Annotated in this window: 54 protein-coding genes and 2 pseudogenes (2 of these 56 only partly in view); 36 read left to right on the top strand and 20 right to left on the bottom strand. The window is 71.0% G+C overall.

Annotated features, from left to right (window positions below; all coding sequences use genetic code 11):
• From ACZ41I_RS38570 to ACZ41I_RS38585, 4 genes are all read left to right on the top strand, one after another.
• A protein-coding gene (locus tag ACZ41I_RS38570; protein WP_468516347.1) for a VOC family protein crosses the window boundary here: on the top strand, nucleotides 1-329 show its 3' portion. 46 nt of this gene lie to the left of the window's left edge; only the last 329 of its 375 coding nucleotides appear in the window; its start codon lies beyond the left edge, outside the window; the stop codon is at nucleotides 327-329.
• A 24-nt stretch (nucleotides 330-353) separates the two neighbouring features.
• Nucleotides 354-701 carry an ArsR/SmtB family transcription factor gene (locus tag ACZ41I_RS38575; protein WP_468516348.1) on the top strand — a complete coding sequence of 116 codons (348 nt, stop codon included), beginning with the start codon at nucleotides 354-356 and terminating at the stop codon, nucleotides 699-701.
• A gap of 25 nt (nucleotides 702-726) precedes the next feature.
• Nucleotides 727-1,200 carry an SRPBCC family protein gene (locus tag ACZ41I_RS38580; protein ID WP_468516349.1) on the top strand — a complete coding sequence of 158 codons (474 nt, stop codon included), beginning with the start codon at nucleotides 727-729 and terminating at the stop codon, nucleotides 1,198-1,200.
• Between the two features lie 145 nt (nucleotides 1,201-1,345).
• A complete protein-coding gene (locus tag ACZ41I_RS38585; protein WP_399773211.1) occupies nucleotides 1,346-1,615 on the top strand; it encodes a DUF397 domain-containing protein in 270 nt (89 codons plus the stop codon).
• An 88-nt stretch (nucleotides 1,616-1,703) separates the two neighbouring features.
• Here the strand turns inward: ACZ41I_RS38585 and ACZ41I_RS38590 are convergent, their stop codons facing one another.
• Nucleotides 1,704-2,177 carry an ATP-binding protein gene (locus ACZ41I_RS38590; protein ID WP_363217583.1) on the bottom strand — a complete coding sequence of 158 codons (474 nt, stop codon included), beginning with the start codon at nucleotides 2,175-2,177 and terminating at the stop codon, nucleotides 1,704-1,706.
• Between the two features lie 365 nt (nucleotides 2,178-2,542).
• Here ACZ41I_RS38590 and ACZ41I_RS38595 point away from each other — a divergent pair, with 365 nt between their 5' ends.
• From ACZ41I_RS38595 to ACZ41I_RS38610, 4 genes are all read left to right on the top strand, one after another.
• Nucleotides 2,543-3,367, top strand: a complete 825-nt coding sequence (locus ACZ41I_RS38595; RefSeq protein ID WP_363217592.1) for a helix-turn-helix domain-containing protein — start codon at nucleotides 2,543-2,545, stop codon at nucleotides 3,365-3,367.
• Between the two features lie 69 nt (nucleotides 3,368-3,436).
• The gene (locus ACZ41I_RS38600; protein WP_399773209.1) at nucleotides 3,437-4,897 is read left to right on the top strand and encodes an aldehyde dehydrogenase family protein; all 1,461 of its coding nucleotides are present in this window, start codon (nucleotides 3,437-3,439) and stop codon (nucleotides 4,895-4,897) included.
• Nucleotides 4,898-5,022: 125 nt separating this feature from the next.
• Nucleotides 5,023-5,580 (top strand): DinB family protein, encoded by a 558-nt coding sequence (locus tag ACZ41I_RS38605; RefSeq protein ID WP_468516350.1) that lies wholly within the window; start codon nucleotides 5,023-5,025, stop codon nucleotides 5,578-5,580.
• 39 nt (nucleotides 5,581-5,619) lie between these two features.
• The gene (locus ACZ41I_RS38610; RefSeq protein ID WP_399773204.1) at nucleotides 5,620-6,261 is read left to right on the top strand and encodes a PadR family transcriptional regulator; all 642 of its coding nucleotides are present in this window, start codon (nucleotides 5,620-5,622) and stop codon (nucleotides 6,259-6,261) included.
• Between the two features lie 113 nt (nucleotides 6,262-6,374).
• Here the strand turns inward: ACZ41I_RS38610 and ACZ41I_RS38615 are convergent, their stop codons facing one another.
• On the bottom strand, nucleotides 6,375-7,784 hold the full coding sequence (locus ACZ41I_RS38615) for a glutamate decarboxylase (RefSeq protein WP_363218880.1): 1,410 nt from the start codon (nucleotides 7,782-7,784) through the stop codon (nucleotides 6,375-6,377).
• Nucleotides 7,785-7,825: 41 nt separating this feature from the next.
• Entirely contained in the window at nucleotides 7,826-9,115 is a 1,290-nt protein-coding gene (locus tag ACZ41I_RS38620; RefSeq protein WP_468516351.1) for an ion channel protein, read from the bottom strand.
• 123 nt (nucleotides 9,116-9,238) lie between these two features.
• Between ACZ41I_RS38620 and ACZ41I_RS38625 the strand changes: the two genes are divergently transcribed.
• Entirely contained in the window at nucleotides 9,239-10,006 is a 768-nt protein-coding gene (locus ACZ41I_RS38625) for a MerR family transcriptional regulator (protein ID WP_363218882.1), read from the top strand.
• A 15-nt stretch (nucleotides 10,007-10,021) separates the two neighbouring features.
• On the opposite strand, the gene ACZ41I_RS38630 is transcribed toward ACZ41I_RS38625, so the two are convergent.
• Nucleotides 10,022-10,387: a YbjQ family protein gene (locus ACZ41I_RS38630; protein WP_468516352.1), complete on the bottom strand. Its 366-nt coding sequence runs from the start codon at nucleotides 10,385-10,387 to the stop codon at nucleotides 10,022-10,024.
• Between the two features lie 139 nt (nucleotides 10,388-10,526).
• On the opposite strand from ACZ41I_RS38630, the gene ACZ41I_RS38635 reads away from it, so the two are divergent.
• Nucleotides 10,527-11,495: a DedA family protein gene (locus ACZ41I_RS38635; protein WP_468516353.1), complete on the top strand. Its 969-nt coding sequence runs from the start codon at nucleotides 10,527-10,529 to the stop codon at nucleotides 11,493-11,495.
• Between the two features lie 4 nt (nucleotides 11,496-11,499).
• On the opposite strand, the gene ACZ41I_RS38640 is transcribed toward ACZ41I_RS38635, so the two are convergent.
• Both ACZ41I_RS38640 and ACZ41I_RS38645 read right to left on the bottom strand, forming a co-directional pair.
• Nucleotides 11,500-13,155: a threonine/serine exporter family protein gene (locus ACZ41I_RS38640; RefSeq protein ID WP_468516354.1), complete on the bottom strand. Its 1,656-nt coding sequence runs from the start codon at nucleotides 13,153-13,155 to the stop codon at nucleotides 11,500-11,502.
• 132 nt (nucleotides 13,156-13,287) lie between these two features.
• On the bottom strand, nucleotides 13,288-13,779 hold the full coding sequence (locus ACZ41I_RS38645; RefSeq protein ID WP_031115900.1) for an inorganic diphosphatase: 492 nt from the start codon (nucleotides 13,777-13,779) through the stop codon (nucleotides 13,288-13,290).
• Between the two features lie 79 nt (nucleotides 13,780-13,858).
• Between ACZ41I_RS38645 and dacB the strand changes: the two genes are divergently transcribed.
• The 6 genes from dacB (at nucleotide 13,859) to folE (ending at nucleotide 21,554) form a co-directional block, all read left to right on the top strand.
• Entirely contained in the window at nucleotides 13,859-15,481 is a 1,623-nt protein-coding gene (gene dacB / locus ACZ41I_RS38650) for a D-alanyl-D-alanine carboxypeptidase/D-alanyl-D-alanine endopeptidase (RefSeq protein ID WP_468516355.1), read from the top strand.
• An 87-nt stretch (nucleotides 15,482-15,568) separates the two neighbouring features.
• Nucleotides 15,569-16,702 (top strand): zinc-dependent metalloprotease, encoded by a 1,134-nt coding sequence (locus ACZ41I_RS38655; RefSeq protein ID WP_363218887.1) that lies wholly within the window; start codon nucleotides 15,569-15,571, stop codon nucleotides 16,700-16,702.
• Nucleotides 16,703-16,892: 190 nt separating this feature from the next.
• Nucleotides 16,893-17,951 (top strand): tRNA lysidine(34) synthetase TilS, encoded by a 1,059-nt coding sequence (gene tilS / locus ACZ41I_RS38660; protein WP_399773188.1) that lies wholly within the window; start codon nucleotides 16,893-16,895, stop codon nucleotides 17,949-17,951.
• A 48-nt stretch (nucleotides 17,952-17,999) separates the two neighbouring features.
• Complete coding sequence (hpt, locus tag ACZ41I_RS38665) at nucleotides 18,000-18,560, top strand: hypoxanthine phosphoribosyltransferase (RefSeq protein ID WP_031165039.1); 561 nt, start codon at nucleotides 18,000-18,002, stop codon at nucleotides 18,558-18,560.
• Between the two features lie 213 nt (nucleotides 18,561-18,773).
• Nucleotides 18,774-20,813: an ATP-dependent zinc metalloprotease FtsH gene (gene ftsH, locus ACZ41I_RS38670; protein WP_363218895.1), complete on the top strand. Its 2,040-nt coding sequence runs from the start codon at nucleotides 18,774-18,776 to the stop codon at nucleotides 20,811-20,813.
• A gap of 135 nt (nucleotides 20,814-20,948) precedes the next feature.
• On the top strand, nucleotides 20,949-21,554 hold the full coding sequence (gene folE, locus ACZ41I_RS38675) for a GTP cyclohydrolase I FolE (RefSeq protein ID WP_363218889.1): 606 nt from the start codon (nucleotides 20,949-20,951) through the stop codon (nucleotides 21,552-21,554).
• A 24-nt stretch (nucleotides 21,555-21,578) separates the two neighbouring features.
• Here folE and ACZ41I_RS38680 read toward each other — a convergent pair whose 3' ends face one another.
• The 6 genes and pseudogenes from ACZ41I_RS38680 to ACZ41I_RS38705 form a co-directional block, all read right to left on the bottom strand.
• Nucleotides 21,579-22,067 (bottom strand): DUF3180 domain-containing protein, encoded by a 489-nt coding sequence (locus ACZ41I_RS38680; protein WP_399773185.1) that lies wholly within the window; start codon nucleotides 22,065-22,067, stop codon nucleotides 21,579-21,581.
• A gap of 72 nt (nucleotides 22,068-22,139) precedes the next feature.
• Nucleotides 22,140-22,751, bottom strand: coding sequence for a 2-amino-4-hydroxy-6-hydroxymethyldihydropteridine diphosphokinase (folK, locus tag ACZ41I_RS38685; RefSeq protein ID WP_363218891.1), 612 nt, complete (start codon nucleotides 22,749-22,751; stop codon nucleotides 22,140-22,142).
• The gene (folB, locus tag ACZ41I_RS38690; protein ID WP_363218892.1) at nucleotides 22,748-23,107 is read right to left on the bottom strand and encodes a dihydroneopterin aldolase; all 360 of its coding nucleotides are present in this window, start codon (nucleotides 23,105-23,107) and stop codon (nucleotides 22,748-22,750) included. Before folB ends, folK begins: the two co-directional genes overlap by 4 nt.
• 249 nt (nucleotides 23,108-23,356) lie before the next feature.
• Nucleotides 23,357-23,890, bottom strand: coding sequence for a nuclear transport factor 2 family protein (locus ACZ41I_RS38695; protein WP_363218893.1), 534 nt, complete (start codon nucleotides 23,888-23,890; stop codon nucleotides 23,357-23,359).
• A gap of 188 nt (nucleotides 23,891-24,078) precedes the next feature.
• A pseudogene (gene folP / locus ACZ41I_RS38700) lies at nucleotides 24,079-24,981 on the bottom strand (dihydropteroate synthase); the annotation flags it as partial.
• 144 nt (nucleotides 24,982-25,125) lie between these two features.
• A complete protein-coding gene (locus tag ACZ41I_RS38705) occupies nucleotides 25,126-26,940 on the bottom strand; it encodes a phosphatidylglycerol lysyltransferase domain-containing protein (RefSeq protein ID WP_399773180.1) in 1,815 nt (604 codons plus the stop codon).
• Nucleotides 26,941-27,166: 226 nt separating this feature from the next.
• On the opposite strand from ACZ41I_RS38705, the gene ACZ41I_RS38710 reads away from it, so the two are divergent.
• Both ACZ41I_RS38710 and ACZ41I_RS38715 read left to right on the top strand, forming a co-directional pair.
• Entirely contained in the window at nucleotides 27,167-28,291 is a 1,125-nt protein-coding gene (locus ACZ41I_RS38710) for an alpha/beta hydrolase (protein WP_468327062.1), read from the top strand.
• 97 nt (nucleotides 28,292-28,388) lie between these two features.
• Complete coding sequence (locus ACZ41I_RS38715) at nucleotides 28,389-29,852, top strand: hypothetical protein (RefSeq protein WP_468516356.1); 1,464 nt, start codon at nucleotides 28,389-28,391, stop codon at nucleotides 29,850-29,852.
• Between the two features lie 54 nt (nucleotides 29,853-29,906).
• Here ACZ41I_RS38715 and ACZ41I_RS38720 read toward each other — a convergent pair whose 3' ends face one another.
• Nucleotides 29,907-31,289 carry a PH domain-containing protein gene (locus ACZ41I_RS38720; RefSeq protein ID WP_363216609.1) on the bottom strand — a complete coding sequence of 461 codons (1,383 nt, stop codon included), beginning with the start codon at nucleotides 31,287-31,289 and terminating at the stop codon, nucleotides 29,907-29,909.
• 50 nt (nucleotides 31,290-31,339) lie between these two features.
• Nucleotides 31,340-31,843, bottom strand: a complete 504-nt coding sequence (locus ACZ41I_RS38725) for a PH domain-containing protein (RefSeq protein ID WP_468516357.1) — start codon at nucleotides 31,841-31,843, stop codon at nucleotides 31,340-31,342.
• A gap of 31 nt (nucleotides 31,844-31,874) precedes the next feature.
• Here ACZ41I_RS38725 and ACZ41I_RS38730 point away from each other — a divergent pair, with 31 nt between their 5' ends.
• Nucleotides 31,875-33,026, top strand: coding sequence for an NADH-quinone oxidoreductase subunit D (locus ACZ41I_RS38730; protein ID WP_468516358.1), 1,152 nt, complete (start codon nucleotides 31,875-31,877; stop codon nucleotides 33,024-33,026).
• A 23-nt stretch (nucleotides 33,027-33,049) separates the two neighbouring features.
• Here the strand turns inward: ACZ41I_RS38730 and ACZ41I_RS38735 are convergent, their stop codons facing one another.
• Nucleotides 33,050-34,306 (bottom strand): SAM-dependent methyltransferase, encoded by a 1,257-nt coding sequence (locus tag ACZ41I_RS38735; RefSeq protein ID WP_468516359.1) that lies wholly within the window; start codon nucleotides 34,304-34,306, stop codon nucleotides 33,050-33,052.
• A gap of 118 nt (nucleotides 34,307-34,424) precedes the next feature.
• Between ACZ41I_RS38735 and ACZ41I_RS38740 the strand changes: the two genes are divergently transcribed.
• Nucleotides 34,425-35,630 carry a sensor histidine kinase gene (locus ACZ41I_RS38740; protein WP_399773161.1) on the top strand — a complete coding sequence of 402 codons (1,206 nt, stop codon included), beginning with the start codon at nucleotides 34,425-34,427 and terminating at the stop codon, nucleotides 35,628-35,630.
• Between the two features lie 78 nt (nucleotides 35,631-35,708).
• On the top strand, nucleotides 35,709-36,380 hold the full coding sequence (locus tag ACZ41I_RS38745; RefSeq protein WP_363216614.1) for a response regulator transcription factor: 672 nt from the start codon (nucleotides 35,709-35,711) through the stop codon (nucleotides 36,378-36,380).
• Between the two features lie 270 nt (nucleotides 36,381-36,650).
• On the opposite strand, the gene ACZ41I_RS38750 is transcribed toward ACZ41I_RS38745, so the two are convergent.
• Nucleotides 36,651-37,754, bottom strand: a complete 1,104-nt coding sequence (locus tag ACZ41I_RS38750) for a DUF5937 family protein (protein WP_363216615.1) — start codon at nucleotides 37,752-37,754, stop codon at nucleotides 36,651-36,653.
• Between the two features lie 172 nt (nucleotides 37,755-37,926).
• Between ACZ41I_RS38750 and ACZ41I_RS38755 the strand changes: the two genes are divergently transcribed.
• On the top strand, nucleotides 37,927-38,133 hold the full coding sequence (locus tag ACZ41I_RS38755) for a hypothetical protein (protein ID WP_468516360.1): 207 nt from the start codon (nucleotides 37,927-37,929) through the stop codon (nucleotides 38,131-38,133).
• Here the strand turns inward: ACZ41I_RS38755 and ACZ41I_RS38760 are convergent.
• Nucleotides 38,134-39,314, bottom strand: a pseudogene (locus tag ACZ41I_RS38760) (threonine aldolase family protein). It abuts the gene before it with no gap.
• A gap of 237 nt (nucleotides 39,315-39,551) precedes the next feature.
• Here ACZ41I_RS38760 and ACZ41I_RS38765 point away from each other — a divergent pair.
• The 10 genes from ACZ41I_RS38765 (at nucleotide 39,552) to ACZ41I_RS38810 (ending at nucleotide 47,842) form a co-directional block, all read left to right on the top strand.
• Nucleotides 39,552-40,499: a Rossmann-like and DUF2520 domain-containing protein gene (locus ACZ41I_RS38765; protein ID WP_399773149.1), complete on the top strand. Its 948-nt coding sequence runs from the start codon at nucleotides 39,552-39,554 to the stop codon at nucleotides 40,497-40,499.
• Complete coding sequence (gene panC, locus ACZ41I_RS38770; RefSeq protein ID WP_363216619.1) at nucleotides 40,496-41,488, top strand: pantoate--beta-alanine ligase; 993 nt, start codon at nucleotides 40,496-40,498, stop codon at nucleotides 41,486-41,488. The genes ACZ41I_RS38765 and panC overlap by 4 nt, the downstream gene beginning before the upstream one ends.
• Entirely contained in the window at nucleotides 41,485-43,194 is a 1,710-nt protein-coding gene (locus ACZ41I_RS38775; RefSeq protein WP_363216620.1) for an L-aspartate oxidase, read from the top strand. The genes panC and ACZ41I_RS38775 overlap by 4 nt, the downstream gene beginning before the upstream one ends.
• A gap of 28 nt (nucleotides 43,195-43,222) precedes the next feature.
• Complete coding sequence (gene nadC / locus ACZ41I_RS38780; RefSeq protein ID WP_363216621.1) at nucleotides 43,223-44,200, top strand: carboxylating nicotinate-nucleotide diphosphorylase; 978 nt, start codon at nucleotides 43,223-43,225, stop codon at nucleotides 44,198-44,200.
• 5 nt (nucleotides 44,201-44,205) lie between these two features.
• Nucleotides 44,206-45,003 (top strand): type III pantothenate kinase, encoded by a 798-nt coding sequence (locus ACZ41I_RS38785; protein ID WP_363216622.1) that lies wholly within the window; start codon nucleotides 44,206-44,208, stop codon nucleotides 45,001-45,003.
• A gap of 182 nt (nucleotides 45,004-45,185) precedes the next feature.
• Entirely contained in the window at nucleotides 45,186-45,866 is a 681-nt protein-coding gene (locus ACZ41I_RS38790; RefSeq protein WP_363216654.1) for a hypothetical protein, read from the top strand.
• Nucleotides 45,867-45,939: 73 nt separating this feature from the next.
• Nucleotides 45,940-46,119 carry a hypothetical protein gene (locus ACZ41I_RS38795; protein ID WP_270082353.1) on the top strand — a complete coding sequence of 60 codons (180 nt, stop codon included), beginning with the start codon at nucleotides 45,940-45,942 and terminating at the stop codon, nucleotides 46,117-46,119.
• A gap of 190 nt (nucleotides 46,120-46,309) precedes the next feature.
• Nucleotides 46,310-46,759 carry a BlaI/MecI/CopY family transcriptional regulator gene (locus ACZ41I_RS38800; protein ID WP_468327045.1) on the top strand — a complete coding sequence of 150 codons (450 nt, stop codon included), beginning with the start codon at nucleotides 46,310-46,312 and terminating at the stop codon, nucleotides 46,757-46,759.
• A gap of 9 nt (nucleotides 46,760-46,768) precedes the next feature.
• Nucleotides 46,769-47,302, top strand: coding sequence for an amino-acid N-acetyltransferase (locus tag ACZ41I_RS38805; protein WP_208899534.1), 534 nt, complete (start codon nucleotides 46,769-46,771; stop codon nucleotides 47,300-47,302).
• Between the two features lie 204 nt (nucleotides 47,303-47,506).
• Entirely contained in the window at nucleotides 47,507-47,842 is a 336-nt protein-coding gene (locus ACZ41I_RS38810; protein WP_360089949.1) for a histone-like nucleoid-structuring protein Lsr2, read from the top strand.
• Here the strand turns inward: ACZ41I_RS38810 and ACZ41I_RS38815 are convergent.
• On the bottom strand, nucleotides 47,821-48,456 hold the full coding sequence (locus tag ACZ41I_RS38815; RefSeq protein WP_468516361.1) for an SCO3374 family protein: 636 nt from the start codon (nucleotides 48,454-48,456) through the stop codon (nucleotides 47,821-47,823). The two genes, ACZ41I_RS38810 and ACZ41I_RS38815, sit on opposite strands and share 22 nt — an antisense overlap.
• 430 nt (nucleotides 48,457-48,886) lie before the next feature.
• Between ACZ41I_RS38815 and ACZ41I_RS38820 the strand changes: the two genes are divergently transcribed.
• Entirely contained in the window at nucleotides 48,887-51,412 is a 2,526-nt protein-coding gene (locus ACZ41I_RS38820) for an ATP-dependent Clp protease ATP-binding subunit (protein ID WP_363216625.1), read from the top strand.
• Between the two features lie 79 nt (nucleotides 51,413-51,491).
• On the opposite strand, the gene ACZ41I_RS38825 is transcribed toward ACZ41I_RS38820, so the two are convergent.
• On the bottom strand, nucleotides 51,492-52,106 hold the full coding sequence (locus tag ACZ41I_RS38825) for an HAD family acid phosphatase (RefSeq protein ID WP_363216626.1): 615 nt from the start codon (nucleotides 52,104-52,106) through the stop codon (nucleotides 51,492-51,494).
• Between the two features lie 392 nt (nucleotides 52,107-52,498).
• On the opposite strand from ACZ41I_RS38825, the gene ACZ41I_RS38830 reads away from it, so the two are divergent.
• Nucleotides 52,499-53,050 carry a M23 family metallopeptidase gene (locus ACZ41I_RS38830; protein WP_363216627.1) on the top strand — a complete coding sequence of 184 codons (552 nt, stop codon included), beginning with the start codon at nucleotides 52,499-52,501 and terminating at the stop codon, nucleotides 53,048-53,050.
• Nucleotide 53,051: 1 nt separating this feature from the next.
• On the opposite strand, the gene ACZ41I_RS38835 is transcribed toward ACZ41I_RS38830, so the two are convergent.
• Nucleotides 53,052-53,654 (bottom strand): TetR/AcrR family transcriptional regulator, encoded by a 603-nt coding sequence (locus ACZ41I_RS38835; protein WP_363216628.1) that lies wholly within the window; start codon nucleotides 53,652-53,654, stop codon nucleotides 53,052-53,054.
• Between the two features lie 124 nt (nucleotides 53,655-53,778).
• On the opposite strand from ACZ41I_RS38835, the gene ACZ41I_RS38840 reads away from it, so the two are divergent.
• The gene (locus tag ACZ41I_RS38840; RefSeq protein ID WP_363216629.1) at nucleotides 53,779-55,347 is read left to right on the top strand and encodes an MDR family MFS transporter; all 1,569 of its coding nucleotides are present in this window, start codon (nucleotides 53,779-53,781) and stop codon (nucleotides 55,345-55,347) included.
• 135 nt (nucleotides 55,348-55,482) lie between these two features.
• Nucleotides 55,483-55,727, top strand: partial view of a helix-turn-helix transcriptional regulator gene (locus ACZ41I_RS38845; protein WP_468516362.1) — the 5' portion only. Its footprint extends 244 nt past the window's final position; the window shows 245 of its 489 coding nt (coding positions 1-245); its start codon is at nucleotides 55,483-55,485; its stop codon lies beyond the right edge, outside the window.

Below are 55,727 nucleotides of genomic sequence, written 5' to 3' on the forward strand. Positions count from 1 at the left end.
AGGACCGCGCTCTGCGCTTCTACCGCGACGTCCTCGGCTTCACCGTCACCGCCGACCGGGACATGCCCCAGGGCCGCTGGCTCCAGGTGGCCCCCGAGGGCGCCCAGACCGTCTTCACGCTCTCCGGGCCCGGCATGGGCGGTTTCGAGCCCGGTTCCGCCCGGGGGATCATGTTGGTCACGACCGACGTCGACGCGGACTGTGCCCGGCTCGCCGCGGCCAGGACCCCTGTACAGGGCCCGGACGAACTGCCCTGGGGGCGCATGGCCTCCTTCACGGACCCCGACGGCAACGGTCTGATGCTGCTGACGGAGAAGGAAGGCTTCTGACCGCTCCATGAATCCGACCGCTCCATGAACGGGACGAGTACCACCGCCGAGGACCGCGTTTTCGCCGCGCTCGCCAACGCCACCCGCCGCGAGGTGCTGCGGCTGCTGCGCGAGCGCGGACCGCAGCCCGTCCAGGCCCTGGCCGACCACTTCGACATGCGCCGCCCGAGCCTCTCGGAACACCTCAGAGTGCTCCGGGAGGCCGGCCTCGTCTCCGAACAGCGCTCCGGGCGGCAGCGCATCTACCGTCTGGAGGCGGCCCCGCTCGCCGAGGTGCAGGACTGGCTCCACCCGTACGAGCGGTTCTGGCGCGAGCGGCTGAAGGGCCTCGGCGATCTGCTCGACACCATGCCCGACGATCAGCCTTCATGAACACAGCACCCGGCGGCCGGCCTTCATGAACACAGCACCCGGAGATCACGCGGACGACCTGACCACCCTCCGCGTGGACCAGTTCTTCCCGCATCCGCCCGCCAAGGTCTGGCGCGCCCTGACCGACCCCGACCTGCTCGCCCGCTGGCAGATGCCCGGCGCCGAGGGCTTCCGGCTGGAGGTCGGCCACCGGTACCGGATGACCTCCGTCCCTCGTCCCAACTCCCGCTTCTCCGGGGTCGTGGAGGTGTGCGTCCTGGCCTACGACATCGAGCGGATGCTGTCCGTCCGCTGGGCCGACGCCGATCCGGCCAATCCCGCGGACTGGACCATCACCTGGACCCTGGAACAGGAAGGGCGCGGTACACGTCTCTTTCTAGTGCACGAGGGTTTTGATCCGGACGACCCGGCTCAGCTGATGGCGCGCAAGATCATGGACGGGGGATGGCGTGGGCATGTCCTGCCCGCACTGGGGCAGACGCTGGATCTGCTTCGGTAAAGCGGACGTCAAGCCTGTAACCAGGTAAACACTGCGCGTGCACGTGCATTTGCTCATGCATCTGCACATGAACGGGTTATGATCCGGGTCAGTTGACCACAGCATCTATGGCCACACCAGCCAGTGCACCACCGGGGAGCGACCTGTGGACCGCGACGTTGACGGCGTGTACGGGGGGTACGACGTGTACAACGGCATGGCTGCCGAGCAGTTGACCGGAGTGGCCTGGCAGAAGAGCAGGCACAGCAACTCGCAGGGTTCGTGCGTGGAGTTCGCGCGGCTGCCGGGCGGCGAGGTCGCCGTCCGCAACTCGCGTTTCCCCGACGGCCCGGCGCTCGTCTACACCCGCGCGGAGATCGAGGCCATGCTGCTCGGGATCAAGGACGGCGAGTTCGACCATCTGATCGCCGGCTGATGCCCCGGGGGAGAGCCCGGGGCGTGCCATGGCAACGATGTCGGAGTGACGCGCGTAGAAATCGCGCGTCCGTCGGTGCGCTGCAGTGTCAGCCGGCCGGGCTCAGCCGGAACAGCGCCCACACGACCTTGCCGTGGAGGGCGCCGGCGAGGGGGTGCCAGCCCCAGCTGTCGGCGAAGGAGTCGACCAGGAACAGCCCGCGCCCGGACTCGGCGGAGAAGTCGTCCGAGTCGCGCGGGACCGGCGTCTCGTGGCTCGGGTCGCGCACCGCGCACACCAGCCGCTCGCTCCAGCGCATCAGGTGCAGCCGCACGGACGGAGCGGGTTCGGAGCAGCCCGCGTCGCCCGGAAAACCGTGCCGCAGGGCGTTGGTGACGAGTTCGGAGACGACGAGGCATATGTCGTCGAAGCGGTCGCCGGCGTCCCACTGGTCGAGGGTGGTGCGGGTGAAGCGCCGGGCCTCGCGCACCGCGTCGTACCGGGCGGGCAGGGCGCAGGAGGCGGCGTCGGACACGGCTGCGGGGTCCAGCGGCGGAAGGCCCTGCCGTAACGGCTTGAGCATGGTCGATCCATTCGTTCCCATGCGAGGCACTCCCGGGAGTTCGCGGTCGTTGCGATGCAGCGGTGGCGCGGCACCATGGTTTCGGATGCGCACAGCAGATGCAAGGGCAGATGCACGTGCACGCGACCGAAATGACACTGCCCGTACCGCTTCTTGGCCATTTTTTCCGCCATCTTCTCGGCGTTTGCCGCCAGTGGTCCTGACCTCTTCCCGAAACCGGCAGGCAGAAACGGTCCGGGTCTTTCCGTTTCCGTAACCGGACGAGTACTGCTCGAAGTGTTTTAGTGGCAGACTGCGGGCCCTGAAGACGGTTGGGGAGGCTGACGAACGTGAGCGCGGGAGAGCCCGGATCGGTGGTGCGGCGGATGCTGCTCGGTTCGCAACTCAGGCGACTGCGTGAGGCTCGGGGCATCACGCGCGAGGCGGCGGGGTACTCCATCCGCGCCTCCGAGTCGAAGATCAGCCGGATGGAGCTGGGCCGGGTGAGCTTCAAGACCAGAGACGTGGAAGACCTGCTGACGCTGTACGGCATCACGGACGAGACGGAGCGCGAGTCGCTGCTCTCCCTCGCCCGCGAGGCCAACGTGGCCGGCTGGTGGCACAGCTACACCGACGTCCTGCCCAGCTGGTTCCCCACCTATGTGGGCCTGGAGGGCGCCGCGTCCCTCATCCGCGTCTACGAGGTGCAGTTCGTGCACGGTCTGCTCCAGACCGAGGAGTACGCCCGTGCCGTGGTCCGGCGCGGCATGAAGGGCGCGAGCCCGGCGGACGTCGAGCGCAGGGTCGCCCTGCGCATGGAGCGGCAGAAGCACCTGCTGGCCGACAACGCCCCCGAGTTCCACATCGTCCTCGACGAGGCCTCCCTGCGCCGCCCCTACGGCGACCGCCAGGTCATGCGCGGCCAGCTGCAGCACCTCATCGACCTCTCCGAGCGGCCCAACGTACGGCTGCAGGTCATGCCGTTCAGCTTCGGCGGGCACTCCGGCGAGAGCGGCGCCTTCACCATCCTCAGCTTCCCCGACGCCGACCTGTCGGACGTCGTCTACCTGGAGCAGCTGACCAGCGCCCTCTACCTGGACAAGCGCGAGGACGTCGCCCAGTACGAGCAGGCGCTCAAGGAGCTGCAGCAGGACAGTCCGGGGCCCGACGAGAGCCGGGATCTTCTCCGAGGTCTCCTTCAACTCTCTTGAAACATAAGTACGATGACGTGCGATCAGACCTTGACCAGGATCTGCGTCCGCTAGTGATTGAGGGATCACATGTCGTCCTACTTCACCGACCTGGCCCTGCAGTACATCGACGGCGAGTGGCGTCCGGGTACCGGCTCCTGGGACGTCATCGACTTCAATCCGTACGACGACGAGAAGCTGGCCTCGATCACGGTGGCCACGGTCGACGAGGTGGACCAGGCCTACCGGGCCGCCGCCCGCGCCCAGAAGCAGTGGGCCGGGACCAATCCCTACGCCCGCCGCACGGTCTTCGAGCGGGCGCTTCGGCTCATAGAGGACCGTGAGCAGGAGATAGCCGACCTGATCATCGCGGAACTGGGCGGCACGCGCGTGAAGGCCGGTTTCGAGCTGCACCTCGCCAAGGAGTTCCTGCGCGAGTCGATCCACCTGGCGCTGCGCCCCGAGGGCAGGATCCTGCCCTCCCCGGTCGACGGCAAGGAGAACCGCGTCTACCGGGTGCCGGTCGGGGTGGTGGGCGTGATCAGCCCGTTCAACTTCCCGTTCCTGCTGTCGATCAAGTCGGTCGCCCCGGCGCTCGCGCTGGGCAACGCCGTCGTCCTCAAGCCGCACCAGAACACCCCGATCGCGGGCGGCACCCTGCTCGCGAAGATCTTCGAGGAGGCCGGGCTGCCCGGCGGCCTGCTCAATGTCGTGGTCACCGACATCGCCGAGATCGGCGACGCGTTCATCGAGCACCCGGTCCCGAAGGTCATCTCCTTCACCGGCTCCGACAAGGTCGGCCGGCACGTGGCCACGGTCTGCGCCGCGAACTTCAAGCGCTCGGTGCTCGAACTGGGCGGCAACAGCGCGCTGGTGGTCCTGGACGACGCCGACATCGACTACGCGGTGGACGCGGCGGTCTTCAGCCGGTTCGTCCACCAGGGCCAGGTCTGCATGGCCGCCAACCGGGTCCTCGTGGACGCCTCCGTCGCCGAGGAGTTCACCGAGAAGTTCGTCGCCAAGGTGAAGTCGCTGAAGGTCGGCGATCCGCGCGACCCGCAGACCGTCATCGGCCCGGTGATCAACTCCCAGCAGGCGAACGCCATTGCCGGCTCCGTCGAGCAGGCCGTCGCCGAGGGCGCCACCGCCCTCGTCCGGGGCGGCACGTCGGGCAACCTGGTCGAGCCCAGCGTGCTCACCGACGTCCCCGCCGACTCCGCACTGCTGCAGCAGGAGATCTTCGGCCCGGTCGTCTTCCTCGTTCCGTTCGACGGCGAGGAGGAGGCGCTCCGCATCGTCAACGACACCCCGTACGGCCTCAGCGGCGCCGTCCACACGGGCGACATCGAGCGGGGCGTCGCCTTCGCCAAGCAGATCGACACCGGCATGTTCCACGTGAACGACGGCACGGTCCACGACGAGCCCATCGTGCCGTTCGGCGGCGAGAAGCACTCCGGCATCGGCCGCCTGAACGGCGAGACGACGCTGGAGGCGTTCACGACCGTCAAGTGGATCTCGGTGCAGCACGGGCGCAGCGCGTTCCCCTTCTGACGAGCGCCGGCGGAAGCGAGTTCCGACCGGGGCGGACCCTTGCGGACAGAACCTGACCGCAAGGGTCCGTAACGTCTTCGGTGTCAGGGCAAGAGCCCCCGGTGAACCGATGAAAGGCGGCCGTCATGGTCAAGCACGTGCCCGCGGAGGCGAACGGTGACGAGCGAGGAGCGCTGCTGGCGTTCATCGAGGAACAGCGCGGCGGCATCCGCCGGGCCCTGCTCGGCCTGACCGAGGAACAGGCCCGTACCCGCCCCAGCGTCAGCGAGCTGTCCCTGGGCGGCCTGGTCAAGCATGTCGCCGAGACCGAGCAGGGCTGGGTCGCCCGGGCCAAGCAGGAGCCGCCTGCGGTCCGGCGCGACGAGTCGAACTGGCACGAGTGCTTCCAGCTGGCCGACGACGAGACGGTCGCCGGACAGCTGGCGTACTGGGAGGAGGTCGCCGCCGAGACGGAGAAGTTCATCCGCTCGGCGCCGAGCCTGGACGACACCTTCCCGCTGCCGTCCGATCCCTGGTTCCCGCCGCAGGCCCGGGTCTCGCTGCGCTGGCTGTGTCTGCAGCTGATCCGCGAGACGGCCCGGCACGCCGGCCACGCCGACATCATCCGCGAGTCGCTGGACGGCAGGACCGCCTTCGAGCTGGTGGCCCAGGAGGCCCAGGAGCAGGGCGCCGCCCGGGGGTGATCGCGGGGCGGGCGGCGGTACGGCAATAACCTGGACCCCATGTCAGCGATCCGACTTCTCGTGCTGGGCGCCGTCCGCCAGCACGGGCGGGCCCATGGCTATCAGGTCCGCAACGACCTGGAGTACTGGGGCGCGCACGAGTGGTCCAACGCCAAACCGGGCTCCATCTACCACGCCCTGAAGCAGATGGCCAAGCAAGGGTTGCTGCACGCGCACGAGATCGCGCCGTCCACGGCCGGCGGCCCGCCCCGCACCGAGTACGAGCTGACCGACAAGGGCACCGAGGAGTACTTCGCCCTGCTGCGCGACGCACTGGTCACCTACGACCAGCGCGGCGACGTGAAGACGGCGGCGATCGGCTTCATGGTCGACCTGCCGAGGGCCGAGGCGGTGGCGCTGCTGAAGGAGCGCACCCGCCGGATCGAGGCCTGGCGCTCTTCGGTCACCGAGCACTACGTGCCCGACGAGGGGCCGGGGCAGCTCGGCCACATCGGCGAGATCATGAACATGTGGGTGCACACGGCCGACTCCGAGGCCGAGTGGACCCGGGGTCTCGTGGCGCGCATCGAGGACGGCGCCTACACGTTCGCCGGTGAGGGCGAACGGTTCGTCGGCGTGCTCGCCGAGGACGAGGTGAACCCGTACGCGACGGGGGAGCGGCATCCGGAGGACGACCGCTGACCGGTCCCGAACGGCTGATCGAGTTTGCCCCATGCTCCTGCCGGCGGTTCGAGGCGATGGTCGAACTTGTTCTGCCCGCCGGTACAGAAGTTTTCGCGCCTCGGACGGCAGGCCTAGTGGTGGAACCCGGTCGCCGCCTGCTTGTCCCGGGTGAGTGGATGCGGCTGCCGGCGCAGCTCGGGCAGCAGGCGGGTCAGGTCGTCCAGGAACAGGTCGGCCAGGTCGTGCGAGAAGCCGTTGCGGCACACGATCCGCAGCACGGAGAGGTCCTCGCGGTGCGGCGGGAAGGTGTACGCGGGCACCAGCCAGCCGCCCTCGCGCAGCCGCCGGGAGACGTCGAAGACGTCGTACGCCGTGACGTCGTCGGCCGTGGTCAGCGCGAACACCGGCAGTTGGTCGCCGTGCGTGAGCAGCCGGAAGTCGCCGAGCGCCGCGATCTTCCCGGCGAGCGAGGTCGCCACGTCCCGCGTGGACTGCTGCACCGCGCGGTAGCCCTCGCGGCCGAGGCGCAGGAACGTGTAGTACTGGGCCACCACCTGGGCGCCGGGCCGGGAGAAGTTGAGCGCGAAGGTCGGCATGTCGCCGCCCAGGTAGTTGACCCGGAAGACGAGCTCCTCGGGCAGCGCCTCGTGGTCCCGCCACAGTGCCCAGCCGACGCCCGGGTACACCAGCCCGTACTTGTGCCCCGAGGCGTTGATCGAGGCCACGCGCGGCAGCCGGAAGTCCCACACCAGCTCCGGGTCCAGGAAGGGCGCCACCATGCCGCCGGACGCGCCGTCCACATGCACCGGGACGTCGAGCCCGGTGCGTTCCTGCAGGGCGTCCAGGGCCGCGCACAGTTCGGCGATCGGCTCGTAGGAGCCGTCGAACGTCGAGCCGAGGATGCCGACGACCCCGATGGTGTTCTCGTCGCACAGCTCGACGGCGGCCTGCGGGTCCAGCTGGAACCGGTCGCCCTCCATGGGCACCTGCCGGGCCTCCACCTCCCAGAAGGTGCAGAACTTGTCCCAGCAGACCTGGACGTTGACGCCCATCACGAGGTTGGGCCGTGCGCCGCCCGCATAGCGCCCTTCGTTGCGCCGCATCCAGCGCCGCTTCAGTGCCATCCCGGCGAGCATGCACGCCTCGCTCGACCCGGTCGTGGAACAGCCGACGGCCGCCGACGGGTCCGGCGCGTTCCACAGGTCGGCGAGCATCGCCACACAGCGCCGCTCCAGCTCGGCCGTGCGCGGGTACTCGTCCTTGTCGATCATGTTCTTGTCCCGGCACTCGGCCATCAGCACCCCGGCCTGCGGCTCCATCCAGGTGGTGACGAATGTGGCCAGATTCAGCCGGGAGTTGCCGTCCAGCATCAGCTCGTCGTGCACCAGCTGGTACGCCGTGGACGGGGACAGCGGCGCGTCCGGGAGCCGGTGCGTGGGCGGCGCCTCGGTCATGCCGGCGACCGGATTGGCCTCGCCGAAGAACGGGTTGACCGACACCGTCCGCTCCTCGTGCTTCGCGGGACCTTTGTGCAGGGCCATGAACGTGCCTCCAAGGTGGGTACTTTCAGCGGAAGGGTCTGTCAGCGGACCGGGGTGCCGTCCTCGCGCAACTGCATCTGCGGGCGCCCCGTCACCAGCAGCCACGGCGGCAGCGACGCGATGCACAACAGGGCGAGGGCGCCGGGCGAGGCGACCAGGACGGCGGCGGTGAACAGGCTCACCCAGCCCTGCCGGGTGACGGCCAGGAGCATGCCCAGGACGGCCGTCGCGACGCCCACCGCCGGATGCACGGCCGGAACGAGCGCATGGGCGCACAGGCCGAGGGCGCTGCCGACGAAGACCGCCGGGAAGATCCGGCCGCCCCGGAAGCCGCAGGACGCGGCGACGAGCAGCGCCGCCAGCTTCACCACCGCGAGCACGGCGAACTGCCCCGCCGACCGGCCCTCGGGATGCCGGGCCAGCTCGCCCATCTCCGACAGCCCCTTGAACAGCGTGAGATGACCGCCCAGCGCCCCCAGAGCGCCCAGGACGACCCCGCCGGCCGGAAGCATCAGCATCGGGTGCCGCAGCCGCCGGAAGGCCGCGTGGACGTACGGGAAGGCGTATACGGCGCTCATGCCGAGCAGCGCGGCCACCGAGGCGGTCACGAGGGCCGCCAGGACGTCCTTGCCGTCCGGGTGGCCCAGGGGCGGCAGCCCCAGGTCGAAGGTCGGACGGGCCACCAGGGTGGTCGTGACGGCCCCGCACGCCCCGGCGGTCAGCGGCGCGAACAGGTTGTCCCACAGCCGTCCGCGGATGGGACGCCCGGCCAGCGCCTCCGAGATGACCAGCGCCGCGGCCACCGGTGTGCCGAACAGCGCGCCGATCGTCGCCGACTCGGCCAGCACCGGCCACAGGCTGCCCGGCGTCCGCGGCATCAGCCGCGCACCGAGCCAGGCGGCGAGGCCCACGTTCACGGCGAAGACCGGGTTCTCCGGTCCGAGGCTCGGGCCGCCGGCCAGCATCAGGCCGGTGGCCAGCACCAGTCCGGGCAGCACGGCCGGTGCCATGGCCGGGGCGTTCAGGCCGAGGGTCGCCGGATCGGGACCGGCGTGGCCGGGCACCTTCCAGATCACCAGCCCGACGGCGATCCCGGTCGCCACGAGCATGACGAACATCCACAGCACCGAGTAGCGGCCCACCCCGAGCGCATCCGGCAGCGGCCCCCACAGCACGCGCTGGAGCTGCTCCGCCGCCGCGCTGACGCCGACGAAGACCAGGCTCGCGACCACGCCCACGACCACGGCGGGCAGGATGAAGGGCAGCAGAGCCCGTGCCGGGGCCGTGGGAGCGGTCGCGGGCGCCTGCTGCGCTTCGGGTTCCTGGGCCACCGCCTCACCATAAGCGGACAAAATGCACATAACATCCCGAACATCGTGAACGGCAACCGGCTTGCACCTCACGTGACGTGAGGCCTCAGCGTGGACGGCGTACCGACGACAAGGAGCGGAAAAGTGAGCTACTCCGTGGGACAGGTCGCGGGGTTCGCCGGGGTCACGGTGCGCACCCTGCACCACTACGACGAGATCGGCCTGCTCGTCCCCAGCGAGCGCACGTACGCCGGCCACCGGCGCTACAACGACGCCGACCTCGACCGGCTCCAGCAGATCCTGTTCTACCGGGAGCTCGGCTTCCCGCTCGACGAGGTCGCGGCCCTGCTCGACGACCCGGACGCGGACCCGCGCGCGCACCTGCGCCGCCAGCACGATCTGCTGACCGCCCGGATCGAGAAGCTGCAGAAGATGGCCGCGGCCGTGGAGCACGCCATGGAGGCACGCACGATGGGCATCAACCTGACGCCGGAGGAGCGGTTCGAGGTCTTCGGGGACAAGGACCCGTTCAACGAGGGGTACGCCGAGGAGGCCGAGCAGCGCTGGGGCGACACCGAGGCATGGGCCGAGTCCCAGCGCCGCGCCGCCCGCTACAGCAAGGAGGACTGGAAGCGGATCAAGGCCGAGACCGACGACTGGGAGCAGCGGTACGCCGCCCTGGTGACCGCCGGCGAGGAGCCGTCCGGCGAGGCGGCCATGGACCTGGCCGAGGAGCACCGGCAGCACATGAGCAGGTGGTTCTTCGAGGTGCCGTACGAAATGCACCGGTGCTTCGCCGGCATGTACGTCTCCGACGAGCGCTTCAAGGCGTACTACGACGCCATGGCCCCCGGTCTCGCCGAGCACCTGGGCGCCGCCATCACGGCGAACGCCGCGCGGCAGACGGCCTGACCCCTGGCCCGGGAGTCACTCCCGGGCCAGGACCACCGCCGTGCCGTAGGCGCACACCTCGGTACCGACGTCCGCGGCCTCGGTCACGTCGAACCGGAACGCCAGCACTGCGTTGGCGCCACGCGCGCGTGCCTGCTCCACCAGGCGTTGCATGGCCTGGCTGCGGGTCTGCACGAGCGTCTTGGTGAGCCCCTTCAGCTCGCCGCCGATCATCGACTTCAGACCGGCGCCGATCTGGCTGCCGAGGTGCCGCGACCGCACGGTGAGTCCGAACACCTCGCCGATCACCTGCTGCACCCGGTATCCGGGCACGTCGTTCGAGGTCACGACCAGCACGTCCGACTGGGGTACCTGGCCGCCGCCGTAGTCATCGAGTCCCATGAGCCACAGCCTTCTCCCCGTCATCTCTCAGCGCATCCCGGAGACACCGGTGGAACCTGGAGCGGTCACATCACGTTGATAGCTTTGTGCGGCCGTACCCGGATGCCGTAGCCGCCTTGACCCCCTGGAGCCCGGACCCGTGATGACACTCGCCCTCGGCCCGAGCTGGCTCGATCCCAACTATCTGCTCGACACGTACAGCATCTGGGGCCTGCTGCTCATCGTCTTCGCCGAGTCCGGCCTGCTCATCGGCTTCTTCCTGCCGGGTGACTCGCTGCTGTTCACCTGCGGCATGCTGATCACCGCTCACCGGATGCACTTCCCGCTGTGGGGTGCGATCGGCCTCATCTGCCTCGCCGCGATACTCGGCGACCAGGCGGGCTACATGTTCGGCAAGAAGGTCGGCCCGTCCCTGTTCAACCGCCCCGACTCCCGCCTGTTCAAGCAGGAGAACGTCACCAAGGCGCACGAGTTCTTCGAGAAGTACGGCCCGAAGTCCCTGGTCCTGGCCCGTTTCGTGCCCATCGTGCGCACGTTCACGCCGATCATCGCCGGCGTCAGCGGCATGAAGTACCGCTCGTTCCTGGTCTTCAATGTCATCGGCGGCGTCCTGTGGGGCGCGGGCGTCACCCTGCTCGGCTCCTGGCTCGGCAACATCGGCTTCGTCAAGAACAACATCGAGGCGATCCTGATCCTGATCGTCCTCGTCTCCGTGATCCCGGTCGCCATCGAGGTCCTGCGCGCCCGCGGCAAGCAGAAGAAGGCTCCGCAGCCGGCACCGGAGCCGTCCCGCCCGGCTCCCCCCGCCATGGACACCCAGACCACCCAGCTGCGCCGCATCGAGCCGGACCAGCCGTACGAGCACCAGCAGCACCAGCAGCAGGAGCAGCAGTACGAGCAGCCGTACTGGAACCAGGGCGGCTACGACAATCAGCACCACGACCAGCAGCACCACGACCAGCAGCAGTACGACCAGCAGCAGTACGGCCGGCAGTACGACCAGCACCAGTACCCGCAGCAGCAGTACGGCCGGCAGTACCCGCAGCAGCAGTACGACCGCGACCCGTACCCGTACGACTACGACCAGGGCACCTACCGCGCCCCGTAGCCCGTCAGAAGCCCCGGGTCCGCTTGGCAGCCCTCCGCTTCCCGGCGGAGCCGATCCTCAGGAACAGCCGGAAGACCTCCGACCCCAGATTGACCCCGATGGCGATGGCGATCGCCAGTGACGCCGCGTTGGCCAGCGACACCAAGCCCTTGTCCACCTCGTTCTGGGCCATGTTGAGCAGCCCGAAATACGTGGCGGAGCCCGGCAGCAGCGGCCCGATCGCCGCCGTCGTGTACGGCAGGGCCGAGGCGAACCGGTACCGCGACAGCAGCTGCCCGAAAAGGCCCACCAGCCCCGCCGCAACGGCCGTGGACGCCACCGGCGAGATGTCGGCGACGTAGTGCATCGCGCCGTACACCGACCACGCGACACCCCCGTTGAGCGTCACCCACAGGACGGTGGAACGTTCCTGCTGCAGCAGCACCGCGAACGTCAGCGACAGCAGCATGGACGCCGCGATCTGCACCAGCGGCCGTTCGTTGATGATGAGCGACGCGTCCGGGTTCAGCTTGCCGCCGACCTTCACGCCGAAGTACAGGACGACCAGCACGCCGGTGACGATGCCGACGAAGAAGTACATGACCTCCAGCAGGCGCGCGGAGGCGGTGATGTAGAAGCCCGTCAGGCCGTCCTGCACACCCGCCACCAGCGCCCGCCCGGGCAGCAGCGCGAACAGTCCACCGGTGACGACGGCGGACGCCTTCACGTCGACGTGCGCCAGCGCGAACGCCACCCCGATCGCCGCGGGCGGCATCGCGGCCACCGTGAACTGGTAGAACTCCGGCAGCCCGCGTCCCGCGCACAGCCAGGCCAGCCGGTCGCCGAGCATCGCGCCGATCGCCGCCGCGACGAACACGATCAGGTCACCGCCGACCAGGACGGAGGCGGCTCCGGCGAGCAGCCCGCTGGCCAGGGTCAGCGCCCAGCCGGGGTAGGGGTGCCGGTTGCGGCGGATCTCCGCCAGCCGCCGGTAGGCCTCCTCCAGGGAGACCTGGGTCTCCGGGTCGGTCAGGTCGTCCACCAGCCGGAACACGGCCGCGAGCCGCGTGTAGTCGGTGCCCCGCCGCCGTACCGTCCGCGATGCCGTCACCGGGTCGTCCACCAGCGACGGCTGGTGCGAGATCGACAGCAGCGTGAAGGTGACGTTCGGCTCGCAGCGGTCCAGGCCGTAGGAGCGGCACACCGCGAACATCGCGGCCTCCACGTCCTCCGCGCCCTCGCCGCCGGCCAGCAGCAGCTCGCCGATGCGCAGGGTCAGGTCGAGCACGCGGGGTACGGCCGGGCCGTCCTCCTCCTCGCGCTGCACCGGCTCCGGCGCCGGCCGCTCGGCCACCGGCATGCGCAGCATCGTGCGCATCCGGTCCTGCCAGGGCGCGTCCTTGACCAGGCTGACCAGCGGAACTCCGGCGGCGGGAGTGAACGCCGGCGGGGCCTCCTTGGCGCTGTAGGTGCGCGGCGGGCTGAACGCCGACCCCTCCGGCTCGGCACTCGGCGGCTGCGGCCCCAAAAGCCCCTGCGGCACCGCGAACTCGGACGTGCTCTCCGGCTCACCGGCCCCCTCGGGGACCTCGATGCCCACCGGAATGGCGAACTCGGACGTGATCTCCGGGTCGTACCGCGCCTCGTCCGACCGGGGCTTGCGGTCCTCCGCCTCCGTCACCTCGCACCGCTCCCTGAACGAGACCTTCCGTACGGCTCAGTATGCGCACAGGTACCCGAACGGTCCGCACGCGTGCGTGAAACGCGGAACGGGCCGCACGCACGCGTACGGCCCGTTCCCGCGGCTCGGGGCTCAGTGACCGCCCTGCTCCTTGAAGCGCTTGTACGACCGCTCGATCTCCGCCTCGGCGTCCGTGCGGCCCACCCAGTTGGCACCCTCGACCGACTTGCCGGGCTCCAGGTCCTTGTACACCTCGAAGAAGTGCTGGATCTCCAGGCGGTCGAACTCCGACACGTGGTGGATGTCGCGCAGGTGCTCCACGCGCGGGTCGGTGGCCGGAACGCACAGCAGCTTGTCGTCGCCGCCCGCCTCGTCCGTCATGCGGAACATGCCGATCGCGCGGCACTTGATCAGGCAGCCCGGGAAGGTCGGCTCGTCCAGGATGACCAGCGCGTCCAGCGGGTCGCCGTCCTCGCCGAGGGTGTTCTCGACGAAGCCGTAGTCGGTCGGGTAGGCGGTCGAGGTGAAGAGGCGACGGTCCAGGCGGATCCGACCGGTCTCGTGGTCCACCTCGTACTTGTTGCGCGAACCCTTCGGGATCTCGATCGTGACGTCGAACTCCACCGGTGGCTCCTCCATGATCAGCACATAGTTCTGGTGATTAAGTGTCCCTCACGCAGGTGTGTGATCGCGAAAGGGGCTGGTGGTCGTGCCAGAGCTGAGGCCTTGGCGGGCTGCGAGACCGCAGTGGAAGCGGATCGCGAACGCCGTACGACCGCGTCTGGCGCGGGCCGCGACGGCCGCCGAGCCGCGGGTCGCGCGGCTGACGCGGGCCCTGCGGCCCCGGCCCACGCGCCTGCCCCGTCGGCAGGCGGTCAGGACCTGGCAGTACACCGCGGGCGCCGCCACCGCCGGCCTCGCGCTCGCCGCCGGTGTGGTGACCGCGGCGGGCCCCTGGGACGCCAACGGTCAGCGTACGGCCGAGCGGGACCGCGCCGCGGCCCTGGAGCGGCCAGGTGGCACAGATCACGGCCGCTCCGGTACGGCATCGGCGTCCGCACCCCGGCCGGCGCCGAGCGCCGCGCCCGTCCTGGTGGGCCTGGACGGCCCGACGGACGCCCTCGGCACCAAGAAGGCCGCCCCGGGCGGAAAGCCCCTCCCGGACGTCCTGAGGCCTCTCCTGGACGCCTCCGCGCTGGGCGACGACCAGGCGGTGGCCGTCGTCGACGTGGCCACCGGCAAGCGCCTGTACGGCACCGGCTCCGGCAAGGCGTTCACCCCCGCCTCCACCACCAAGATCGCCACGGCTGTCGCCGCCCTGTCCGCCCTGGGCCCCGACCACCGCCTCACCACCCGCGCCGCCCTCGAACCCGACACCGGCGAACTCGTTCTCGTCGGCGGCGGCGACCCCACCCTCACCGCCCACAGGACGACCGGCCAGGCCGGCAGCGGCGAGGACTGGGCCGGCCTGCGCACGCTGGCGACGGACACCGCCAGGGCGCTCCGCAAACGCGGCATCCACAAGGTCACGCTGTCCTACGACACCACCCTCTACGCCGGTCCCGCCCTGCACCCCGTCGGCGTCAACGACAACCTCGCCCCCGTCAGCGCGCTGACCGTCGACGAGGGCCGCACCGGCGACTCCACCAGCGGCCCGGCGCCCCGCGTGGCCGACCCGGCGAAGGACGCGGCCGGCAAGTTCGCGGCCCTCCTCAAGGGCGCTGGCATCACCACCACACCCCCCGGCCCCTCCAAGGCCACCACGCGCGCGCAGACCCTCGCCACGGTCTCCTCACCCCCGCTGTCCGCCCTGGTCGAGCGCATGCTGACCAACAGCGACAACGACATCGCCGAGCACCTCGCCCGCCAGACGGCCCTCGCCAGCGGCGAACCCGGCAGCTTCGACGGCGCCGCCAAGGCGATCTCCGCGCGGCTGACCAAGCTGGGCCTGCCGATGTCCGGCGCCTCCTTCCACGACGGCAGCGGCCTCAACCGTGACGACCGGCTCACCGCCGACCTGCTCACCGCCCTCCTGGTCACGGCCGGCGACCCCGGCCGTCCCGGCCTGCGCCCCGTCCTCACCGGCCTGCCCGTGGCCGGCTTCACCGGCACCCTCACCCACCGCTACACCGACGGTGCCGCCGGCGTCGTCCGCGCCAAGACCGGCACCCTGACCGGCGTCAACACCCTGGCCGGCACGGTCGTCGACACCGACGGCCGCCTCCTGGCCTTCGCCTTCCTGGCTTCCGGCACCACCGACCCCCTGGAGGCCCAGTCGGCCCTGGACAGAACGGCGACGGCTCTGGCGGGGTGCGGCTGCGGGTAGCCGTACCGCCGTCCCCGTCCAACACCCCAGCCCCTGCAACCCCGCACGGCCTGCCCCAAGCGGGAACGCTCACGTACGGTTGTCAACATGACTGGCTTCGGTGGCACCGCATCTCCCGGGATGGTCGACTGGAACCTCGCGGTGGCAACCGCGACACGGCTCGTACGACCGGGCCCGGACGTCAGTCGCGACGAGGCCCGCGCGGTCGTCGCGGAGCTGCGCCGGCACGCCAAGACCTCGGAGGGACACGTCCGGGGCTTCACGCGCATGGGCACGGAGGACACCCACGACACCCCCGTCCTCGTGGTCGACCGCCCCGGCTGGGTCCGCGCCAACGTCGCCGGCTTCCGCGAGATCCTCAAACCGCTGCTGGAGAAGATGCAGGAACGACGCGCCGGCAGCCCCGGCAGCGCGGTTCTCGGCACCGTCGGCGGCAAGGTCACCGGCGTCGAACTCGGCATGCTGCTGTCGTTCCTGTCCTCCCGCGTCCTCGGCCAGTACGAGACCTTCGCCCCCGCCACGCGCGAGCTCCCCGCCGGCGAGAACGGCGGCGGCCGCCTCCTGCTCGTCGCCCCCAACATCGTCCACGTCGAGCGCGAACTCGACGTCGACCCGCACGACTTCCGCCTGTGGGTGTGCCTGCACGAGGAGACCCACCGCACCCAGTTCACGGCCGTGCCCTGGCTGCGCGACCACCTGGAGGGCGAAATCCAGTCGTTCTTGGCGGAGACCGACGTGGACCCGATGACCTTCCTGGAGCGCATCAGGGATGCCGCGCAGTCCCTCGCCGGAGGCCGCCCGGAGGGCGAGGAGGAGGACGGCGGCCGGTCCTTCGTGGAGCTGGTGCAGACCCCCGCCCAGCGCGAGATCCTCGGCCGTCTCACCGCCGTGATGTCCCTGCTGGAGGGGCATGCCGACTACGTCATGGACGGCGTCGGACCCAGCGTCGTGCCGACCGTCGCGGAGATCCGCGAGAAGTTCCAGCAGCGCCGCGCCAAGGGTGCCTCCCGCCTCGACCTCGCCCTGCGCAAGCTGCTGGGTCTGGATGCCAAACTGAGGCAGTACCGGGACGGCGAGCGATTCGTACGAGCCGTCGTCGAACAGGTCGGCACCGACGGTTTCAACCGGGTGTGGACCTCGCCCAACACCCTCCCCACCAAGGCGGAGATCGCCAAACCGGCGGACTGGGTCGCGCGGGTGCACCGCAAGGCCGAGTCGTGAACGGCATGGACACGTCGTGAACGGAATCCGGCCGACGGCAGGCGAACGCCCCTCCAATCACCCGTCCGAGGGACCGTGAGCCATGCGTAGGCGTGCAATGCTCGGGGAACGGCCCGCTTCTGTCACCATCTACACACTCTGAGTGACCGACTCGGGCTCACCCCCGAAAACTTCATGAAGGGAACCGGACATGGGTCCCCATCCTGCGGTCGCGGCGATACGCCTGGCGGTCCGCCGCGTCCTCCACGACATCCTCAACGACCACCACAGCCTCGCCGGCGCAGGCGCCCGGCAGGCCGTCGGTGCGCGCCCGGACCGGACAGCCGAGCGGCTCCCCTCCCCGCTCGTGCTCGTCGCATGCTCCGGCGGCGCCGACTCCATGGCTCTCGCCTCCGCCCTCGCCTTCGAGGCTCCCAAGCTCGGCGTCCGCGCCGGCGGCGTCACCGTCGACCACGGCCTCCAGCCCGGCTCCGACCTCCGCGCCGACGAGGTCGTCCTGCGTCTGCGTGAACTCGGCCTCGCGCCGGTCGAGTCCGTCGCCGTGACCGTCGGCCGCGAAGGCGGACCGGAAGCCGCCGCCCGCGACGCCCGCTACGCCGCCCTCGACGCCGTCGCCGAACGCCACGGCGCCGCCGCCGTCCTGCTCGGCCACACCCGGGACGACCAGGCCGAAACCGTCCTGCTGGGCCTCGCCCGCGGCTCCGGCATCCGCTCCCTGTCCGGCATGGCGGCGGTCTCGGGGGCCGCCGGCCGCTACCGGCGCCCCTTCCTGGAGCTCGACCGGCAGACCGCCCGCAAGGCCTGCATGGTCCAGTCCCTCCCCGTCTGGGACGATCCTCACAACGCCGACCCCGCCTACACCCGCTCCCGGCTGCGGCACGAAGGCCTGCCCGCCCTGGAGAAGGCCCTCGGCAAAGGGGTCGTGGAGGCGCTCGCCCGCACCGCCCAGCTCTCCCGCGACGACGCCGACGCCCTCGACACCTGGGCCAGCCAGGCCGAGGTCTCCGTGCGGGACGCCGCAGGCCAGCTGGAGTGCGCCAAGCTCTACGCCCTCCCGCCCGCCGTACGCCGCCGCATCCTGCGCCGCGCCGCCATCGAGGCCGGTGCCCCCGCCGGTTCGCTGTTCGCCCGCCACATCGAGGAAGTCGACCGCCTGATCACCGGCTGGCGCGGCCAGGGAGCCATCAATCTCCCGGGCAAAGTCGTCGCCCGGCGGCAGGGTGGCAGACTGGTGATTCGGCAAGGCTGAATCCTTACCCCCGCGCGGGGTGAGCAGCCGGTGGGACGACCGAAAGTGATGCGGGTGGACGCGAAAGACATGGGTGCCGACCTCCAGCAGGTGCTCATCACCAAGGAAGAGATCGACGCGAAGCTGGCCGAGCTGGCCGCGAAGATCGACGCGGAGTACGCGGGCAAGGACCTGCTCATCGTCGGCGTGCTCAAGGGCGCCGTGATGGTCATGGCCGACCTCGCCCGGGCGCTGTCCACCCCCGTCACCATGGACTGGATGGCCGTGTCCTCCTACGGCGCGGGCACCCAGTCCTCCGGTGTCGTGCGGATCCTCAAGGACCTCGACACCGACATCAAGGGCAAGCACGTCCTCATCGTCGAGGACATCATCGACTCCGGCCTGACCCTGTCCTGGCTGATCAACAACCTCGGCTCCCGCGAGCCCGCCTCCCTGAAGGTGTGCACGCTGCTGCGCAAGCCGGACGCCGCGAAGGTCGCCATCGACGTCGAGTGGGTCGGCTTCGACATCCCGAACGAGTTCGTCGTCGGCTACGGCCTCGACTACGCCGAGAAGTACCGCAACCTGCCGTTCGTCGGTACGCTCGCGCCTCACGTCTACGGCGGCTGAGCCGGACGGCGGTGTGAGCCACTCGGCTCAAGCCTTGTAGGACGATCGGGAACCCCGGCGGGTTCCAGGCCGTTGAAGCATGCAGAGACGGTTTCCCAGCCGTTCGAAGCGAACTTCGTGCGGCTTCGGACCACCACGCTGGGGTACCGTCAGAAGAACTGTCTTATCAAACTCACTATGGCAGGAGGGACGGGGCGGCACCGCTCCGTATGGATGGACGTGAAGCGATACTTCCGTGGGCCGGTCATGTGGATCGTGCTGGCCGTCCTTGCCGTGGTCGTGTTGATGCAGGTCGTCGGCTCGTCCGGCGGCTACAAGACGGTGGACACCGGCCAGGTCGTTGCGGCGATCAATGACAACAGGGTCCAGTCGGCCAAGCTGACCACAGGCGACGAGCAGACCATCAAGGTCACCCTCAAGGACGGCCAGAAGGTCGACGGCAGCTCGAAGATCCAGGCGAGCTACATCGGCGACCAGGGCGCCCAGCTCGCCGGCTCGCTGCAGACCAAATACCAGGACAAGCAGATCCCGGACGGCTACACGGTCTCGCCGTCCAAGCAGAACCCGTTCGTCGGCGTCCTGCTCTCCCTGCTGCCCTTCGTCCTGATCGTGGTCGTCTTCCTGTTCCTGATGAACCAGATGCAGGGCGGCGGCTCCCGGGTGATGAACTTCGGCAAGTCGAAGGCCAAGCTCATCACCAAGGACACCCCGAAGACGACCTTCGCCGACGTCGCCGGCTGCGACGAGGCCGTCGAGGAGCTCCACGAGATCAAGGAGTTCCTGCAGGAGCCGGCCAAGTTCCAGGCCGTCGGCGCCAAGATCCCCAAGGGCGTGCTGCTCTACGGCCGTCCCGGTACCGGCAAGACGCTGCTCGCGCGGGCCGTGGCCGGCGAGGCGGGCGTCCCCTTCTACTCGATCTCCGGCTCCGACTTCGTCGAGATGTTCGTCGGTGTCGGTGCCTCCCGGGTCCGCGACCTGTTCGAGCAGGCCAAGGCGAACGCCCCGGCGATCGTCTTCGTCGACGAGATCGACGCGGTCGGCCGCCACCGCGGCGCCGGCCTCGGCGGTGGTCACGACGAGCGCGAGCAGACCCTGAACCAGCTGCTCGTCGAGATGGACGGCTTCGACGTCAAGGGCGGCGTGATCCTCATCGCCGCCACCAACCGCCCCGACATCCTCGACCCGGCGCTGCTCCGCCCCGGCCGTTTCGACCGCCAGATCGCGGTCGACCCGCCGGACCTGCAGGGTCGCCTGGAGATCCTCAAGGTCCACCAGAAGGGCAAGCCGGTCGCACCCGACGTCGACCTGGCCGCCGTCGCCCGGCGCACCCCCGGTATGACGGGTGCCGACCTGGCGAACGTCCTGAACGAGGCGGCCCTGCTGACCGCCCGCGGCGACCAGAAGCTGATCGACAACAGGGCGCTGGACGAGGCGATCGACCGTGTGGTCGCGGGCCCGCAGAAGCGGACCCGGATCATGTCGGACAAGGAAAAGAAGATCACCGCGTACCACGAGGGCGGCCACGCCCTGGTCGCGGCGGCCTCCCCGAACTCCGACCCGGTCCACAAGATCACGATCCTGTCCCGCGGCCGTGCCCTCGGTTACACGATGGTCCTGCCCGACGAGGACAAGTACTCGACCACGCGCAACGAGATGCTCGACCAGCTCGCCTACATGCTGGGCGGTCGCGCCGCCGAGGAACTGGTCTTCCACGACCCGACCACCGGCGCCGCGAACGACATCGAGAAGGCCACCAACCTGGCCCGTGCGATGGTCACCCAGTACGGCATGACCGAGCGGCTCGGCGCCATCAAGTTCGGCGGCGACAACAGCGAGCCGTTCCTCGGCCGTGAGATGGCTCACCAGCGCGACTACTCCGAGGAGGTCGCCGCGCTGGTCGACGAAGAGGTCAAGAAGCTCATCGAGACCGCGCACAACGAGGCCTGGGAGATCCTGGTCGAGAACCGCGACGTGCTCGACCAGCTCGTTCTCCACCTGCTGGAGAAGGAGACCCTGGGCAAGGAGGAGATCGCCGAGATCTTCGCCCCGATCGTCAAGCGCCCGCCGCGGCCCGCCTGGACCGGCTCTTCGCGCCGCACCCCGTCCACCCGCCCGCCGGTGCTCTCCCCCAAGGAGCTGGCCCTGACCAACGGCGCGAACGGCGCGACGGCCGCCATCAGCACGTCCAAGTCCACCGCCACGGAGTCCGCCCCGATCACGGACCGGACCCCGGAGGACCGTCCGGAGAGCTGATCGCTTTTCGGCCAACAGGCCTGGAATGAACGCCGCGCCCCCCAAGTTTTAGCCTGGAGGGCGCGGCGTTCGTATGTCCGCACACAGACGCGTGGCCGCCGCCACGCGCAACGAGGCACAGGAACGAGGAACCAGATGACCGACCCCGTGACGCTGGACGGCGAGGGCCGGATCGGCGAATTCGACGAGAAGCGCGCCGAGAACGCCGTGCGGGAGTTGCTGATCGCGGTCGGCGAGGACCCGGACCGGGAGGGTCTGAGGGAGACGCCGGCGCGCGTGGCGCGGGCGTACAGGGAGATCTTCGCGGGCCTGTGGCAGAAGCCCGAGGACGTGCTGACGACGACGTTCGACCTGGGGCACGACGAGATGGTGCTGGTGAAGGACATCGAGGTGTACAGCACCTGCGAGCACCATCTGGTCCCGTTCAGGGGCGTCGCCCACGTCGGCTACATCCCGTCCGTCACCGGGAAGATCACCGGCCTGTCCAAGCTGGCTCGCCTCGTGGACGTGTACGCCCGGCGGCCGCAGGTGCAGGAACGACTCACCACGCAGATCGCGGACTCCCTGATGGAGATCCTGGAGCCGCGGGGCGTCATCGTGGTCGTCGAGTGCGAGCACATGTGCATGTCGATGCGCGGCATCCGCAAGCCCGGCGCGAAGACCATAACGTCCGCCGTGCGCGGACAGCTGCGGGACGCGGCGACGCGCAACGAGGCCATGAGCCTGATCATGGCGCACTGAACCGGTGCTTCGGGAAACCGGCGGTCACGCCGCCGGTTCCGCTCCCGGGTGGTTCTGGTCCTCGTCCTCAGGGAGTTTGCACACCCGCTCCAGGAACAGTGCCGCCGCTATGACCCCGATGCCCGCCAGGACCGAGAAGCCGGCGTAGAGGGCCTGGTCGCGGCGGGCGGGGATGTCGAGGAGTTCCAGCAGGAAGACGCCCGTGCCGCCGTACATGCCGGCGACCAGGGCGGCGACCAGGGCGCTGGCCTGGCCGAAGACGACCGCGCGGGCCGCCATCAGGGGATCGACGCCCTTCGCGCCGGGGCGGCGCTCGCGCTGGGCCTTGAAGCGGGAACGCAGGGACAGCGCCGTGGAGAGCAGGACCACGGCGATCAGCGCGAGGACGATGGGGGCGGCCAGGGGGACGCTGGGAAGGGTCCCGATCGAGTTCCAGAGGCGGGCGCCCGCCCAGGACAGGACGCCGGCGACGACGAACACGCCTGCCAGCACCCTGATGCGCAGCTCTCTCACGGTGTCCCTTCAGCTCCCCCGGACCGGTCCGGACGGCGGTCGCTCACGACCTTGTCGTCTTGACCTTAACGACTACTCGGGCAGTCGGAGTTCCAGGTCCTCGCGGGGCTCGACGCCGGCACGGGTGAGGGTCGACAGCAGATCGGCCACTGTGCCGCGGCCGGGCAGCTGGGCCTGCGGGTCCACGTCGTGCCAGGGGGCGAGCACGAAGGCACGCTCATGGGCGCGCGGGTGGGGCAGGGTGAGGTGCGGGTCGTCGGAGGTGACGTCGGCGTAGGCGACGATGTCGACATCCAGTGTGCGCGGGCCCCAGTGTTCGTCGCGGACGCGTTTGTACGCCTCCTCGATGGCGTGCGCCCGCTCCAGCAGGGAGGCCGGGGGCAGGGTGGTCTTGAGGACCACGACCGCGTTGAAGTACGACGGCTGGCTGCCGGGCTCGACGCCCCAGGGCTCGGTCTCGTAGACCGGGGAGACGCCCTTCACGCGGACCCCGGGGGTGTCCTCGAGGGCGTCGACGGCACCCTGGAGGGTCTCCAGGCGGTTGCCGAGGTTGGAGCCGATAGAGATGACGGCCCACTGGGGGTTGTGCAGGGTCGTGTCGGCGGCGTCGACCTTCTCGACGACCGAGGCGGGCACCGGCTGGACGGTCGGGTCGCTGTGACCCTGGAGGAAAGGTCGGGTCATGCTCGGCTCCGGGTGATGGTGACGGTCACGTCGTCGAAGGGCACGGTGATCGGCGCGTCCGGCTTGTGGACGCAGACCTCCACCTCCTGTACCCCTTCGTGCTTGAGGCAGGTCTGGGCGATCCGCTCGGCGAGGGTCTCGATGAGGTCCACCGGCTCGCCCTCGACCACGGCCACGACCTCTTCGGCCACGATGCCGTAGTGCACGGTCTTCGCCAGGTCGTCGTCGGCCGCGGCCGGCCGGGTGTCCAGCCCCAGGACGAGGTCGACGACGAAGGTCTGGCCCTCCTCGCGCTCCTCGGGGAACACACCGTGGTGTCCGCGGGCCTTGAGGCCGCGCAGCGCGACACGATCCACGCGAATCACTCCTGCAATCGTCGGGAAGGACCGGTCCGTACCGCGTGCGGGCGGCACACCGGCCTGAGACGAATCTACCTGCGGGCACTGACAAAGCCGGGCTGCTGGGGCGCGGGCCCGGGCCGGGACCACGAGCGTTCATCTCGTGTTTCCCCGGGGAAACCCGGCCTTGTCATGGGTTGGTAGCGGCTCCTACCCCCGGGTAGGTGATTCCAACCACTTCTTGGTCCCCTGGGGGCGTCCACCCGCTCAGGCGAGGGGCCCGTCGTCCGGATTCACGCCATCGACGCCGGTCTCGCCGTCCTCGTCGTCGCTCTCCGCCAGGACGGGGGAGGCGTGGTGCGACCAGAGTTTCCAGCCGGAGGATGTGCGGCGGAACACGTTCGTGGCAACGACGAGCTGGCCGACCAGCGGCCCCAGTTCCGCGCCGTCCTCGGGTGCGGGGCCGCCGCTGAGGATGTTCTCGGTGCAGGTGACGAGGGCGGTGTCACCGGTGACGGAGACATGCACATCGGTGAGGAAGAACTGGATGTAGTCGGTGTGGGCCATGATCAGGGCGTATGAACGGAGGACCTCGCCGCGGCCGGTGAGCACCGGCCAGCCGGGGTGTACGCAGGAGACCACCCCGGTGTCCGCCGGGTCGTGGTACTCCTCGTCCACGCCCAGGTCGGCCGGGCTGAGCCAGAGCGAGGACAGCTCCTCGAAGTCGCCGCGCTCCATCGCCTCGTAGAAGGCGGTGTTGGCGGCCTCCACGTGCTCGACGTCGGTGTGGGGGGCGCTCACCGGGCGCCTTCCGCCCCACGCTCGTCACCAGCGCCGGGCGTACGCCCACTACCGCACCCCGTGCTCTCGCCTCCGTCGCCCGGCGCGCTCTCTGTGCCGAGCGCTGGGTGCCTCCCCTCCGCTCCGGGCGCGCCTTCTGGCCCGTACGCCCCCCGCGCACTCTCCGTGCCCGGTGCGCGCCCTGCTTCACGTGCCCCGCCTTCACCCTGCGCGCTCGGCGCAGACCCGGCCGTCCGGGCCCTCTCCACGGCGCGCGCGACCCGTACCGCGTCCGCGGTGGCGCGTACCTCGTGTACGCGTACCGCCCATGCGCCGGACTGCGCCGCGAGCGCGGAGACGGCGGCCGTGGCGGCGTCGCGCTCCCGGGCCGGCGGGGGTGCGCCCTCCGGGCCGGCGAGGACGCGGCCGAGGAACCGTTTACGGGAGGCGGCCACGAGCAGGGGGTGGCCGAGAGCGCCCAGGCGGTCGAGGTGGGCGAGGAGGGTGAGGTCGTGCTCGGCCTCCTTGGAGAAGCCGAGGCCGGGGTCGACGACGATGCGGTCGGGGGCGATGCCGCCGGCGAGGACGGCCTCCACGCGCGCGTGCAGCTCGTCCACGACTTCGGTGACGACGTCGTCGTAGACGCCCTTGACGTTGCCGCCCTGGAGGAAGCCGCGCCAGTGCATGACGACGAACGGGGCGCCCGCGTCGGCGACCACCGGGATCATCGCGGGGTCGGCGAGGCCGCCGCTGACGTCGTTGACGAGGGCGGCGCCGGCCGCGAGGGCCTGTTCGGCGACACAGGCGCGCATGGTGTCGACGGAGACGACGACGCCTTCGGAGGCGAGGCCGCGGACCACCGGGATGACCCGCCTGAGTTCCTCGGCCTCGTCCACCCGGGTGGCGCCGGGACGGGTGGACTCGCCGCCGACGTCGACCAGGTCCGCGCCTTCGGAGACGAGGTCCAGGCCGTGTTTGACGGCGACGGTCGTGTCGAACCAGCGGCCGCCGTCGGAGAAGGAATCGGGGGTCACGTTGACGACACCCATGACCGCGCACCGGTCCCATGCCGGAAGACCCGCCACCTGGCCGCGCCCGCTGAGGTTGTTCATACGTTCAGCGTAGGCCCAGGAGGGTGCCGCCCACGCGCGGCGGCCCGGGCGGGAGCCCCCGTGCTGGAGGGGGTGGGGCGCCCGCCCGGGCCCGTCTTGGCCGCGCCGTACGGTCATGCGGCGCTCAGTGCGTCCTACGGCGCATCAGGCCGCGCGGACGTCGCGTTCCGCCACGGCGTGCGCGCAGGGGCGCGCGGAAGCCGCCTTGCGCCGGCGCAGGAAGCGCGGGAGCGGCAGTGCGAAGTTCACGAAGCCCTCCGCCTGCATGGCGGCGAAGCCGATGCGGGGCAGATCGGCGGAGTGCCGGTAGACCACGAAGCGGGGCTCCCAGCGCGGCTGGAACTTGGCGTTGAACTTGTACAGCGACTCGATCTGGAACCAGCGCGAGAGGAACACGAGCAGCCCGCGCCAGGCGCGCAGCACCGGACCGGCGCCGATCTTCTCGCCGCGCGCGAGGGCGGAGCGGAACATCGCGAAGTTCAGTGAGACACGGCTGATGCCGAACTTCGGTGCGGCCTGCAGGGCGGCGACGATCAGCAGCTCGTTCATGCCCGGGTCCGCACTGCGGTCGCGGCGCATGAGGTCGAGCGAGGCGCCGTCCTTGCCCCAGGGCACGAAGTGCAGGACCGCCTTCAGATCGCCGAACTCGCCGGGCTCGTCGTCCTGCTTGTGGGCGGTGGCTATCAGGCAGTCGCCGTCGGTGGGGTCGCCGATCCGGCCGAGCGCCATGGAGAAGCCGCGCTCGGTGTCGGTGCCCCGCCAGTCCTCCGCCGCCCGGCGGATCCGCTCCAGTTCGGTGTCGCCGAGGTCACGGATACGCCGTACCCGGGTTTCGTAGCCGGCTCGCTCGATGCGCTTGACCATTTGTCGGACGTTGCGCATCGCGCGTCCGGCGAGCGAGAAATCCGCGACGTCCACCACCGCCTCGTCGCCCAGTTCCAGGGCGTCCAGGCCGGTCTCACGGGTCCACACCTCGCCGCCCGTCTCCGAACAGCCCATGACGGCAGGGGTCCAGGAGTGCGCCTTGGCCTCGTCCATGAAGCGCTCGATGGCGCCGGGCCAGGCCTCGACGTCGCCGATGGGGTCGCCGCTGGCGAGCATCACACCGGAGACGACGCGGTAGGTGACGGCGGCCTTGCCGCTGGGGGAGAAGACGACCGCCTTGTCGCGGCGCAGCGCGAAGTGGCCGAGGGAGTCGCGGCCGCCGTGCTTCGCCAGCAGGTCCCGCAGGCGGGACTCGTCCTCCTCGGTGAGCCGCGCGGCCGGGTGCTCCGGGCGGAACGCCAGGTAGACGGTGGTGACGGCGGTGATCCAGCCGAGGGCGCCGAGGGAGAAGGCGACCGTCCAGGACGTGTTGCCCTGGTAGTCGACCGGGCCCTCGAAGCCGAACAGGCCGTAGATGACGTGCGTGAGCCGGTCGGCGAGGCTCGGGTCGCCGATCGTCCGGTGCGGGTGGGCGCTGACGATGACGAGCCCCAGCATGAGCGAACCGGTGCTCATCAGGACGAAGTTGGCGAGCGCGCGCCACCTGCTGCGCGGGTCGGGCAGCGCCGCGAACTCGTTCCGGTGCAGCAGCAGCGGTACGAGCAGCGCGACCGCGATCAGTACGCCGACGACCGAGTGGCGGTAGGCGAACTGGGCCGCCGCGCCCGCCGGCAGCAGCGCGACCGCGGCGCGCCATGCACGGCGTTTGCGCCGCTTGAGCCCGTGCGCGAGCAGCAGCAACAGCACACCGCTGCTCAGCGAGAGCGCCGCGGCGAAGGGGCCGAACGACCCCGGCAGCACCTCGGCGATGGCGTGCATACGGCTGTGCCGGAAGCGTGGGAACACGCCCGCGGCGATGTCCAGGACGCCCACGAGAGCAGCCGCCCTGCCGACCAGGGCAGGGACGGCCTCGGGGCGCGGGCCGCGCAGTATGCGCCGCGCCCGGCTTGATCGGCTCGGAACCCCGCCCGACATTTCCCCATCTATCCTGACAGACATCGCATCCCGTAGTTCTGCGAGAGACCTTGGACCCGGGCCCGATCGGGCATCCGGCGACATTGCGCCCTCTAGGACGGTGTCTTGGGGAGAGAGGTTCACTCCCCGCCGGAAAGTCGGGTCAAAGGCCAGGTAAGCCCCGGGCAAGCCCTCGCGATGAAGCATGGGCGGGTGCCGGGCGGAGAGCGCAGGCAGGAAACACCCCATGGGTCTCACGAGCAACAAAGTGCTGGGACTGGCGATCGTCCTCGCCGTCGTACTGTTCGTCGGCACGCTGTGGCTGTGGCCGCGGCTGGCCCGGCAGAGCTGGCGGGCCGTCAGCGGACGGGTCGGACTGCTGCTCGGCACACAGCTGGCGCTCTTCGCCTCCGTGGGCCTCTACGCCAACCAGGCCTTCGGTTTCTACGCCAGCTGGGCCGACCTGTTCGGCCAGGAGACGGATCAGGGTGTCGTCGTCGACCACGCGGCGGGCGGCAACGGCGGCCCGGTCCAGGTGCTCTCGTCGTACGGCGTCCCGGGCGTGCGCGGCAACGGTCCGCAGACGACCGGGCAGGTCCAGAAGGTCGACATCACCGGACGGCGGAGCCACATCGCCACGCCGGCGTTCGTCTATCTGCCGCCGGAGTACTTCCAGCCGCAGTACCGCACGCGTACGTTCCCGGCGGCGGTCGTCCTGACCGGCTACCCGGGTACGGCACAGGCACTGGTGGACAAGCTGCGCTACCCGCGTACGGCGCTGCAGCTGGCGAAGGACGGCAAGATGCAGCCGATGATCCTGATCATGCTGCGGCCGACCGTGGCGCCGCCGCGGGACACCGAGTGCGTGGACGTGCCGGGCGGACCGCAGACAGAAACGTTTTTCGCGAAGGATCTGCCGGAGGCCGTCCTTACGCACTACCGGGTCGGCAAGCGGCCCGGCAGCTGGGGTGTCATCGGCGATTCCACGGGCGGCTACTGCGCGCTCAAGTTCGCCATGCACCACCCCGACGCGTACGCGGCCGCTGCAGGCCTGTCGCCCTACTACAAGGCGCCGGTCGACCCCACCACCGGCGACCTCTTCCACAACGACAAGAACCTGCAGAACCGCGCGGACCTGTCGTGGCTGATCAAGCACGAGCGGGCGCCGGACACCTCGCTGCTCGTCACCAGCAGCAAGGTCGGCGAGCACAACTACAAGGCCACGATGAAGTTCATAGCGGCCGTGCAGGCCACGAACGTGACCCGGATATCGTCGATCATCCTCGACAGCGGCGGGCACAACTTCAACACCTGGCGGCGCGAGATCCCACCGACGCTGCAGTGGATGAGCGGGCGGCTCACCGACCGCTGAGCCGGAGCCCGTCTGACGCCCCGTGAAGCCGGTGTCGTGTCCGTGTTTTTACGGGGCGGGGGTCCGCGATTCGCCTACGCGCGGTAAGTTTCTGGCCATGCCACGTGGACGCCACCGCCATTCACCACCCCTGCACCGGCTGTTGCCTCCGTCGGCGATCGCCGGTGTCTCCGTCGTCTGCGCGCTGGGTCCCTGGGTGTTCTCCGAGGCCATGGTGTTGCGCGCACTCGCCGCGGCCGCCGCCGTGACGGCGGTCGTCGGGGCGGTCGTGATGCGCCGCTGGGACGCGCAGGCGGGCAAGCGGGTCGCCGAGCTGACACGCGCGCGTGCCGGCGACGAATGGCGGTACGAGGAGCGGGTCGCCGAACTGGAGACCGACCTGGAGGAGTCGCGCGAGCTGCGCACGAAGCTGGAGCAGCGGCTGCGCGCCAAGCGCGCCGAGCTGGCCGGCCTGCGCAACGAACACGCGGCCCTGCTGCGCCGGTACGCCACCGCCGAGACCGAACGCGCGAGCGCCCTGGAAGGACGCCGCCTGCTGGAGATCGAGGCCGCGGTGCCGTCGTCCGTGCCCGCGCTGCCGCCCGCGCGCCGCGCCGAGCCGGAGCCGGCCGCGCTGGAGGAGCCGGACGAGGCCGCCGAGACGGCTGCGCTCGCCTCCGACGCCGAGGAGGACTCCGGGGACGAACCGGCGGCCCCCGCGGTGTTCTCACCCGAGGGCGCCGCGTTGTACCGGCAGGCCCTGACGGCCCTGGCCCGGTTCGACGGCGACGCCTCGGCCGACGCCGCGACGGAAGCCGCGGAAGCGCCGACGCCCGCCGTCTCCGAGGCTGCGGCTGCCGGAGACACGGCTGAGCAGCCGGCCGCTCCCGAGGCCCGCGAAGCCGACGCCGACGAGGCCGACGCCGTTGCGGATGCCGTGGCCGACGCCGCCCCGGCGGGCCAGGCCGACGGACGCAGGCTCGCCCCGGGCGCGGCCGGTTCCGTCGCCCCGGCAGAAGCCGCCGCCGCGGACGCCCGGGAAGGCGCCGTCGAAGGTACGGCGGAAGACGCGGCGGCAGCTGTGATGAAAGGTGCGGCGGAAGGCGGAGTGACCGACCGGGCCGGTGCCTCCCGGAGCGAGGCCGGTGCGCCGGCCGCCCAGGAGGACGAGGCGCAGGGGCAGCCCGTGGCGGCCGACGGGCACGCGCGCGCGGCCGCCGCACCCACGGCACCGGCCGAGCCCGCGGGGCCCGGGGCGCAGGCGCCCGCCGGGCACTTCACGGTGCCGACCGCGGTGGCCGTCGTACCGGCCACGCCCGCGCGGCGCCCGGCGGTCGAGGGCGGATTCGACTTCTTCGGCACCCAGAAGGGCGCGCCGAAGGCCGGGCTGGACTCCGTGCACAACGAGGATCTCGCCGACGTCGTCGGCGAGGAGGCCCTCGCCGTGCACAAGGCCGAGTCCGAGGCCGTGTTCAAGCAGGCCGACGCACAGTCGCAGGGCGTCGGCCAGGTCATCGACCTGACCGCGCACGACGAGACCGAGCAGATCGACGTGCAGAGGCTGCGCAGCGCGGCTTCCTGAGCCCTCACCGGCGACGAACGGCAAGGCCCGGCTTCCCGCGCAGGGAGCCGGGCCTCATGTCATCCAGCGGTCCGGGCGGGCGTCCCGGCGGCCCGTACGGGACCTCTCCGCCTGGGCGTGCAGGAGCCGCGCGGCCTCCTGGGCATCCCGCAGACGGGTTGTCACGCTCTTGTCGGCACCGGTGTCCACGTGGACGTCGGCGAGCCGCCAGAGCCGCCCCCAGGGCCCCTGACTCAGCCGCACGCTCTGCACCTTGGCGTGCGGGACCAGCGAGAGCCGGCGGCCCAGCAGGCCGTGCCGGGCGGCGAACACGGTGTCGGTGACCGCGAGTCGGTGGCCGCGCCACCACACCGGCACGCACCAGCGGGCCCGGCGCGGGGGACCGGTGAGCGACTGAGGCACCGTCGCGCCGTGCAGCACGCGCGCGATGACCGCCTCGGCGGCCGGGCGAGGGGCCACCGGCACCAGCACCGAGTTGTCGGACCCGGCCACGTCCAGCTCCACCCGCACCCAGCCGAGCCGCCGCCACAGCAGCGGTTCCACGATCCGCACGGTCTGCACCCGGCCGGGCGGGACCGTCTCATGCGTACGGTCGAGCAACCCGTGGTCGATGCGCAGCCCGTCCGGTGACTCGCTCACCTTCCAGTCGAACTCACCGGCGAACCGCCCCGCGCTGCTCGCGCCGGCCGCGCCGAGCAGCGGCAGGGCGGTCGCAAGGACCGTCCACAGGTTGTCGGTGGTGAGCCACAGCACGGTCGGTACGACGACCGCGGCGCACAACGAGCCCCAGGTCGCGCCCGTCAGTGCCAGGGAGAGCGCCAGCGCGCCCGGGGGCACGCGCAGCAACTCGTGCGCCGGTGCCTCGCCGACTCCGCGCGCCGTCTCGGGCGCGAAGCCCGCCGCGCGCGCGAGCAGCTCCGCGCGCAGGGCGCGTGCCTCCTGCTCCCCCAGGAAGGCCAGTTCGTCCTTGTCGTCGGCGCCCACGACGTCGATCCGCAGCTTGGCGACACCCGCCACGCGCGCGAGGAGGGGACGGGAGACGTCCACGGCCTGGATGCGCTCCAGCCGGATGTGCGCGGTGCGCCGGAACAACAGGCCGGTGCGGATGCGCAGTTCGGTGTCGGTGACCGCGAAGTGCGTGAACCACCAGGACAGGAAGCCGTAGAGGCCGGCCACCGGCACCAGCACGGCGAGCCCCAGCAGCAGCACGGTGGTGGTCAGCCGTTCCAGCTGCTGCTGCGTCGTGTCCGGGTCGTGCACCGCCCATCCGGCGAGTACGGCGATCGGCGCCCACGCCCGCCGGAAGGGCGTGACGGGGTGCAGCCGGCGTTCGATCACGGCCGCGCGCCCCTCAGCGCCCTGGGCGCCCCCGGTGCTCCCCCCGCTCCCGGCGCCGGCTGGGCCGTCTGCGCCGCCTTCGTGGTCTGTGGCGGCCATGCCGTGGTCTGTGGCGGCTATACCGTCCGCGGTGTCGCCGCCCGGGCTCGTCACAGGCCCGCCGATCGTGCTTCGCCCAGCTCGGTGAGCCGGTCGCGCAGCCGTTCCGCCTCGGCCGGGGACAGGCCGGGGATGGTGGCGTCCGTCGCGGCGGCCGCCGTGTGCAGCTGCACGGTGGCCAGCCCGAAGCGCCGCTCGACGGGCCCGGAGGTGACCTCCACCAGCTGCATCCGCCCGTACGGCACCACCGTTTCCTCGCGCCACAGGACACCGCGGCTGATCAGCAGGTCGTCCCCGCGCTCGGCGTAACGCCACGAGCGCCAGTTGCGCTCCACCAGCCGCCAGCCCCACGCGGCGAGGGCCGGCGGCAGCGCCGCGAAGGCGGCCCACGCGGGCCCCACGAGCAGGCCCAGCAGCAACCCGACGGCGATGGTGAGCACCGCCGTCCACACGACGATGAGCAGCCGCCGTACCCGCACCAGAGCGGGATGCAGTCCCCGCCACGCCGGCTCGGCCCCCGGTATCCCGGTCTCCTCCGGGCTCCCCGTTTCCATGGGCTCAGCGTACGTAGGGGAAACTGGGGCCATGACTCCTACGACGGAGACCACGGTCGGGATCGGCGGCGCCGCGGAAAGCACCGACATGGTGCTCAACATCGGGCCTCAGCATCCGTCCACGCACGGCGTGCTGCGGCTCAGGCTCGTGCTGGACGGGGAGCGCATCGTGCGCGCGGAACCGGTGATCGGCTATATGCACCGGGGCGCCGAGAAACTCTTCGAGGCCCGCGACTACCGCCAGATCATCATGCTCGCCAACCGTCACGACTGGCTGTCGGCGTTCTCGAACGAGCTGGGCGTGGTCCTCGCCGTGGAGCGGATGCTCGGCATGGAGGTGCCCGAGCGGGCGGTGTGGACGCGCACGCTGCTCGCCGAGCTGAACCGGGTGCTGAACCATCTGATGTTCCTCGGGTCCTACCCGCTGGAGCTGGGCGGCATCACCCCGGTGTTCTATGCGTTCCGGGAACGCGAGGTGCTGCAGAACGTCATGGAGGAGGTCTCCGGCGGGCGCATGCACTACATGTTCAACCGCGTCGGCGGCCTCAAGGAGGATCTGCCGGCCGGCTGGACGGCACGCGCGCGTGCCGCCGTGGCCGACGTGCGCTCGCGCATGGACGTCTTCGACGACCTGGTGCTCGGCAACGAGATCTTCCGGGGGCGCACGCGCGGAGTCGGCGCGATGACACCGGAGACCGTGCACGCCTACGGCGTGAGCGGGCCCATCGCGCGCGCCTCGGGCGTCGACTTCGACCTGCGCCGCGACGAGCCGTACCTGGCGTACGGCGACCTTCAGGACACGCTGAAGGTCGTCACCCGCGGCGAGGGCGACTGCCTGGCCCGTTTCGAGGTCCTGCTGGAGCAGACACACAACGCGCTGGACCTGGCCGACGCCTGCCTGGACCGGCTCGCCGCGCTGCCGCCCGGGCCGATCAACCAGCGGCTGCCGAAGGTGCTGAAGGCGCCCGAGGGGCACACGTACGCGTGGACCGAGAACCCCCTCGGCATCAACGGCTACTACCTGGTCAGCAAGGGCGAGAAGACGCCGTACCGGCTGAAGCTGCGCTCGGCCTCGTACAACAACATCCAGGCGCTGACCGAGCTGCTGCCGGGGACGCTGGTGGCCGACATGGTGGCGATTCTGGGCTCGATGTTCTTCGTGGTCGGCGACATCGACAAGTAGGCCGGCTGCGGCAGCGGGCCGGCTCAGACGAGCGGGTCCGGAATTCCAACCGGCTGGACCAGCCAGCCGAAGTCGCCGAGGCCGCCCGGCGCGGTGAGTTCGGCGGCCTCCCCGGCGCCCGCGAGGGCACGTACGTAGGCGGTGGGGTCCGTGGAGGCCAGCGCGAGCGGGGGGCGTGCGCCGGAGATGCCCAGGGCGTGCAGGGCGGCGCGCTGCGTGAGCAGGCGCGCGGACGGCAGCGCGCGCGCCGTGGTCTTGGGCGTGCGAGCCGTGCCCAGTGGCGCGTCGGGCGCGTCTGGCGCGTCCGAGGGGGCGTGGGTCGTGTCTTCCGTCGTGCGCGCCGCCCCCACGGTCGTGCGCTCCGCCCCCGCGGTCGTGCGCGCTGTGTCGCACGCCGTGCGCGCTGTCTGCCCGGGTGTCTCCGAGGGCGCGTGCGCCGTGGGAGCCGCCGCGCACGCGTCCAGGGCGACGTGCGCTGTGATGTCGCACGATCCGTCCGGCACGGGCGCCGTCTCGCGCCCTTCCCGGAAGCCGGTGAGCGTCCCGAACGGGGGACGCGTGTCGACGGTGTGCGCGTAGTCCACGGCCACCGCGAGCCCGCGCACCACCCGGTCCACCACCGACTGCCACGCCAGGTCCCGGGGCAGCCCGATCTCCGCGCGCAGCCCCTCCTCCGCGGGCAGGGCCCACCAGCGCGCGAGCCAGCCCGCGTCCGCGCCGGACACGGGCTCCCCGAGCCGCTCGCTGCCGTCGTCGGTGACGAGCACCAGCCGGGGGACTCCCGCGGGGTCGACCTCGGCGACGTCCACGGGCACGTTGTCCAGCCACTCGTTGGCGAACAGCAGCCCCGTGACGGCGGCCGGGGGTGTGTCCAGCCAGGTGATCCGTTCGTCCAGTCCGGCCGGGCGGCCGGCGCGCTCGACGGCGTACGCACGCACGCGTGCGGCCACGCCGGCCGGGAGAGCGGCGAGCACGCCGGTGACCAGTTCGCCGCGCCCCGCCCCCATGTCGACGAAGTCCAGCGCCGGGGGCCGTCCCAGCGCCTCGTCGACCCGGCACAGCAGCCGGGCCACGGCCTGCGCGAACAGCGGGGACGCGTGCACGGACGTACGGAAGTGGCCGGCCGGGCCCTCCGGGCGGCGATAGAAACCGCCGGGGCCGTACAGCGCCGCCTCGGTCGCCGTACGCCACCCGCGCGGGCCGCTGTCGTCCCGCCGGCCGCGGGCGCCGGGCCCGTCGCCGGGGGACCGTTCCGCTTCCCGCGCCGTCTCATCCGTCACCGCACCAGACTAGGCGCACAGATGATCACTTCCTCCACCTTGCGGAGTACACGTGCCGGGCACGGATCGGCCCTCCGGTTGACCCATGCACGCATCCGGTTTCCCTACTCTGGGTTACGTGCAGCGCCTCTACGACTTCCTCCGCCGCCACCCGACGTGGGTCGACACTTTCTGGGCCGTCGTCCTGTTCGGGCTGTCCGGTGTGAGCGTGGTCAATCTCCACGGGACGCCCGGGTACCACGGGACCCTCGCCGCCGGGATGGCCGTGTCCGCCGTCCTGTGCGTCGTCGTCGCGCTGCGCCGCCGTTTCCCGGAGCCGATGCTGCTGGTCGCGCTGGCGACGGGGCTGGCCCAGCTGGTGCTGGACGTCGAGACGACCGTCGCCGATTTCGCGATGCTGGTGATCACCTACACGGTCGCGGCGGTCGGTGCGCGCTGGGCCTCCCGGCTCGCCCTCGCGGTCAGCTTCTGCGCGGCGGCTCTCGCGCAGATCCGGTGGCCGGCCGAGCACTCGAGTTTCGCCGGGCAGATCGCCATCGCGGTCTTCCAGACGGTGCCCTTCGCGCTTGCCTGGGTGCTCGGTGACTCCATGCGCACCCGGCGCGCCTACTTCGCCCAGCTGGAGGAGCGCGCGGCCCGTCTGGAGAAGGAGCGCGAGGCGCAGTCGAAGGTCGCGGTGGCCGCCGAGCGCGCCCGTATCGCCCGCGAGCTGCACGATGTCGTCGCGCACAACGTGTCGGTGATGGTGGTGCAGGCGGACGGCGCCGCCTATGTCCTCGACGCCGCGCCCGACCAGGCCAAGAAGGCCTTGGAGACGATCTCCTCCACCGGCCGTCAGGCCCTCGCCGAGATGCGCCGCCTGCTGGGCGTACTGCGCACCGGGGAGCACCAGGAGAGCGGGGAGTACGTCCCCCAGCCGGACGTCGAGCAGATCGACGACCTCATCGAGCAGTGCCGCAGCTCGGGCCTCCCGGTCGACTTCAAGGTCGAGGGCACCCCGCGCCCCCTGCCCAGCGGTGTGGAGCTGACCGCGTACCGGATCGTGCAGGAGGCGCTCACCAACACGCGCAAGCACGGCGGGCCCAACGCGGGCGCGAGCGTGCGGCTGGTCTACTTCGACGACGGGCTCGGCCTCCTCGTCGAGGACGACGGCAAGGGCGCCCCGCACGAGCTGTACGAGGAGGGCGGCGCCGACGGCCGGGGGCACGGCCTGATCGGCATGCGCGAGCGGGTCGGCATGGTCGGCGGCACCCTGGACGCAGGCCCGCGTCCGGGCGGAGGATTCCGCATCAGCGCCCTGCTGCCGCTCAAACCGGCGCACTGACGCAGCCGCACGCCCCCGTTGACACCTGTGACACTCTCGCCTGAAGCGGCATCCACCGCCCCGAACGAAAGAGGCCCGATGACGATCCGCGTGATGCTCGTGGACGACCAGGTGCTGCTGCGCACCGGATTCCGGATGGTGCTCGCCGCCCAGCCGGACATGGAGGTCGTCGCGGAGGCGGGCGACGGCGTCGAGGCCCTCCAGGTGATCCGCTCCACCGCCGTCGATGTCGTCCTGATGGACGTGCGCATGCCGAAGCTGGACGGCGTGGAGGCCACCCGGCGGATCTGCGCCGAACCCAATCCGCCCAAGGTGCTGATCCTGACCACGTTCGACCTCGACGAGTACGCCTTCTCCGGGCTGAAGGCGGGCGCCTCCGGCTTCATGCTCAAGGACGTGCCGCCCGGTGATCTGCTGGCCGCGATCCGTGCCGTGCACAGCGGCGACGCGGTCGTGGCGCCCTCCACCACCCGGCGCCTGCTGGACCGCTTCGCGCCCATGCTGCCCTCCGCCGGCAAGGAGCCGCAGCACAAGGAGCTGGAGCGGCTCACCGACCGGGAGCGCGAGGTGATGGTGCTGGTCGCGCAGGGCCTGTCCAACGGTGAGATCGCGGCCCGGCTGGTGCTGAGCGAGGCGACCGTGAAGACCCACGTGGGCCGCATCCTGACCAAGCTCGGCCTGCGCGACCGCGTGCAGGTCGTGGTGCTGGCCTACGAGACGGGCCTGGTGCGCGCGGGCGGGCACGGCTGAGACCTTCCCTGCCCGTGCCTGGACGGTCCACGGCTGGGGCGGCGGGTGTCGGTGTCCGGTGGTCCGAGACGCGGGACGGCCCGGTGCCTGCTCGTTTGCCGCCGGGGCGGCGTGTGCCGCTGCGTTTCCAGTGATCAGAGACACGGGACCGTCCGGTGCCTGAGAGGTCGCGGCTGGGCGCCGGGTGCCGGAGCGTCCCCGGCGGTCGGGACCGGGCCCTGTCGGCTGTATCCAGGGCCACGCCGAGGCGGGAGCCGTACAGGCGCGGCCTCAGCGCAGGACGCCCTCGAGGAAGTCGCTGCCCAGCCGGGCCACCGCCGACAGGTCCAGCTGGTGCTGGACGTACCGGCCCCGGCGGCAGTCGGTGATCAGGCCCGCCTTCTTCAGCACCGATAGGTGCCGGGATATCTCGGGGGCCGACATGCCGTGGGCGTCGGCCAGTTCGCCGGTGGTGTGCGGGGACCGCGCGAGATGCCGGCACAGCCGCAGCCGCACCGGGTGGGCCAGCGCCTCCAGCCGGCGGGTGAGCTGCTCGACGGACGGGGCCTGCGGTCGCGTGCCGCTCGCGGGATAGGTGATCGCGGGCTGCCAGCCGTACCGGTGCAGGACCATCACATGCGGCCAGCCCAGGCTCGTCGGGACGAGGACCAGGCCGCCGTCACCGGTGGCGGTGTGGCCCACCAGGAGCTTGTCGACGGTGATGAGCGCGGCCTCCTGGTCCAGCGAGACGGCTCCCGAGAGGGACGCCAGGGCCTCGCCGAGGCCCTTGCGGCGCAGCAGTTCGCTCTTGTGCCGGGCGTCCGCGGCGAGCTGGGGCTGGACGCGGGCCCAGACGTCGGCGAAGAAGGCCTCGTCGCAGTCGAGCATCAGCTCCCGGAACCAGGCGCGGACGGCCGGCGGATCCTCCAGCAGCCGACGCGTGAACCGCTCCTGTACGGCACCGCGCGCGGCGGCCAGTTCCAGGGAGCGCCGGCGCAGCTCCGGGTCTTCGAGGGGGCCGGAAACCTGGGAGTCGTAGCGCAGCTGGCAGGTGAACTCGAGTGCCGCGGTGACGAACTGGTGGTCCGTCAGCTTGTCCAGCTGGTCCAGCTCCTCGGCGAGCGTGGCACCGGGGAGCGCGTGGCCGCCGGGGATGCCCGCGAACGGGGCGAAGACGTCCGAGAACGTCGTACGCCACAGGAACTCCGCCTCGCACAGCCGGTCGGCCAGGCAGGGGTCCAGCCGGGACGAGACGGCCGTCGCCCAGCCCTGGAGGCCGGGGTGGTGGCCGGGCTCGCTGAGGGCGTGCAGGGCCATTCCCAGTTCCGCCAGCGGAGAGGGCACGACGGAGACCCGCTCCGGTGGCAGTCCGGTGATGTCGATGGTCACGCTCATGCCCTCCATCGTGCACCCGGCCACTGACAGCGCCGCCGTGGATTGACGGCAGGCGTCAATCCACGGGACAGCCGCCCCGGCCGGGAGCAGGCTGGAGGCACCGGGGCAGCCGCGGAGCCCGATCGGACACCCGTCCGTCACCGATCAGTCCACGTCCCGAGAAGGCCATCCCATGAGCATCACCCAGCAGTACCTCCTGGACAGTTACCGTGCCCGCGTGCTCGGCGAACCGGAGCCGCCCGCGCCGGGCCGGCACGACGCCGCCCTGGTGCGCGAACTGCGCGACTACCGGCGCTTCCACGCGGTCGTCGCCGGGCGTCCGGCGCGGGGGCGGGTGCGGTGCGCCCTGCGCCGGTGGCTGCGCCTGCGCGCCTTGTGATCACCCCGTGGGCAGGCGCTCCACGAAGTCGGCGACGGCCGCCCGCACGTCGTCCGCCGTCCACTGGAGGCCCTGCGAGCGCACGGCGACCTCGGTGAAGGACAGCCCCGGCCCGCCGCGGTCCCAGGGGTTGGCGAAGAGGAACGTTCCCGTCTCCTCGGCCTGGCGCACCGCCGCCTCCACGAGGACGTCCGGTTCGTACGGCAGCCAGACCTGGAAGTCGTGCGTGTGCGGTTCCCCGGGTGCACGCGCACCGACGGGACGCCTGCCGCGGCGAAGCCCTCCCGCAGCGCGGCGGCGACCACGCGCGCGTGCCGCACGTAGTCCGGCAGCCGGGGCAGCTCGCGCTCCAGGCCGGCGAGCGCCGACAGAGCGGTGGGGAACTGCTGGAAGACCATGCCGCCGTACCGGTGCCGCCAGGTCTTCGCCTCCTCGACCAGCGTCTGCGGGCCGGCCAGCGCGGCGCCGCCGAAGCCGTCGAGGGACTTGTAGAACGACACGTAGACGCTGTCCGCGAGGCCCGCGACCTCTTCGAGGGGCCGGCCGAAGTGGACGGTGCACTCCCACAGGCGCGCGCCGTCGAAGTGCACCACCGCGTCGCGCTCCCGCGCGGCCTCGACGACCTCGGTCAGCTCCTCCCAGGTGGGCAGCACGAAACCGGCGTCCCGGAGCGGCAGTTCCAGCATCAGCGCGCCGAAGGGCTCGTCGAAGTCGCGTATCTCGGCGGCGGTGGGCAGCCGGGGCTCACTGGTCACGCGCACCGGACGCAACCCGCTGACCTGGCTGAACGCGTGCCGTTCGTGCACCTCCGGGTGGGCCAGGGCGTGCAGGGCGACCGCGCGGTTGCCGGTGCGGCCCGCCCAGCAGCGCAGCGCCACCTGCTGGGCCATCGTGCCGGTCGGGAAGAACGCGGCGGCCTCGGTGCCGAGCAGGGCCGCGACCCGTTCCTCCAGGTCCGCCACGATCCCGTCGCCGTAGATGTCCGCGTGCCGGTCCAGGTCGTACACCTCGGGTGCCGCTTCCTGGAGAGCTGCCAGCCGTTCCCGGATCGTGCGCTGGAAGCCCGGGCGGGACAGCACACGTTCCGCCTTCGCGAAGGCGGCCCGGCGCCGTTCCCTCATCCGTTCCCGCGGGGACTGCTCCGCCTGCTGCCCGTCGTTCGTGTCCGCCGTGTCGGTCATGTGCGGATCATGCCGCGCCGGGGCCGGGCCGGGCAGCCGGATTCCGGTGCACGCACGCGTGGTGGCGCCCGGGTGTCGGGTGGGGGCGGCGCGCCGGTGGACAGGTGGCTGCGTGGCGTACACGTGGCGTAACCCACAGCCTGTGGACGGCCGATCGGCACGGGACCGAGATAGCGTTAACATGACGAGAAATCGTCCGGTACCCAGAGCGGACTGGAACGGGAAGGCCGCCGTCGCGTGAGTACAGTCCACCAGCCAGACCTCAAGGACCGCCCCGCGCGGCTCACCGTCGGTGTCGTCGGCGCCGGCCGCGTGGGCCCCGCGCTCGCCGCGTCCCTCCAGCTCGCCGGGCACCGCCCGGTGGCCGTCTCCGGCGTCTCCGACGCCTCCCGGCGGCGTGCCGAGACCATGCTGCCGGACGTGCCGCTGGTGCCGCCCGCCGAGGTTCTGCAGCGGGCCGACCTGGTGCTGCTCACCGTCCCCGACGACGTCCTGCCCGGCCTGGTCACCGGCCTCGCCGAGACCGGTGCGGTACGGCCCGGGCAGCTGCTCGTGCACACCTCGGGCCGGTACGGCGCGGGAGTCCTCGACCCGGCCCTGCGCGCGGGTGCGCTGCCGCTGGCGCTGCACCCGGCGATGACCTTCACCGGGACCCCCGTGGACGTCCAGCGCCTCGCCGGCTGCTCCTTCGGCGTCACCGCGCCCGAGGAGCTGCGGCTCGCCGCCGAGGCCCTCGTCATCGAGATGGGCGGCGAGCCCGAGTGGATCAGCGAGCAGAACCGCCCGCTCTACCACGCGGCCCTCGCGCTCGGCGCCAACCACCTGGTGACCCTGGTCGCCCAGTCGATGGAGCTGCTGCGTACCGCGGGCGTCGGGGCGCCCGACCGGATGCTCGGCCCGCTGCTCGGCGCCGCCCTGGACAACGCGCTGCGCTCCGGCGATCTGGCGCTCACCGGACCCGTCGCGCGCGGGGACGCCGGCACGGTCGCCGCGCACATCACCGAGCTGCGCAAGCACGCCCCGCAGACCGTCGCGGGCTACGTCGCGATGGCCCGCGCGACCGCCGACCGGGCGCTCGCACACGGCCTGCTGAAGCCCGAACTCGCCGAGGACCTGCTCGGCGTACTGGCCGACGGCGCCGGCGGCACGAACGGCACTCACGGCACCGAGGGGAACGACCGATGACCACCGCCCTGCTGAGCACCGCCGGCGAGCTGCACGCGCGTGTGCGCCGTGGCCGCCGCGCCGTCGTGATGACCATGGGCGCCCTGCACGAGGGCCACGCCACGCTGATCCGCACGGCACGTGGGATCGCCGGCCCGGACGGCGAGGTCGTCGTCACCGTCTTCGTCAACCCGTTGCAGTTCGGCGCCGGTGAGGACCTGGACCGCTACCCGCGCACCCTGGACGCCGACCTGAAGCTCGCCGAGCAGGCCGGTGCGGACGTGGTGTTCGCGCCGTCCGTGGACGAGGTCTACCCCGGAGGCGCTCCGCAGGTCCGGATCACCGCGGGCCCCATGGGCGAACGCCTGGAGGGCGCCTCGCGGCCCGGCCACTTCGACGGCATGCTCACCGTCGTCGCCAAGCTGCTGCACCTCACCCGCCCCGACGTGGCCCTGTACGGCCAGAAGGACGCCCAGCAGCTGGCCCTGATCCGGCGCATGGTGCGGGACCTGAACTTCGGCGTGGAGATCGTCGGCGTGCCGACCGTGCGCGAGGAGGACGGGCTGGCCCTGTCCAGCCGCAACCGCTACCTCTCGCCGGAGGAGCGCCGTACCGCGCTCGCGCTGTCCCGGGCACTGTTCGCGGGCAGCGACCGGCACGCCGCGCAGGAGGCACTGCGCGCGCGTGCCCGCGAAGTGCCCTCCACGCACGCGCGTGCCGAGGCGCTGAGCGCCCTCGGGGAGTCCCGTGCGGCCGCCGACGCGCATGCGGTCGCCACGGCGTCCCCCGGCGGCCCGGCGGCCGTCCGCGCGGCCGCACGGCAGGTGCTGGAGGAGGCCGCGCGCCTTTCTCCGCCGCTCGAACTGGACTACCTGGCCCTCGTCGACCCGTCCGACTTCACCGAGATCGGTGACGACTTCACCGGCGAGGCCGTCCTCGCCGTCGCCGCCCGGGTCGGCACGACCCGGCTGATCGACAACCTCCCTCTCACCTTCGGAGCCGCCTCGTGACCAGCACAGGCACCAGCACAGGCATACGACTGCACGCGCCCGCCCCCGGGTGGTCCATCCCGGCGGACGTGGTCGTCGTCGGCTCCGGAGTGGCCGGTCTGACCGCCGCCCTGCGCTGCGAGGCCGCGGGCCTGACGACCGTCGTCGTGACCAAGGCCCGCCTGGACGACGGCTCCACCCGCTGGGCGCAGGGCGGCATCGCCGCGGCGCTCGGTGAGGGCGACACGCCCGAACAGCACCTGGGGGACACCCTGGTGGCCGGCGCGGGCCTGTGCGACGAGGAGGCCGTACGGATCCTCGTCACCGAGGGCCCCGACGCGGTGCGGCGGCTGATCTCCACCGGCGCCCACTTCGACACCGACGACGAGGGCGACATCCACCTCACCCGCGAGGGCGGCCACCACCGGCGCCGGATCGCCCACGCGGGCGGCGACGCGACCGGCGCGGAGGTCTCCCGGGCGCTCGTGGAGGCGGTACGCGCGCGTGGGCTGCGCACCATCGAGAACGCGCTCGTGCTGGACCTGCTCACCGACGCCGAGGGCCGTACGGCCGGTGTCACGCTGCACGTGATGGGCGAGGGCCAGCACGACGGCGTGGGCGCCGTGCACGCCCCCGCGGTGGTCCTCGCGACCGGCGGCATGGGCCAGGTGTTCTCCGCGACCACCAACCCGTCCGTGTCGACCGGTGACGGCGTGGCGCTGGCGCTGCGCGCGGGCGCCGAGGTCAGCGACCTGGAGTTCGTGCAGTTCCACCCGACCGTGCTGTTCCTCGGCCCGGACGCCGAGGGCCAGCAGCCGCTGGTGTCCGAGGCGGTGCGCGGCGAGGGCGCCCACCTGGTCGACGCCGACGGTGTGCGCTTCATGGTCGGGCAGCACGAGCTGGCCGAGCTGGCGCCCCGGGACATCGTCGCCAAGGGCATCCTGCGCCGGATGCTGGAGCAGGGCGCCGAGCACATGTACCTCGACGCCCGGCACTTCGGCGCCGAGATGTGGGAGCACCGCTTCCCGACCATCACGGCCGCCTGCCGTGCCAACGGCATCGACCCGGTCACCGACTTCATCCCGATCGCCCCGGCCGCCCACTACGCCTCCGGAGGCGTCCGCACCGACGCGCAGGGACGCACGACCGTGCCCGGCCTGTACGCGTGCGGCGAGGTCGCCTGCACCGGTGTGCACGGCGCGAACCGGCTCGCCTCCAACTCCCTCCTCGAAGGCCTCGTCTACGCGGAGCGGATCGCCGCCGACATCGCCGCGGTGCGGGCGGAGAACGGCCTCCACGCGCGCGTGCCCCAGCCCGTCCCGGACCCCGAGAGGCCGGAGCACCCGCTGCTCGCCCCCGAGGCCCGGTTCGCCATCCAGCGGATCATGACCGAGGGCGCGGGCGTGCTGCGCTCGGAGGAGTCCCTCGCGAAGGCCGCCGGGCAGCTCCAGCAGCTGCACAGCGAGGCCCGTGACGCCCTCGACGAGAACGGAAAGACCGCCGAGCCCGGCGTCGACACCTGGGAGGCCACCAACCTCCTGTGCGTCGCCCGCGTCCTGGTCGCCGCCGCGCGGATGCGTGAGGAGACCCGCGGCTGCCACTGGCGCGAGGACAGCCCCGAGCGCGACGACACCCACTGGCGGCGGCACATCGTCGTACGGCTGAACCCCGACCGGTCGCTGGCCGTGCACACCACCGACACCGCAGACTTCCCCCCTACCCGGTAACACCAGCGCCTCAGGAGCAGTGACAGACGTGAGCACCGACGACCTTCCCCTCGCCCCCACCGGCGGCTGCGGCGACGGCTGCGCCTGCGGCGCCGAGGGCGACGAGGAGTACCTGGAGAGCGGGCTCGACCCCGCGCTCGCCGAGCTGCTGGCCGCCGCCGGGCTCGACCCCGTAGAGGTCGAGGACATCGCCAACGTGGCCATCCAGGAGGACCTGGACGGCGGCGTGGACGTGACGACCGTCGCGACCATCCCCGAGGAGGCCGTCGCCACCGGCGACTTCACCGCGCGTGAGGCGGGTGTCGTGGCGGGCCTCAGGGTCGCCGAGGCGGTGCTCTCCGTGGTCTGCACGGACGAGTTCGAGGTCGAGCGGCACGCCGAGGACGGCGACCGGATCGAGGCCGGGCAGAAGCTGCTGTCGGTCACGACACGCACGCGTGACCTGCTGACCGCCGAGCGCAGCGCGCTGAACATCCTGTGCCGCCTGTCCGGCATCGCGACGGCCACGCGCGCGTGGGCGGACGCGCTGGAGGGCACCGGCACGCGGGTGCGGGACACCCGCAAGACGACCCCCGGGCTGCGCTCGCTGGAGAAGTTCGCCGTCCGCTGCGGCGGCGGCGTCAACCACCGCATGTCGCTGTCCGACGCGGCCCTGGTCAAGGACAACCACGTGGTGGCCGCCGGTGGCGTCGCGCAGGCCTTCAAGGCCGTACGGGAGCAGTTCCCGGACGTTCCGATCGAGGTCGAGGTCGACACCCTGCACCAGCTGCGCGAGGTCGTCGAGGCGGGCGCGGACCTGATCCTGCTGGACAACTTCACGCCCGACGAGTGCGCGGAGGCCGTCGGGATCGTCCGCGGGCGGGCGCTGCTGGAGGCCTCCGGCCGGCTGACGCTCGACATCGCGCGCATGTACGCCGACACGGGCGTGGACTTCCTGGCCGTCGGCGCGCTCACCCACTCCTCGCCGATCCTGGACATCGGCCTGGACCTGCGCGAGGCGGAGTAACGGCCATGCTGCTCACGATCGACGTCGGCAACACGCACACCGTCCTCGGGCTGTTCGACGGCGAGGACATCGTCGAGCACTGGCGCATCTCCACGGACGCGCGCCGCACGGCGGACGAGCTGGCGGTGCTGCTGCAGGGCCTGATGGGCATGCACCCGCTGCTCGGCGAGGAGCTGGGCGACGGCATCGACGGCATCGCGATCTGCGCGACGGTCCCGTCGGTGCTGCACGAGCTGCGCGAGGTCACCCGGCGCTACTACGGCGACGTCCCCGCGGTCCTGGTCGAGCCGGGCGTGAAGACCGGCGTGCCGATCCTCACGGACAACCCCAAGGAGGTCGGCGCCGACCGGATCATCAACGCGGTCGCGGCCGTCGAGCTGTACGGCGGCCCGGCGATCGTCGTCGACTTCGGTACGGCGACCACCTTCGACGCGGTCTCCGCGCGCGGGGAGTACGTCGGCGGCGTCATCGCGCCCGGCATCGAGATCTCCGTGGAGGCGCTCGGCGTCAAGGGCGCGCAGCTGCGGAAGATCGAGGTGGCCCGGCCGCGCAGCGTGATCGGCAAGAACACCGTCGAGGCCATGCAGTCCGGCATCGTGTACGGCTTCGCCGGGCAGGTCGACGGGGTCGTCAGCCGGATGGCGCGGGAGCTGGCCGACGACCCGGACGACGTCACGGTGATCGCCACGGGCGGGCTCGCGCCGATGGTGCTGGGGGAGTCCTCGGTGATCGACGAGCACCAGCCGTGGCTGACGCTGATCGGGCTGCGCCTGGTGTACGAGCGGAACGTGTCGCGGCTGTGAGCCGACCGGCGCCCTCCTGGAGCGCCGGTGTGCTTCGCTGCACGCGCGCGTGGGGCGTGTCCGTGGCCCCGGTCGGGGGAAACCGGGAGCGACACGCCTCGAAAAGACATCCCGATCCGTCACTTTTGTCCGATTAGCGGTAGCGTCGCCGCATGCCCACGCCATACGGATCCCGCGGCGGCATGGCGTTCGGCGTGGAGGAGCTGCGTGTGCTCCGCCGCGCCCTCGCCCTCGCCCTTCACCCCGGCCAAGCGTCCGCCGAGGACGTCAAGGACTGTTTCCGGCTCGCAGAGTCGCTCGACGAGGCGATGCGCGAGGGGGCGAGACTGCGCGCTTTCCTGGTGGCCGACCTCGGCCGGTACCGGGCCGCGCTCCCGGGTACCGCCGCCGGCTACCTCACCCTTCTGGAGGAGGCGCTGGGGGCCGGGCACCGGCCGGCGCCGGAGGATCTCGCCGCGCTGCGGGCGCTGCGCGGCAATCCGGGGGCGGCCGCACTGCTGGACCGCTGCCGGGCGCTGGCCGAGCAGGACGTACGGGCCCGGTTCGCGCAGGGCGCGCGCAAGGTGCCCGCGCCCGCCGTGCCGCCTTCACGCGCCCGTCTGACGGCCCTTCCGGGCGGCGGCGCGGACTCCGGGGTCCGGCAGGCGGAGGAGTCGCAGAAACCGGCGCAGAAGCCCGCGCAGAGTCCCGCGACGAAGCCGGCGCCCAAGCCCGGCCCGGCGCCCGCGGAGCGGCCCGCCACGGAGCCGGCCGCGCCGAAGCGGCCCATCCCGACCCCGGGGGAGGTCTTCCCGCGCCGCAAGCCGACGCCTCCGGCGGATCCGGCGGATCCCGCCGAGAGCCGCCAGCTGGCCGCCGGCTGAGCGCCGCGCCGACTCGGGGGCGGTTCGCGCACCCCGTACCTTTCGCCCGTTGCCCCGTGGCTACTCTGGAGGCATGGACTACGTCTCCGCGCTCGTGCCTCCGGTCGTGATGGCCGTGTTCTTCATCGGTGTGGTCAGGGTGATCGTGAAGACCCAGGGCGGGGCCGCCAAGGCCAAGGAGGACGCCGCCGTCGACGCCGCCCTCGCGCGCGCGGAGGGTGCGCGTCAGGCCTCCGCCGGCGGCGACGCCTGAGCCGGCCTGGTCGGCCTGGCGACGCCTGAGGCGGCCGGCCGGGCGGGCGCCGCCCTGATGCGACTTCGAGCCGTACGCCCTTTTTGTTCCTATTCGCGGGCTTAGTGCACGTCCGGCACGCCATTGCAGGGATCTCCCACTATTGTTCTGAGTTGTGCCTCGCCCATTGGGAGAACTCGAAGACGCGGTCATGACGCGGGTGTGGAAGTGGAACCGCCCGGTGACCGTTCGAGAAGTCCTGGAAGACCTCCAGCAGGAACGCTCCATCGCGTACACCACCGTGATGACCGTTTTGGACAATCTCCATCAGAAGGGCTGGGTCCGCCGCGAGGCGGAAGGGCGCGCCTATCGATATGAGGCCGTCTCGACGCGGGCCGCGTACGCCGCCGCCCTCATGAACGACGCCTGGTCGCAGAGCGACAACCCGGCCGCCGCTCTCGTCGCGTTCTTCGGGATGATGAGCGAGGAACAGCGCCAGGCCCTCAGGGACGCCGTACGCATCGTCCAGGGCCCGGAAACCGTTCAAGCTCCCGCACCGCGGCAACAGGAAGCCGCGCAAGAGGAAGCCGCGCAACAGGAAGCGCCCGGAGCCCGGCAAGAGGAGAACCCCGGCTCGGCCGGGGCCGCGGACGGGCGATAGCGTCCGCTCATGTCAGCAGAGCGTCCTGAAGTCTCCGCAAAAGCCATCACCGTCCGGCGCGCCCGGACCAGCGATGTCCCGGCCGTGCGCCGCCTCCTCGACGCCTACGCCCGTGACCGGATCCTGCTCGACAAAGCCACGGTCACGCTTTACGAGGACATCCAGGAGTTCTGGGTCGCGGAACGCGACGACAACGCCGAGGTGGTCGGCTGCGGCGCGCTGCACGTCATGTGGGAGGACCTCGCGGAAGTCCGCACTCTGGCGGTGAAGCCCGGTCTCAAGGGCGCCGGCGTCGGCCACCAGTTGCTGGAGAAGTTGCTGCAGACCGCGCGCTGGCTCGGCGTTCGCCGGGTTTTCTGCCTGACCTTCGAAGTGGACTTCTTCGGGAAGCACGGCTTCGTGGAGATCGGGGAGACACCGGTCGACACCGATGTGTACGCGGAGCTCTTGCGTTCCTATGACGAGGGCGTCGCGGAGTTCCTGGGTCTCGAACGAGTGAAACCGAACACCTTGGGCAACAGCCGGATGCTTCTGCATCTGTGATCGTCATTGCCCGGGTGCCCTATGTCCGAAACGCGCATGTTTCCGGACGGAGGCCGCCCGTCGGTCCTCTCCCAGGGGTTTGTGTTTTTCCGGCAAAAGCGGTTTGCTTTCCGACGTACTGCAGTACTGCATATAACAGGGGCGGCGAAACGGCGGACGCCGCAGACCCCTGACCCCTCAACGTTATCGATGAAAGGAAATCCGGTGGCACAGAAGGTTCAGGTCCTTCTTGTCGACGACCTCGACGGCGGCGAGGCGGACGAGACCGTGACGTTCGCGCTGGACGGCAAGACGTACGAGATCGATCTCACGACCGCCAATGCGGACAAGCTGCGCGGCCTTCTCGACCCCTATGTGAAGGGTGGCCGGCGTACCGGTGGCCGTGCGTCGGGCGGACGTGGAAAGGCGCGTGCTGCTTCCGGTGGCAACCAGGACACCGCGGCGATCCGCGCCTGGGCGAAGGAGAACGGTTACGAGGTCAACGACCGCGGCCGTGTTCCCGCGACCATTCGCGAGGCCTACGAGAAGGCCAACGGCTGATCCCGCCGGCAGGCGGTCGGCAGTCCGGCGCGCAGTCGCCGCAGCCGCACCCGGTGACAGTGCGCTGCCACCGTGTCCACCAGCCGTACGAGATCGGGGGCGCTCGCCTCGCGCCCCAGAGCCGGCATCGCCGGCAGCGAGGCCTCGACCTCGCCCCCAGGCCCAGGGGGCCGCAGCCATACGGCGGCCCCCTGCATGGATCCGACCCCCGTCGGAGCCGGTGCCTCCATCGCGTCCCCGGCGCCCAGGACCCGTAGGTCCAGGGTGACGGCGCCCCATTCCAGCCATTCCAGCAGCCCCGGCAGCTCCTCGGCGCTGCCCGCGGCCAGCAGCAACTCCATCCGGTCGCCCCGAAGGGCCACCGGAGAGCCCGGCGCGAGATGCCGGAGCGCGCCCGCGCCCGCCTCGGCCGGTACGTCCAGGACGTCGAACCGCATCCCAGTGAGCAGCCGCAGCGGCCGTCCGGGCACTGTCGCCCACCCCAAATCGTTCTCGTACCAGTGACGGGCCCGGGCATCCGGGCAGGCCGGAAGATCGCCGGGGTCCGGGACGCCCGGATCCGAGGGGCGACGGGGAAGGGGGACCGTTGAGAGCACGGAGACCGAGCCGACCATGCCCCCCGCAACCGCCGAAGCGACCGGCAAGTTACGCTAGGTGCCCTGTCGATCGCGCAAAGTGCCGAAAAGGGGGGCGCGCGGAGGTGCGGGGAGGCGCAAGGTTGTTCGCCCATAGCGGAGTGAACCGGTGCGCGCGGCATGGAGTCTCAGTCCCAGCGGGTAAGACATGCCTAGTGGGAGGGGGCGACACGCAGGACGGGCCGTCTCACGTTCGCCATCGGCGTACTGGCGACTGGGATATCTGCCTGGCCTGCGGGAACATCGTCTCGCACCATCGGGTTGGAGCAGATGTCGGCGTTCGGGGTCAGGAGGCCATCGACGGTGTCGGCAGTTGGAATGAGCGGTCCCCGCTTGCGGGACTAAGCTGCGGAAGGACAGGGAGGGGAAGTTCCCCCCACTGCCTGACCGCTCTGAGGAGCGATTAACGATGTTCGAGAGGTTCACCGACCGCGCGCGGCGGGTTGTCGTCCTGGCTCAGGAAGAAGCCCGGATGCTCAACCACAACTACATCGGCACCGAGCACATCCTCCTGGGTCTCATCCACGAGGGCGAAGGTGTCGCCGCTAAGGCCCTGGAGAGCCTCGGCATTTCGCTTGAGGCGGTCCGCCAGCAGGTGGAGGAGATCATCGGCCAGGGCCAGCAGGCCCCGTCCGGTCACATCCCCTTCACCCCCCGTGCCAAGAAGGTCCTGGAGCTGTCGCTCCGCGAGGCCCTTCAGCTGGGCCACAACTACATCGGCACGGAGCACATCCTGCTCGGCCTGATCCGCGAGGGCGAGGGCGTCGCCGCCCAGGTCCTGGTCAAGCTGGGCGCAGACCTCAACCGGGTGCGGCAGCAGGTCATCCAGCTGCTCTCCGGCTACCAGGGCAAGGAGACCGCCGCCGCCGGTGGCCCCGCCGAGGGCACGCCCTCGACCTCCCTCGTCCTGGACCAGTTCGGCCGGAACCTCACCCAGGCCGCTCGTGAGTCCAAGCTCGACCCGGTCATCGGGCGCGAGAAGGAGATCGAGCGGGTCATGCAGGTGCTGTCCCGCCGTACGAAGAACAACCCGGTGCTGATCGGTGAGCCCGGCGTCGGCAAGACCGCCGTCGTCGAGGGCCTCGCCCAGGCGATCGTCAAGGGCGAGGTGCCCGAGACGCTCAAGGACAAGCACCTGTACACGCTGGACCTCGGCGCCCTGGTCGCCGGCTCCCGCTACCGCGGTGACTTCGAGGAGCGCCTGAAGAAGGTGCTCAAGGAGATCCGCACCCGCGGCGACATCATCCTGTTCATCGACGAGCTGCACACGCTGGTCGGTGCGGGTGCCGCCGAGGGCGCCATCGACGCGGCGAGCATCCTCAAGCCGATGCTGGCCCGCGGTGAGCTGCAGACCATCGGTGCGACCACCCTGGACGAGTACCGCAAGCACCTGGAGAAGGACGCGGCCCTGGAGCGCCGCTTCCAGCCCATCCAGGTCGCCGAGCCGTCCCTGCCGCACACGATCGAGATCCTAAAGGGCCTGCGCGACCGGTACGAGGCGCACCACCGTGTCTCCATCACGGACGAGGCCCTGGTGCAGGCGGCCACCCTGGCCGACCGCTACATCTCGGACCGCTTCCTCCCCGACAAGGCGATCGACCTGATCGACGAGGCGGGCTCCCGGATGCGCATCCGCCGGATGACCGCTCCGCCGGACCTGCGCGAGTTCGACGAGAAGATCGCCGCCGTCCGCCGGGACAAGGAGTCCGCGATCGACTCGCAGGACTTCGAGAAGGCCGCCTCCCTCCGCGACAAGGAGAAGCAGCTCCTGGCCGCCAAGGCCAAGCGGGAGAAGGAGTGGAAGGCCGGCGACATGGACGTCGTCGCCGAGGTCGACGGCGAGCTGATTGCCGAGGTCCTCGCCACGGCCACCGGTATCCCGGTCTTCAAGCTGACCGAGGAGGAGTCCAGCCGCCTGCTCCGCATGGAGGAGGAGCTGCACAAGCGGGTCATCGGCCAGAACGACGCCGTCAAGGCGCTGTCGAAGGCGATCCGTCGTACGCGTGCGGGCCTCAAGGACCCGAAGCGTCCGGGTGGTTCGTTCATCTTCGCCGGCCCGTCCGGTGTCGGTAAGACCGAACTCTCCAAGGCGCTCGCCGAGTTCCTCTTCGGTGACGAGGACGCGCTGATCTCCCTCGACATGTCGGAGTTCAGCGAGAAGCACACGGTGTCGCGCCTCTTCGGTTCCCCGCCCGGATACGTGGGTTACGAAGAGGGCGGCCAGCTGACCGAGAAGGTCCGCCGCAAGCCGTTCTCCGTCGTCCTCTTCGACGAGGTCGAGAAGGCCCACCCGGACATCTTCAACTCGCTGCTGCAGATCCTGGAGGACGGTCGCCTGACCGACTCCCAGGGCCGGGTCGTGGACTTCAAGAACACGGTCATCATCATGACGACCAACCTCGGCACCCGGGACATCTCCAAGGGCTTCAACCTCGGCTTCGCCGCCGCGGGTGACACGAAGACCAACTACGAGCGCATGAAGAACAAGGTGTCGGACGAGCTGAAGCAGCACTTCCGTCCCGAGTTCCTCAACCGCGTCGACGACGTGGTCGTCTTCCCGCAGCTGACGCAGGAGGACATCCTGCGGATCGTCGACCTGATGATCAGCAAGGTGGACGAGCGCCTGAAGGACCGGGACATGGGCATCGAGCTCTCCCAGTCCGCCAAGGAGCTGCTCTCCAAGAAGGGTTACGACCCGGTGCTGGGCGCGCGTCCGCTGCGCCGCACGATCCAGCGCGAGGTCGAGGACACGCTTTCGGAGAAGATCCTCTTCGGCGAGCTGCGCCCCGGTCACATCGTGGTCGTGGACACCGAGGGCGAGGGCGACACCCAGGCCTTCACCTTCCGGGGTGAGGAGAAGTCGGCACTGCCCGACGTCCCGCCGATCGAGCAGGCGGCCGGCGGTGCCGGGCCGAACCTGAGCAAGGACGCGTAAGCCTCCGGCGGATCGGCCGAGCCAAAAGGGGCCGGTGCTTTCGGGCACCGGCCCCTTGTCCATGCCCGGCAAATGCCGGTTACGACAACTGGCCGTTGTAGTCGGGCAGTTTGAAGGTTTTCTCGGCGTGGCCGCCGGAGAGGTCGGTGGCGCTGTTGCCGATGTTCGCGATGATCGAGTAGCCCTTGTTCTCGATGTCGACGCGCTGGGCGGTCTTGTAGGCGGCGACGTCCTTGAAGAGGTCGAACAGCCCCCGGACGTAGAGGCCGGAGACGTCGTAGCCGTCGTGTTCGAGGTTGTACTCCGTGGGCAGGTAGATGATGCCCGGGCGGGCCGTGACGAAGAACAGCGAGACGCCGTGCTCCTGGGCGTACTTGGCGACGTTCAGCACGGGCTTGTTGGCCGGCTGCGGGTAGCTGAAACCGAAGTCGGTCTCCAGCGTGGTGTTGTCGATGTCGAAGACGATCGCCTGCTTCTCGCCCGGCTCCGCGGCGGCGATGCGCTCCTTCAGATACGGCAGGGCCTGGTCCATCACCGTCTGGCAGTCCTTCTGCCAGGTGGCGTAGTCGACCTTCGCGGCGGTGGCGGAGGAGCCGGCCGTGGTCGCGGCCTGGGCCGGGGCGGCCATCGCGGCCAGGGCGGCCACGGATACGGCGGTGGCGGAGATGCGGCGCGCCATGGGGCGTCTGGTCATCGGTGGGGGTCCTCTCACGTCCGTACGTCCGTACGCGTGCCTGAAATGTCAGGGGCATGATCTTCGGCGAGGGTGGCGCGAAGGGAACCGTAGGGTTACCGGACGGTAGGTGCCTAGGGGTGTGCATCACATTTCTGTGATCGTCGGTTCGGGTGGCCGGTGATAAGCGGCACAGGCGAAATGTCCCTTACTAGCCTGCATAGTGGGATCCGTCGCCTGAAGGAGAAGGGCTTTCACCCTGGAACGACACGGTGGTCTCAGGGTCGCCTACTACCAGCTGCCGTAGACGGGGCGTTTGGGGCTGGCCGGGGTGCTCGGTTACCAAGAGATGGCCGCCCCGCCGGACGCCTGTTCGCGGGGTGGCGTTCTGTCACCGAGTCGACGAGGTTTCGATGTTCCAGCGCGTCACGTCCCGTTCTTCCCGTACGTCCTCGCTCCGCACCCGCGTGGCCGTCCTGGCCGCCGGTATCGGCGCCACGGCCGTGCTGGGGACCGGGGTCGCGAGCGCCGCCGCCCCGTCGGCCGCCTCCTGGGTCGACCCGGTGAAGTCGTACACGCTCTCCGCCGGCTTCATGCAGGCCGGCAGCCACTGGGTCGCCAAGCACAGCGGGCAGGACTTCGCCGTGCCGACCGGCACCGACGTCGTCGCCGCGCACGGCGGCACCGTCGTCAAGGCCGGTCCGAACGGCGCCGGTGACGGCCCCGCGTACGGCAACGCCGTCGTGATCAAGCACGGCAACGGCAGCTACTCGCAGTACGCGCACCTGTCCCGGATCGACGTCAAGGCCGGCCAGATCGTCAAGACCGGCCAGCACATCGCCCTGTCCGGCTCCACGGGCAACTCCACCGGCCCGCACCTGCACTTCGAGATCCGTACGACCCCGAACTACGGCTCCGCCGTCGACCCGGTCGCGTTCCTGCGCGGCATGGGCGTCACCGTCTGAGTCAGTCCTTCTTGCGGGCGTGTTCGTGCGCCTGCGTGATCAGGTCCAGGGCGACCTCGAGAACGGCCTCGCGCTTCTTCTCGGGGTCGCCTTCCAGGTCCTGCATCACGAACATCCCCGCGTGCAGCGTGAACATCGCACTGACGGAGCGCACCTGGTCCACGAGGTCGGCCCCGGGGTCCATCAGGATGTCCCGCAGGCCTCGCATGCGGTCCTTGAAGGTGTCACCGATGCGCAGTTCCCGCACGGTCGCCTGGTTCTCCTGCATGAAGCGGAACAGCGGCTCGGCGCCGGACAGGGCCTCGCTGTAGCGCCGCACGAGGTCCTGCTTGGTCTCCAGGGTGTTCGGGCGGCTGCGGCCCCACTCGATCAGGTCCTCGATCGGCTTCGTCAGATCCTCGAAGAGGCTGACGATGATCTCTTCCTTGGTCTTGAAGTGGTAATAGAGGGCCGCCTTCGTGACGTCGAGGCGCTCGGCGATCTCGCGCAGAGAGGTCTTCTCATAGCCCTGCTCCGCGAAGAGTTCGAGTGCCACGTCCTGGATGCGCTGGCGGGTGTTTCCGCGGCGCTGCTGCTTGGGGGTGCCGTCCATGGTGACGCCCATCCTCGTACTCCTCGCGCTTCCGCGGAAACTTACTTGACGCCCGGCTAGTTACGGGTCTACCTTCCCAGTGTAGTGAGCTAGCCGGGCGGCAAGTAAGTAGCCGCCGTACGGGGAGTGGGAAGAGATGGCGGACACAGTCGAAAGCGGCACGGAGGGCAAACGGCCCAGGAGCGTGCGGGTGGTCCTGCTCGCGCTCATGATCGCGATGATGCTCGCGATGCTCGACAACATGATCGTGGGTACGGCGATGCCGACGATCGTCGGCGATCTGGGCGGCCTGGAGCACCTGTCCTGGGTGGTCACCGGCTACACCCTGGCCACCGCGGCCTCCACCCCGATCTGGGGCAAGGTCGGGGACATGTACGGGCGCAAGGGCGCCTTCCTCGGCTCGATCGTGCTCTTCCTGATCGGCTCGGCGCTCAGCGGCATGGCCCAGAACATGGGCGAGCTGATCGGTTTCCGCGCCGTGCAGGGCCTCGGCGCCGGCGGTCTGATGGTCGGCGTCATGGCGATCATCGGCGACCTGATCCCGCCGCGCGAGCGCGGCAAGTACACCGGCATGATGGCCGGCGTCATGGCGCTGGCGATGATCGGCGGCCCGCTGGTCGGCGGCACCATCACCGACAACTGGGGCTGGCGCTGGTCCTTCTACATCAACCTGCCGCTGGGCGCCGTGGCCCTGGCGCTGGTCAGCGCCGTGCTGCACCTGCCCAAGAAGCGGACGCAGGCGCGCATCGACTACCTCGGCGTCGCGCTGCTGACCGTCGGCATCACCTCGATCGTGCTGGTCACCACCTGGGGCGGCTCCGAGTACGCCTGGACGTCCGCGCGGATCATGGAACTGATCGGTATCGGCGTCGCCGCGCTGATCGGGTTCGTGTTCTGGCAGACCAAGGCCGCCGAGCCGGTCGTACCGCTGCACATGTTCAAGAGCCGCAACTTCAGCCTGATGTCCCTCATCGGCTTCATCACCGGCTTCGTGATGTTCGGCGCCACCCTCTATCTGCCGCTGTACCAGCAGGCCGTGCAGGGCGCCTCCGCGACCAACTCCGGTCTGCTGCTCCTGCCGATGCTCGGCGCGATGCTGGTGACCTCGATGGTCGCGGGCCGGGTGACCACCAACAGCGGCCGCTACAAGGTCTTCCCGGTCGTCGGCGGCGCGCTGATGATCGTCGGGCTGTACCTGCTGTCCCTGATGGACACCGGTACGACCCGGCTGACGTCCGGCGTCTACATGGCCGTGCTGGGGCTGGGCATGGGCTGCCTGATGCAGGTCACCATGCTGGTCGCGCAGAACAGCGTGGAGATGAAGGACATGGGCGTGGCCTCGTCGTCCTCGACGCTGTTCCGTACGCTCGGCTCCTCCTTCGGTGTGGCCATCATGGGCGCGTTGTTCAACGACCGGGTCCAGCACGTCATGGCGGAGCGGGCCGGCACGGCGGGCAAGCACATGACCGAGAAGAGCGCCGCGCTGGACGCGAAGCACATCAACATGCTGCCGGCGCCGATCCGGGACGCGTACCAGCACGCGGTGTCCGCCGGCACGCACTCGGCGTTCCTGCTGGGCGCGGCGATCGCGGTGATCGTGCTGATCGCGGCGCTGTTCGTGAAGGAGGTCCCGCTGAGGAGCGGGAAGCCTTCGGGGCAGAGCGGCGACGAGGCGGCTCCGCTGCAGGTCGTCGAAGCCGTCTGAGGCGCGCCTGAGCTGAAGACCCCGGGGTGGTGTCCGCCCCCGGGGTCTTCTGCGTTGGTGCCGGTGTGTCCGTGCCGGCCGTTGCCGTTGCCGTTGCCGGAGCCGTTGTCAGTGCCCCGTGTCACCATCGGCTGCATGGACAAGCTGCGCCGTATGCGTCTGGCCAAGGACGTCATGGACCGGGACTGGGCCGACCCCGGTCTCGATCTCGACGCGGTCGCCGCGCACGCCGGGTACTCGCGGTTCCACTTCCTGCGCGCCTTCAAGGACGCCTACGGCGAGACGCCGGGCCAGTATCTGACCCACCGGCGCATCGAGCGGGCCGAGGAGATGCTGCGCTGCGCCGACCTCACCGTGACCGAGATCTGCACGCTCGTCGG

The sequence above is a fragment of the Streptomyces sp. NPDC030799 genome, assembly GCF_055572255.1.

Coding starts and splice junctions, on each gene's coding strand:
- ACZ41I_RS38655 (WP_363218887.1), top strand. CDS start 15,569: ATGACTGGCTTCGGTGGCACCGCATCTCCCGGGATGGTCGACTGGAAC.
- ACZ41I_RS38605 (WP_468516350.1), top strand. CDS start 5,023: ATGGTCAAGCACGTGCCCGCGGAGGCGAACGGTGACGAGCGAGGAGCG.
- ACZ41I_RS38595 (WP_363217592.1), top strand. CDS start 2,543: ATGCTGCTCGGTTCGCAACTCAGGCGACTGCGTGAGGCTCGGGGCATC.
- ACZ41I_RS38840 (WP_363216629.1), top strand. CDS start 53,779: ATGGCGGACACAGTCGAAAGCGGCACGGAGGGCAAACGGCCCAGGAGC.
- ACZ41I_RS38590 (WP_363217583.1), bottom strand. CDS start 2,177: ATGCTCAAGCCGTTACGGCAGGGCCTTCCGCCGCTGGACCCCGCAGCC.
- ACZ41I_RS38815 (WP_468516361.1), bottom strand. CDS start 48,456: ATGGTCGGCTCGGTCTCCGTGCTCTCAACGGTCCCCCTTCCCCGTCGC.
- ACZ41I_RS38790 (WP_363216654.1), top strand. CDS start 45,186: ATGGCGTTCGGCGTGGAGGAGCTGCGTGTGCTCCGCCGCGCCCTCGCC.
- ACZ41I_RS38610 (WP_399773204.1), top strand. CDS start 5,620: ATGTCAGCGATCCGACTTCTCGTGCTGGGCGCCGTCCGCCAGCACGGG.
- ACZ41I_RS38725 (WP_468516357.1), bottom strand. CDS start 31,843: ATGGAAACGGGGAGCCCGGAGGAGACCGGGATACCGGGGGCCGAGCCG.
- ACZ41I_RS38750 (WP_363216615.1), bottom strand. CDS start 37,754: ATGAGCGTGACCATCGACATCACCGGACTGCCACCGGAGCGGGTCTCC.
- ACZ41I_RS38800 (WP_468327045.1), top strand. CDS start 46,310: ATGACGCGGGTGTGGAAGTGGAACCGCCCGGTGACCGTTCGAGAAGTC.
- ACZ41I_RS38825 (WP_363216626.1), bottom strand. CDS start 52,106: ATGACCAGACGCCCCATGGCGCGCCGCATCTCCGCCACCGCCGTATCC.
- ACZ41I_RS38715 (WP_468516356.1), top strand. CDS start 28,389: ATGCCACGTGGACGCCACCGCCATTCACCACCCCTGCACCGGCTGTTG.
- ACZ41I_RS38835 (WP_363216628.1), bottom strand. CDS start 53,654: ATGGGCGTCACCATGGACGGCACCCCCAAGCAGCAGCGCCGCGGAAAC.
- ACZ41I_RS38600 (WP_399773209.1), top strand. CDS start 3,437: ATGTCGTCCTACTTCACCGACCTGGCCCTGCAGTACATCGACGGCGAG.
- ACZ41I_RS38710 (WP_468327062.1), top strand. CDS start 27,167: ATGGGTCTCACGAGCAACAAAGTGCTGGGACTGGCGATCGTCCTCGCC.
- ACZ41I_RS38745 (WP_363216614.1), top strand. CDS start 35,709: ATGACGATCCGCGTGATGCTCGTGGACGACCAGGTGCTGCTGCGCACC.
- hpt (WP_031165039.1), top strand. CDS start 18,000: ATGCGGGTGGACGCGAAAGACATGGGTGCCGACCTCCAGCAGGTGCTC.
- ACZ41I_RS38820 (WP_363216625.1), top strand. CDS start 48,887: ATGTTCGAGAGGTTCACCGACCGCGCGCGGCGGGTTGTCGTCCTGGCT.
- ACZ41I_RS38615 (WP_363218880.1), bottom strand. CDS start 7,784: ATGGCCCTGCACAAAGGTCCCGCGAAGCACGAGGAGCGGACGGTGTCG.
- ACZ41I_RS38705 (WP_399773180.1), bottom strand. CDS start 26,940: ATGTCGGGCGGGGTTCCGAGCCGATCAAGCCGGGCGCGGCGCATACTG.
- ACZ41I_RS38795 (WP_270082353.1), top strand. CDS start 45,940: ATGGACTACGTCTCCGCGCTCGTGCCTCCGGTCGTGATGGCCGTGTTC.
- ACZ41I_RS38575 (WP_468516348.1), top strand. CDS start 354: ATGAACGGGACGAGTACCACCGCCGAGGACCGCGTTTTCGCCGCGCTC.
- tilS (WP_399773188.1), top strand. CDS start 16,893: ATGGGTCCCCATCCTGCGGTCGCGGCGATACGCCTGGCGGTCCGCCGC.
- ACZ41I_RS38755 (WP_468516360.1), top strand. CDS start 37,927: ATGAGCATCACCCAGCAGTACCTCCTGGACAGTTACCGTGCCCGCGTG.
- ACZ41I_RS38830 (WP_363216627.1), top strand. CDS start 52,499: ATGTTCCAGCGCGTCACGTCCCGTTCTTCCCGTACGTCCTCGCTCCGC.
- ACZ41I_RS38730 (WP_468516358.1), top strand. CDS start 31,875: ATGACTCCTACGACGGAGACCACGGTCGGGATCGGCGGCGCCGCGGAA.
- panC (WP_363216619.1), top strand. CDS start 40,496: ATGACCACCGCCCTGCTGAGCACCGCCGGCGAGCTGCACGCGCGTGTG.
- ACZ41I_RS38580 (WP_468516349.1), top strand. CDS start 727: ATGAACACAGCACCCGGAGATCACGCGGACGACCTGACCACCCTCCGC.
- folE (WP_363218889.1), top strand. CDS start 20,949: ATGACCGACCCCGTGACGCTGGACGGCGAGGGCCGGATCGGCGAATTC.
- ftsH (WP_363218895.1), top strand. CDS start 18,774: ATGGACGTGAAGCGATACTTCCGTGGGCCGGTCATGTGGATCGTGCTG.
- ACZ41I_RS38720 (WP_363216609.1), bottom strand. CDS start 31,289: ATGGCCGCCACAGACCACGAAGGCGGCGCAGACGGCCCAGCCGGCGCC.
- ACZ41I_RS38785 (WP_363216622.1), top strand. CDS start 44,206: ATGCTGCTCACGATCGACGTCGGCAACACGCACACCGTCCTCGGGCTG.
- ACZ41I_RS38805 (WP_208899534.1), top strand. CDS start 46,769: ATGTCAGCAGAGCGTCCTGAAGTCTCCGCAAAAGCCATCACCGTCCGG.
- folK (WP_363218891.1), bottom strand. CDS start 22,751: ATGACCCGACCTTTCCTCCAGGGTCACAGCGACCCGACCGTCCAGCCG.
- ACZ41I_RS38630 (WP_468516352.1), bottom strand. CDS start 10,387: ATGGGACTCGATGACTACGGCGGCGGCCAGGTACCCCAGTCGGACGTG.